Annotated in this window: 47 protein-coding genes and 1 pseudogene (1 of these 48 running past the window's edge); 36 read left to right on the top strand and 12 right to left on the bottom strand. The window is 51.0% G+C overall.

Annotated elements, in window-relative coordinates:
* Window positions 1-567: pseudogene (locus tag Q0Y65_RS11135) on the top strand (phenylacetate--CoA ligase family protein); the annotation flags it as partial.
* 152 nt (window positions 568-719) lie between these two features.
* Window positions 720-1,886 (top strand): pyridoxal phosphate-dependent aminotransferase, encoded by a 1,167-nt coding sequence (locus Q0Y65_RS11130; RefSeq protein WP_297959753.1) that lies wholly within the window; start codon window positions 720-722, stop codon window positions 1,884-1,886.
* A 57-nt stretch (window positions 1,887-1,943) separates the two neighbouring features.
* On the opposite strand, the gene Q0Y65_RS11125 is transcribed toward Q0Y65_RS11130, so the two are convergent.
* Window positions 1,944-2,462 (bottom strand): nitroreductase, encoded by a 519-nt coding sequence (locus tag Q0Y65_RS11125; protein ID WP_297959751.1) that lies wholly within the window; start codon window positions 2,460-2,462, stop codon window positions 1,944-1,946.
* Between the two features lie 369 nt (window positions 2,463-2,831).
* Between Q0Y65_RS11125 and Q0Y65_RS11120 the strand changes: the two genes are divergently transcribed.
* From Q0Y65_RS11120 to Q0Y65_RS11100, 5 genes are all read left to right on the top strand, one after another.
* Window positions 2,832-3,347, top strand: a complete 516-nt coding sequence (locus Q0Y65_RS11120) for a 2-oxoacid:acceptor oxidoreductase family protein (RefSeq protein WP_297959749.1) — start codon at window positions 2,832-2,834, stop codon at window positions 3,345-3,347.
* The gene (locus tag Q0Y65_RS11115) at window positions 3,344-3,637 is read left to right on the top strand and encodes a 4Fe-4S binding protein (protein ID WP_297959747.1); all 294 of its coding nucleotides are present in this window, start codon (window positions 3,344-3,346) and stop codon (window positions 3,635-3,637) included. The genes Q0Y65_RS11120 and Q0Y65_RS11115 overlap by 4 nt, the downstream gene beginning before the upstream one ends.
* Window positions 3,634-4,800 carry a transketolase C-terminal domain-containing protein gene (locus tag Q0Y65_RS11110; RefSeq protein ID WP_297959744.1) on the top strand — a complete coding sequence of 389 codons (1,167 nt, stop codon included), beginning with the start codon at window positions 3,634-3,636 and terminating at the stop codon, window positions 4,798-4,800. Before Q0Y65_RS11115 ends, Q0Y65_RS11110 begins: the two co-directional genes overlap by 4 nt.
* Window positions 4,793-5,686, top strand: a complete 894-nt coding sequence (locus Q0Y65_RS11105; protein WP_297959742.1) for a thiamine pyrophosphate-dependent enzyme — start codon at window positions 4,793-4,795, stop codon at window positions 5,684-5,686. Before Q0Y65_RS11110 ends, Q0Y65_RS11105 begins: the two co-directional genes overlap by 8 nt.
* 260 nt (window positions 5,687-5,946) lie before the next feature.
* Entirely contained in the window at window positions 5,947-8,658 is a 2,712-nt protein-coding gene (locus Q0Y65_RS11100) for a M4 family metallopeptidase (protein ID WP_297959740.1), read from the top strand.
* A 63-nt stretch (window positions 8,659-8,721) separates the two neighbouring features.
* Here the strand turns inward: Q0Y65_RS11100 and Q0Y65_RS11095 are convergent, their stop codons facing one another.
* The 5 genes from Q0Y65_RS11095 to Q0Y65_RS11075 form a co-directional block, all read right to left on the bottom strand.
* Window positions 8,722-9,924 (bottom strand): LL-diaminopimelate aminotransferase, encoded by a 1,203-nt coding sequence (locus Q0Y65_RS11095; protein ID WP_297959738.1) that lies wholly within the window; start codon window positions 9,922-9,924, stop codon window positions 8,722-8,724.
* Complete coding sequence (dapF, locus tag Q0Y65_RS11090) at window positions 9,917-10,762, bottom strand: diaminopimelate epimerase (protein ID WP_297959736.1); 846 nt, start codon at window positions 10,760-10,762, stop codon at window positions 9,917-9,919. Before dapF ends, Q0Y65_RS11095 begins: the two co-directional genes overlap by 8 nt.
* 5 nt (window positions 10,763-10,767) lie before the next feature.
* Entirely contained in the window at window positions 10,768-12,855 is a 2,088-nt protein-coding gene (locus tag Q0Y65_RS11085; RefSeq protein ID WP_297959734.1) for a glutamine synthetase III, read from the bottom strand.
* Window positions 12,856-12,857: 2 nt separating this feature from the next.
* Complete coding sequence (locus tag Q0Y65_RS11080) at window positions 12,858-14,459, bottom strand: CTP synthase (protein ID WP_297959732.1); 1,602 nt, start codon at window positions 14,457-14,459, stop codon at window positions 12,858-12,860.
* 101 nt (window positions 14,460-14,560) lie between these two features.
* The gene (locus tag Q0Y65_RS11075) at window positions 14,561-16,384 is read right to left on the bottom strand and encodes an ammonium transporter (protein WP_297959730.1); all 1,824 of its coding nucleotides are present in this window, start codon (window positions 16,382-16,384) and stop codon (window positions 14,561-14,563) included.
* A gap of 454 nt (window positions 16,385-16,838) precedes the next feature.
* Here Q0Y65_RS11075 and gltB point away from each other — a divergent pair, with 454 nt between their 5' ends.
* The 6 genes from gltB to asnB are packed head-to-tail and all read left to right on the top strand — an operon-like array spanning window position 16,839 to window position 27,811.
* Window positions 16,839-21,365 carry a glutamate synthase large subunit gene (gltB, locus tag Q0Y65_RS11070; RefSeq protein ID WP_297959728.1) on the top strand — a complete coding sequence of 1,509 codons (4,527 nt, stop codon included), beginning with the start codon at window positions 16,839-16,841 and terminating at the stop codon, window positions 21,363-21,365.
* 3 nt (window positions 21,366-21,368) lie between these two features.
* Window positions 21,369-22,856: a glutamate synthase subunit beta gene (locus Q0Y65_RS11065; protein ID WP_297959726.1), complete on the top strand. Its 1,488-nt coding sequence runs from the start codon at window positions 21,369-21,371 to the stop codon at window positions 22,854-22,856.
* An 11-nt stretch (window positions 22,857-22,867) separates the two neighbouring features.
* Window positions 22,868-24,145, top strand: coding sequence for a glutamine synthetase family protein (locus Q0Y65_RS11060; RefSeq protein ID WP_297959724.1), 1,278 nt, complete (start codon window positions 22,868-22,870; stop codon window positions 24,143-24,145).
* 12 nt (window positions 24,146-24,157) lie between these two features.
* Entirely contained in the window at window positions 24,158-24,739 is a 582-nt protein-coding gene (locus tag Q0Y65_RS11055; protein WP_297959722.1) for an ANTAR domain-containing response regulator, read from the top strand.
* Between the two features lie 9 nt (window positions 24,740-24,748).
* Window positions 24,749-26,170 carry an amidophosphoribosyltransferase gene (gene purF / locus Q0Y65_RS11050; protein WP_297959720.1) on the top strand — a complete coding sequence of 474 codons (1,422 nt, stop codon included), beginning with the start codon at window positions 24,749-24,751 and terminating at the stop codon, window positions 26,168-26,170.
* A 60-nt stretch (window positions 26,171-26,230) separates the two neighbouring features.
* A complete protein-coding gene (gene asnB, locus Q0Y65_RS11045) occupies window positions 26,231-27,811 on the top strand; it encodes an asparagine synthase B (RefSeq protein ID WP_297959718.1) in 1,581 nt (526 codons plus the stop codon).
* 61 nt (window positions 27,812-27,872) lie between these two features.
* Here asnB and Q0Y65_RS11040 read toward each other — a convergent pair whose 3' ends face one another.
* The 4 genes from Q0Y65_RS11040 to Q0Y65_RS11025 all read right to left on the bottom strand — a co-directional run bounded on the left by Q0Y65_RS11040 (window position 27,873) and on the right by Q0Y65_RS11025 (window position 32,106).
* A complete protein-coding gene (locus Q0Y65_RS11040; RefSeq protein ID WP_297959716.1) occupies window positions 27,873-28,343 on the bottom strand; it encodes a peptidylprolyl isomerase in 471 nt (156 codons plus the stop codon).
* A gap of 13 nt (window positions 28,344-28,356) precedes the next feature.
* On the bottom strand, window positions 28,357-28,803 hold the full coding sequence (locus Q0Y65_RS11035; RefSeq protein WP_297959714.1) for a hypothetical protein: 447 nt from the start codon (window positions 28,801-28,803) through the stop codon (window positions 28,357-28,359).
* Window positions 28,804-28,918: 115 nt separating this feature from the next.
* The gene (locus Q0Y65_RS11030) at window positions 28,919-29,995 is read right to left on the bottom strand and encodes a hypothetical protein (RefSeq protein ID WP_297959712.1); all 1,077 of its coding nucleotides are present in this window, start codon (window positions 29,993-29,995) and stop codon (window positions 28,919-28,921) included.
* Between the two features lie 488 nt (window positions 29,996-30,483).
* Entirely contained in the window at window positions 30,484-32,106 is a 1,623-nt protein-coding gene (locus tag Q0Y65_RS11025) for a spermidine synthase (protein ID WP_297959710.1), read from the bottom strand.
* A 145-nt stretch (window positions 32,107-32,251) separates the two neighbouring features.
* On the opposite strand from Q0Y65_RS11025, the gene Q0Y65_RS11020 reads away from it, so the two are divergent.
* Window positions 32,252-32,983, top strand: coding sequence for a carboxypeptidase-like regulatory domain-containing protein (locus Q0Y65_RS11020; RefSeq protein ID WP_297959708.1), 732 nt, complete (start codon window positions 32,252-32,254; stop codon window positions 32,981-32,983).
* 3 nt (window positions 32,984-32,986) lie between these two features.
* Entirely contained in the window at window positions 32,987-34,378 is a 1,392-nt protein-coding gene (locus Q0Y65_RS11015) for a peptidoglycan-binding protein (protein WP_297959706.1), read from the top strand.
* Between the two features lie 67 nt (window positions 34,379-34,445).
* Here Q0Y65_RS11015 and Q0Y65_RS11010 read toward each other — a convergent pair whose 3' ends face one another.
* The gene (locus Q0Y65_RS11010; RefSeq protein ID WP_297959705.1) at window positions 34,446-35,048 is read right to left on the bottom strand and encodes a hypothetical protein; all 603 of its coding nucleotides are present in this window, start codon (window positions 35,046-35,048) and stop codon (window positions 34,446-34,448) included.
* A gap of 120 nt (window positions 35,049-35,168) precedes the next feature.
* On the opposite strand from Q0Y65_RS11010, the gene Q0Y65_RS11005 reads away from it, so the two are divergent.
* From Q0Y65_RS11005 to Q0Y65_RS10965, 9 genes are all read left to right on the top strand, one after another.
* The gene (locus tag Q0Y65_RS11005) at window positions 35,169-35,672 is read left to right on the top strand and encodes a peptidoglycan-binding domain-containing protein (RefSeq protein ID WP_297959703.1); all 504 of its coding nucleotides are present in this window, start codon (window positions 35,169-35,171) and stop codon (window positions 35,670-35,672) included.
* Window positions 35,673-35,844: 172 nt separating this feature from the next.
* Window positions 35,845-36,102: a hypothetical protein gene (locus tag Q0Y65_RS11000; RefSeq protein ID WP_297959701.1), complete on the top strand. Its 258-nt coding sequence runs from the start codon at window positions 35,845-35,847 to the stop codon at window positions 36,100-36,102.
* Window positions 36,103-36,380: 278 nt separating this feature from the next.
* The gene (locus Q0Y65_RS10995) at window positions 36,381-36,767 is read left to right on the top strand and encodes a hypothetical protein (protein WP_297959699.1); all 387 of its coding nucleotides are present in this window, start codon (window positions 36,381-36,383) and stop codon (window positions 36,765-36,767) included.
* 113 nt (window positions 36,768-36,880) lie between these two features.
* Window positions 36,881-37,207, top strand: coding sequence for an SH3 domain-containing protein (locus Q0Y65_RS10990; protein WP_297959697.1), 327 nt, complete (start codon window positions 36,881-36,883; stop codon window positions 37,205-37,207).
* 157 nt (window positions 37,208-37,364) lie between these two features.
* A complete protein-coding gene (locus Q0Y65_RS10985) occupies window positions 37,365-39,005 on the top strand; it encodes a glutamate--tRNA ligase (RefSeq protein ID WP_297959695.1) in 1,641 nt (546 codons plus the stop codon).
* Window positions 39,006-39,058: 53 nt separating this feature from the next.
* Window positions 39,059-41,068, top strand: coding sequence for a class I tRNA ligase family protein (locus Q0Y65_RS10980; protein WP_297959693.1), 2,010 nt, complete (start codon window positions 39,059-39,061; stop codon window positions 41,066-41,068).
* A 100-nt stretch (window positions 41,069-41,168) separates the two neighbouring features.
* Window positions 41,169-42,098, top strand: a complete 930-nt coding sequence (gene cysK, locus Q0Y65_RS10975; protein ID WP_297959692.1) for a cysteine synthase A — start codon at window positions 41,169-41,171, stop codon at window positions 42,096-42,098.
* A gap of 34 nt (window positions 42,099-42,132) precedes the next feature.
* Window positions 42,133-42,528: a pyridoxamine 5'-phosphate oxidase family protein gene (locus Q0Y65_RS10970; RefSeq protein ID WP_297959690.1), complete on the top strand. Its 396-nt coding sequence runs from the start codon at window positions 42,133-42,135 to the stop codon at window positions 42,526-42,528.
* 149 nt (window positions 42,529-42,677) lie between these two features.
* On the top strand, window positions 42,678-43,454 hold the full coding sequence (locus tag Q0Y65_RS10965; RefSeq protein WP_297959688.1) for a transporter substrate-binding domain-containing protein: 777 nt from the start codon (window positions 42,678-42,680) through the stop codon (window positions 43,452-43,454).
* 114 nt (window positions 43,455-43,568) lie between these two features.
* Here the strand turns inward: Q0Y65_RS10965 and rpmB are convergent, their stop codons facing one another.
* Window positions 43,569-43,754, bottom strand: a complete 186-nt coding sequence (gene rpmB / locus Q0Y65_RS10960; protein WP_019678047.1) for a 50S ribosomal protein L28 — start codon at window positions 43,752-43,754, stop codon at window positions 43,569-43,571.
* A gap of 215 nt (window positions 43,755-43,969) precedes the next feature.
* Here rpmB and Q0Y65_RS10955 point away from each other — a divergent pair, with 215 nt between their 5' ends.
* From Q0Y65_RS10955 to Q0Y65_RS10900, 12 genes are all read left to right on the top strand, one after another.
* Window positions 43,970-44,674 carry a site-2 protease family protein gene (locus tag Q0Y65_RS10955; RefSeq protein WP_297959686.1) on the top strand — a complete coding sequence of 235 codons (705 nt, stop codon included), beginning with the start codon at window positions 43,970-43,972 and terminating at the stop codon, window positions 44,672-44,674.
* A gap of 29 nt (window positions 44,675-44,703) precedes the next feature.
* Window positions 44,704-45,432, top strand: a complete 729-nt coding sequence (locus Q0Y65_RS10950) for a site-2 protease family protein (protein ID WP_297959684.1) — start codon at window positions 44,704-44,706, stop codon at window positions 45,430-45,432.
* Between the two features lie 4 nt (window positions 45,433-45,436).
* The gene (locus tag Q0Y65_RS10945) at window positions 45,437-46,159 is read left to right on the top strand and encodes a ScpA family protein (protein WP_297959682.1); all 723 of its coding nucleotides are present in this window, start codon (window positions 45,437-45,439) and stop codon (window positions 46,157-46,159) included.
* A 3-nt stretch (window positions 46,160-46,162) separates the two neighbouring features.
* The gene (gene scpB, locus Q0Y65_RS10940; protein ID WP_297959680.1) at window positions 46,163-46,744 is read left to right on the top strand and encodes an SMC-Scp complex subunit ScpB; all 582 of its coding nucleotides are present in this window, start codon (window positions 46,163-46,165) and stop codon (window positions 46,742-46,744) included.
* Between the two features lie 21 nt (window positions 46,745-46,765).
* Complete coding sequence (locus Q0Y65_RS10935) at window positions 46,766-47,725, top strand: hypothetical protein (RefSeq protein WP_297959678.1); 960 nt, start codon at window positions 46,766-46,768, stop codon at window positions 47,723-47,725.
* 10 nt (window positions 47,726-47,735) lie between these two features.
* Window positions 47,736-48,173 (top strand): GerW family sporulation protein, encoded by a 438-nt coding sequence (locus Q0Y65_RS10930; protein WP_297959677.1) that lies wholly within the window; start codon window positions 47,736-47,738, stop codon window positions 48,171-48,173.
* A gap of 60 nt (window positions 48,174-48,233) precedes the next feature.
* A complete protein-coding gene (locus Q0Y65_RS10925) occupies window positions 48,234-49,391 on the top strand; it encodes a D-alanyl-D-alanine carboxypeptidase family protein (protein ID WP_297959675.1) in 1,158 nt (385 codons plus the stop codon).
* A 7-nt stretch (window positions 49,392-49,398) separates the two neighbouring features.
* Window positions 49,399-50,130, top strand: coding sequence for a pseudouridine synthase (locus tag Q0Y65_RS10920; RefSeq protein WP_297959673.1), 732 nt, complete (start codon window positions 49,399-49,401; stop codon window positions 50,128-50,130).
* 1 nt (window position 50,131) lies between these two features.
* Entirely contained in the window at window positions 50,132-50,524 is a 393-nt protein-coding gene (locus tag Q0Y65_RS10915) for a hypothetical protein (protein WP_297959670.1), read from the top strand.
* Window positions 50,525-50,531: 7 nt separating this feature from the next.
* On the top strand, window positions 50,532-51,479 hold the full coding sequence (gene metA / locus Q0Y65_RS10910; protein WP_297959668.1) for a homoserine O-succinyltransferase: 948 nt from the start codon (window positions 50,532-50,534) through the stop codon (window positions 51,477-51,479).
* 18 nt (window positions 51,480-51,497) lie between these two features.
* Window positions 51,498-52,193, top strand: coding sequence for a hypothetical protein (locus Q0Y65_RS10905; protein ID WP_297959666.1), 696 nt, complete (start codon window positions 51,498-51,500; stop codon window positions 52,191-52,193).
* 160 nt (window positions 52,194-52,353) lie between these two features.
* A protein-coding gene (locus Q0Y65_RS10900) for a stage II sporulation protein P (RefSeq protein ID WP_297959664.1) crosses the window boundary here: on the top strand, window positions 52,354-53,230 show its 5' portion. The gene runs 284 nt beyond the window's last position; 877 of the gene's 1,161 nt are visible here — the first part of the coding sequence; it begins with the start codon at window positions 52,354-52,356; the stop codon falls past the right edge of the window.

Here is a 53,230-nt window from a genome sequence, read left to right as displayed (position 1 = left end):
GCACAGTGCGAATACCACGACGGTCTCCACATCGCAGAGAACCATATCCTCGTTGAGACAGTAGATATCCACACAGGCGAGGTCCTCGAACCCGGACAGACAGGCGAGCTTGTATTCACAACTCTCCGCAAGCACGCACGTCCCCTTATCCGTTTCAAGACAGGCGATATCGGACGCATCGACACCACAAAGTGCAAGTGCGGACGTACACACGGCAGGATACATATTCTTGGCAGAAAGGACGATATGTTCATCGTTTCCGCTGTTAACGTGTTCCCCAGCGATATCGAGGCTGTTATCCGTGAGCAGAGCGACCTCACAGGCGAGTATCTCATCCGTATCTTCGAGAAGGACTTCACAAGCAAGTATGCAGTTGAGGTCGAGAAGGCTTCGGGCGTTGACAAGGACGATGAGACAGTTGCAGCAGAGGTAAGCGCAGCACTGAAGGCTCGTATCGGCGTTAAGCCTGCAAGAGTGATCGTTCACCCCGACGGCGGACTTGATACACGTTCCGAGCACAAGTCAAGACGTGTTATCGACGAGAGAAATATTGACTACAATATTTAATGATGTTATAATATAAGAGATGATTGTAGGGGCTGATGCCTACATCAGCCCGAAAAGAACGGGGCGGTGTGAGCATCGCCCCCTACAAATTATTTTTGTAGGGGCGGATATTATCCGCCCGATTCATTTAATATTATTTAAGGAGAAAAAATATGCCGGAACTTTCAAACCGAACAGCGACTTTTACCGATTCCGTCATCAGACGTATGACGAGGATCTCCAATAAATACGGCGCAGTCAATCTCTCCCAGGGCTTTCCCGACTTTGAGCCCCCGAAGGAGATACTTGACCGCCTTGCACAGGTCACAAAGGAGGACTTCCACCAGTATTCCATTACCTGGGGAGCCCAGAACTTCCGCGAGGCTCTTGCGGAGAAGCAGTCCCGTCTTATGGGGAGAGATATCGACCCCAACGACGAGATAGTAGTCACCTGCGGAAGCACGGAAGCCATGATGGCGGCTATGATGTCGGTGACCAATCCCGGAGACAAGGTCATCGTTTTCTCGCCCTTCTATGAGAACTACGGCGCCGACACCATTCTCTCGGGAGCAGAGCCCATATACGTTCCGCTCATACCGCCTGAGTTCAGCTTTGACCCGGACGTACTTGAGGCCGCCTTCAGACAGCGTCCCAAGGCGTTGATACTCTGTAATCCGTCCAATCCCTGCGGCAAGGTGTTCACTCTTGAGGAATTGCAGATAATCGCAGACCTTGCAAAGAAGTACGACACCTTCGTTATCACGGACGAGGTATACGAGCATATCGTCTATGCTCCTCACAAGCATATCTATTTTGCAAGTCTGCCCGATATGTGGGAGAGAACTATCTCATGCTCCTCACTGTCCAAGACCTATTCCATCACGGGCTGGAGACTGGGTTACGTCATTGCTCCGCCCCACATCATAGATACCGTCAAGAAGGTACACGACTTCCTTACAGTGGGTGCAGCCGCACCCTTGCAGGAGGCTGCGGTAACGGGTCTGCGCTTCGGTGACGACTACTACAAGTGGCTTCAGGACAAGTACACCGAAAAGCGCGATCTCTTCCTGAGAGGTCTTGACGATATCGGTATCCGTCATACAGTTCCCCAGGGCGCTTACTACATACTCCTTGATATTTCGGAGTTCGGCTACAGCAGCGATCTTGTGTTCTGCGAGAAGCTTGCTGAGTATGTGGGCGTGGGAGCCGTTCCCGGTTCAAGCTTCTTCAAGGAGCCCGAAAACCGCTACATAAGACTGCATTACGCCAAGAAGAACGAAACTCTGGAAAATGCCCTTGAACGCCTTAACGATATACGGAAGAAAATGCCGAAAGAGTAAAATAACAGCCGCAGGAGCAACCTGCGGCTGTTTTGTCTGTATGAGTCAGGCAGGGGATCATTCTGCCCAGTAAACGTAGTTTTCCTTTCTGGGAGCTGCCTTTGGCTCGTCGCAGTCGGCGTAACCGAGGATACAGTGAGCTATGCCCTCGTAGTTGCCTTCTATGCCGAGGCTCCTGAGTATCTCCTTGCCCTCCTCGGATTCAAATTCCTCCTTGGCGCGGTGTATCCAGCAGCTTGAAACTCCCAGAGCATGAGCGGCGTTAAGAAGGTTGCCCATAACAAGAGAGCCGTCATAGAGGTATGTGAACATATCCTTGTCCGCAAGAACTATGAGGACAACGGGAGCATTATAGAAGGGGTCCATATCCATGCCCATTACCGCTGCATTCATTTTCGAGAGACGGTCGCGGAGCTCCTTGTTGGTGACTGCCACGATTATCGGTGCCTGACGGTTCATTCCCGTGGGGGCATAGGTGCCTGCTTCGATAATCTTTTCGATGATCTCCTTCGGTACCATATCGGACTTGAATTTCTTGACGCTTCTTCGTGTGATGAGGTTTTCAAATGCTTCCATGATAGATTCTCCTTAAAAAATATCGTTGTATATTTGCCCCGGCGTGAGATGATGGCCTTTCAGCGCGTCTGCGGCTGTGAAGTCCCGGGAGCTGCGAACGCCTTTACAGCAGCAGTTATTACAGCCGGATCACATCTTCTGCCGCAGCTTCTATTATTATACACCGAAGTGTTAAGGCGGAGTCAATAGAAACGGGATATTTTTATCGTTGTGCACAATTGGCAAGGCGGGTTTTTATGCAATTTAATGAGGCAGGGGTAATGTGCAGGATATAGTATTTTTCTATATCCTATGATAAAACTATCGTATTGGACACTTGCTCTCCACGGGTGTATAATTAAAACATACTAAAACGATAGGAGAAGAACTATGTTTGAGATAATATGGCTCGGAAGAGGCGGTCAGGGAGCATTTACTGCCGCCAAGCTCCTTGGAGCAGCCTACACCATCGACGGCGATGAGAAGTATGCTCTTGCATTCCCGTCCTTCGGCCCCGAACGCCGAGGAGCTCCCGTAAGAGCCTTCACAAAGCTTGACACAAAACCCGTTGTTGACAGGAGCCAGACCGAGAAGGCCGACTATATCGTTATCCTTGACGATACCCTGTACAGTCCGCAGCTGCATGAGCTGCTGAAGGAGGGCGGACGTATCATCGTGAATTCAAAGAATGATATCAGCGATGTGCTGACGTTTGACGCAGACAGTCTTGCGGCACAGTTCAGGCTGCCCACAGTGAATACGGTCATGCTGGGACTCCTTGCGGGACTTTCCGGAGCAGTGACGGCTGACGATGCAGCTGACGCAGTAAGGGGCTATATGCCTCAGAAGATACAGGAGCGCAATATAAACGCACTTCTCGGTGCAGTGCAGGAGGTGGCGAAGTGAGACCCTACATAAGAGAAAAGAAGAGCTTCACATTTGACGAGGTTCCTGAAAATACGTCCTTTGAGGCAGGCTATCTCACCACCGTCAACAGCGGCTGGAGAAGTATCAGACCTGTTGTCAATACTCAGAAATGTGTGGGCTGCGAGCAGTGCTATCTCTACTGTCCCGACGGAGTAATTTCTGTTAAGGACGGCAAAGCAGCCATAGATTACGATTTCTGCAAGGGCTGCGGTATATGCGCAAAAATATGCAGGATAGGTGCAATAGAAATGGAGGCGGAGCGCAAATGAAGAAGTTCTTATCAGGCAATGAAGCCTTTGCGGAGGGCATACGCCTTGCCCGTCCCCAGGTGATATCGGCCTACCCCATAACTCCCCAGACCATCGTGGTGGAGCGCCTTTCGGAAATGGTGGAGGACGGCAGCCTTAAAGCCGAGTATGTTCATGTGGAGTCAGAGCATTCGGCCATGTCGTGCGCTATAGGCGCAAGTGCAGCAGGTGCCAGAGCCTTTACGGCCACCTCGTCCCAGGGACTTCTCTACATGGCGGAATGTCTTTACTATGCTTCGGGCGGACGTTTCCCCATTGTCATGATGAATGCTGACCGCTCCACAGCTCTCCCGTGGAATATCTACGGCGATCAGCGCGACAGCCTTTCACAGCTTGACAGCGGCTGGATACAGGCCTATGCCGAAAACGCTCAGGAGGCTCTTGACCTTGCGCTCATGAGCTACAGGATAGCAGAGGATAAGAGGGTATCAACTCCGTTCATGGCCAACCTTGACGGATTTGTGCTCACCCATACATATGAGACAGTGGATATACCCGAAAGGGAGCAGGCGGACAGATTCCTGCCCCCCTATGAGACAGACAACCGCATAGACCTTGATGCCCCGAAAAATATGGCATTTTCCGCAGGTCCCGACACAAACTACATCTTCAAATACAAGGAGCATGAGGGCGTTCTTGCTGCCCGTCAGGTCATCACCGAGACAGAAAAGGAATTTGCCGGGATATTCGGAAGAAAGTACACGGGACTGCTTGAAAGCTACCGCACCGATGACGCCGAATACATCATCGTCACTCTCGGAAGCATAGCAGGTCTCTGCCGCGAGACCGCGGATAAGCTCCGCGGAGAGGGGATAAAGGCGGGAGTTGTCCGCATACGCTATATGAGGCCTTTCCCGAATGAAGAGATCGCCGCTGTGCTGCGCAATGCAAAGGCCTATGCAGTTCTTGAAAAGGACATCAGCTTCGGCAATGATGGTACCGTCTTTACCAACGTTAACTCCGCGCTGAAAAAGGCAGGCGTGAACGTAAAGGGCTATAACTTCATCGGCGGTCTGGGCGGAAGGAATATCTCAGCGGCCGATATCGAAAAAATATACAGCGATATCGCAAAAGGAACGGAAAGCGTCAATTTTATCGGAATAGGAGGCGGGGACAATGGCTAATAAAACGGCGGAAAGCATATCCCGTGAGGAGTTTTTCTACGGGCATAAGGCCTGTGCAGGCTGCGGCGGAAGCCTTGCGGTAAGAGCTGCACTGAAGGTCCTCGGCCCCAATGCGGTATCGGTGCTGCCGGCAGGCTGTATGTCGGCGGTGGGCTTTAATTTTCCTCAGCTGTGCTTTTCAAACAACTCCATAATCTCAACATTTGCAGGCACGGCTTCCATGCTCACCGGAGTTGAGGCAGGTCTCCGCGCAAGGGGGATAAAGGAATTTACCGCAGTCGGCTTTGCAGGTGACGGCGGTACCGCAGATATCGGAATACAGGCTCTTTCCGGAGCTATAGACCGCAACGACAATATCATCTATATCTGCTACGACAACGAAGCCTATATGAATACGGGCATACAGAAAAGCGGTCTGACACCATTTGGCGCAAAGACCACAACTACTCCCGCAGGCTCAAATATACACGGAAATATCCGTCCCAAGAAGAATATGTTCGAGATAGCTGCCGCTCATGATATCCCCTATGCAGCCACAGCAAGCGTAGGCTATATCTCGGACTTTATACAGAAGGTGCAGAAGGCTTCGCAGATACAGGGCACCAAGTATATCCACGTTATAGCTCCGTGTCCCACAGGCTGGGGAGTCGCTCCCGATGAGACCGTGGATATCGCAAAGGAAGTGGTGGACTGCGGCCTCTGGTATCTTGCAGAGTATGAAAACGGCGAGTTCAGGCTGAACCACAAGCCCAAGGAGTTCACAAGCGTTGAGGCTTATCTGAAAAAGCAGGGACGCTTTAAGCATCTCACAGACGACGATATACGGATCATCACAGCTTCAAGGGATAAGAAGTGGGAGTATATCGGGAAAAACTTCGCTCTTTAACAAGCAGCTGAAGCTGACATATTGCAGCCGCAGGAAACACATCCTGCGGCTGTTCTGCTTTCGGGACAGGACATAAACCGTCTTCCGCTACGGATATGCAGTATGATCTCATGGGGGCGGCAGCATATTGACTTTTGGCCGGAATTATGCTATACTATGGGCAGACTTGCCCCATATGTACCAACAGGATATACAGCATATGCAAGCACACAGGATTAACCACATTGCGGTCGGTCAATACATTATGAAAAGAGGACACTATGGAACAGAATTCGATGGATCCCGTTCAGGTAGCTTCAGCGGAACAGGCTCCTGCCCCTGCTCAGACCACCTCCGCTCCTGCGGAACAGGCTCAGCCAAAGGCAGGAAAGAAGAACAAAAAGCCACTTATCATTATTACTGCCGCTGCACTTGTATGCTCAGGCTTAGGCGGATTTTTCCTGTATCGTCATTTTTCTGACAGCGATTCCGACGGAAGAAAAAGCAAGGGCGGCAAAAAGAACGACAGTGCCGTTGAAGATCTGCTTGATATAACGGACTATGACGCGGACACAGATGAGCCCGTGGCCGAAAACCTTTATAATGACGGACCCGCAGAGAGCGAATGTACTCAGCTCGGTATCAGCTATGACGATAACGGAGACTTCCAGATGCTCTCAGGAAGCTTTGACGAGAAGGTATCCGAGGATTACGAAGCGCTGGAGTTCATTGACAGCTATGCGGAGCAGATAGGCATTGAAGATGCCTTTGACGAGCTCAGCTTCGTCAGCGAAAACACATTTGAGGACTGTACATACTACAAATACCAGCAGGTATATGACGATGTGCCCATATACGGAAATCAGCTCATCGTTGCTGTTAACAAAGAAGGAGTGGTTGATTCCGTCAGCGGCGGATATACTCCCGTAGACATCGATACAGAGCCTTCCATAGATCAGGAAAAGGCCGAGGAGATCGCAAGGAAGCATATAGGCGGCGAGGCAAAGATACTTGAAGAAGAGCTTTGTATTCTCCCATCTAACGGAATCTATTCACAGAGTCTTGCCTATGTTATTAAGGTTATCGGAGATGAAAAGTCAGCCGAACTGATAATAGATGCGAACAGCGGCGAGATAATTGATGAAAACTCTCTTTATTCATCACTTGTCGAAGGTCTCGATGTGGAGATAAATGACAAGGTATATCATGTTGAACTTGAAAAAAGAGATACCATTGGCTATAATCTCTACGATCCGAATCGTGATATCACAGTAACAGACGCAGAAAGTGCTTCGTTTACCGCTGCTATGACTGTAAATTGTTTGTTCGGAGGATTTGAACCCCTTGCAGCTGTAGAAGTACCGGGCGGTAAGAACGGTAATAAAAAGCTTTATGTTTATCCCAAACTGGATTATACCGAGCTTATAGAACCGTTAGTCCTGATGCCTGTAATGGATCTGCCCGATCCGATGCTTCCCGATTATACCATTGGTTCCATGAGCAGTATTCAGAATGCATATGATTATTATGATAATAAGTTAGGCTGGAAGTCGCTTGACGGACAAGGTATGGCTCTGGACATCATTGTAGGTGTCAATGATACCCTCTTTAAAGAAGTACCTGAGATGACAGATAATAAATTGTTGAATGTATATTCCTTCATTAAGGTGATGCTTCCGAGTTGGCGTGAATATAATAACGCGTGCTACGTAGGCGGAACAAATCTTTTTATGATCAGCGAATTAGGCGGTCAGGCACTAATAGGCAAGGGAATTCTCGGACACGAATATACTCACGGTGTAATGAATAACATAGCTCATCTGAAAAGTAATGTATACGCAAGAACTGTAGATGAAGGCTACGCTGATGTAATGGGATCATTGATTTCAGGCGATTGGGAATTCTCGGTAAATGAGGTCTCAAAAGATTGGAAAGGTTACGAGACTAATGTACGAAGTGCCATCGATCCCAATAAGTACAATGCTCCTGCTGTTGTAGGTGACAGCAAATTTGATGCTGCATGGTCTGATGAACATAATAATCCGACAGTTATCTCACATACCGCATACCTTATGAATCAGAAAGGCTTATCGGAAGATCAGATAGGAAAATTATTCTTCAATTCAATGTTCAGTCTTTCAAGCAGCCCTGATTTTGAGGAAGCTGCTCTTGCAGTTATCAGTACCGCCAATCAGTTAGGATTCAGCAAGGAAGAACAGCAGGCTGTTGCAGAGGCGTTTATCGAAACAAAAATGATCGATCCTTCCGGAAAGATCACTTTTAACGTTCACTGCGGAAGTCATCCTATCCCTGACGCCGATGTGACCATAAACGGCAAATCAGTCGGCAAAACAGATGAGGACGGAAATCTTGTTCTGGATTTCGATGCAAGCTGGGTAGGCAGTACGGAGATAAGCGCAGATGCTGAGGGATTCAAAGCTCTTGATATGATCTCCTTTTTCATGTTGGATAAAGAAAGCATTGACTGTAATCTTGCAGTCGATGACGATTTCGGTGCGGCACACGGCAGCGATGCTCCCATATCAGACGGAAGCAAGGGCGAGAAGGTAAAGGTAACTATAATGGCAATGGCTGCCGACGGTACCTCGGACCGCTCAAAGAGCAAGGCTCAGGATTACTACGTTCAGAAGGGCTCAAAGATATCTCTCAGGAAGCTTGTTGACGCCATGAACAAGAGCATGGAGAAGCTGAACGGCAAGAATAAAAAGAATTCCGAGCTTCAGGAGTTCATGAACATCAATATCACCACTGACGGCACCAAGATATACTTTGACACAGGCTATGTCCCTGTAGAAATGTCATATGTTATCTACGGCACAGACGAGATATTCGATTTCAGCAAGCCCATAAATGAGGACGTTGTCATTGAACCCCGTGTAAGCATCGGTGATTTCGGCTTTGGCAGCTTTGATTTTGACCAGGATGATCTTAACGATCTGGCCGATACACTTGACGGAATGTTCAACAGCTGATGTTAAAAAAAGAGCGGCAGATATGCCGCTCTTTTTGCATTATTATGCAGGTGGATACAGTTTTCACTTTTTAAGTATACTACGGAACCTGTTCATGGCCTCCACGGTATTCTCCTTGTTGTTGAAGGCGGTAAGGCGGAACCAGTTGTTGCCGTTCATGCCGAAGCCTGCACCGGGAGTTCCCACGACGCCTGCCTTTTCAAGCAGAAAATCGAAGAACTGCCAGCTGTCCATGCCGAAGGGACACTCAAACCATATATAGGGCGAGTTGATACCGCCTGTATAGCGTATACCGAGGTCGTTCATGGTATCTGCGATGATCTTTGCATTCTCCATATAATGAGCGATCATGGCCTTTGCCTCTTTCATGCCATCCTCACTGAAAACAGCTGCAGCGGCACGCTGAACGATATAGGGAACGCCGTTGAATTTTGTACACTGACGGCGGTTCCACATCTTGTTGAGGCTCATTTCTCTGCCGTCAGAGGACTTTGATGTTATTGCCTTGGGAACAACGGTATATCCGCAGCGTGTACCTGTAAAGCCTGCGGTTTTCGACAGGGAGCAGAACTCCACCGCACAGCGCTCAGCACCCTCTGTCTCATAGATACTGTGAGGGAGCCCGCTGTCGGAGATAAAGCACTCATAGGCAGAATCAAAGAGGATAACAGCGTCGTTTTCGAGGGCGTAGTCCACCCACTCACGGAGCTGTGCCCTGTTGTAGCAGGCGCCTGTGGGATTGTTCGGCGAGCAGATATAGATTATGTCCGCATGAACGCTTCTGTCAGGCATGGGGAGGAAATCGTTCTCCGCAGTTCCGTTGATGTAGACGATGTTCCTGTCGTTCATGGTGTTGGTATCGACGTAAACGGGATACACGGGATCGGGTATCATAACTGTGTTGTCCTTTGAGAAAAGGTCGGTGATGTTTCCCGTATCGGATTTTGCTCCGTCGGAGACGAATATCTCGTCGGTGTCCAGCTTTACGCCGAACGTGCTGTAGTGTGACTGTATCGCTTCTCTCAGGAAGTCGTAGCCCTGTTCGGGACCGTATCCGCGAAAGCTTTCTGCAACGCCCATTTCATCGGCGGCGGAGTGCAAGGCCTGCACCACGGTTTTGCCCAGGGGAAGGGTAACATCGCCTATGCCAAGGCGTATCACGGATTTTTCGGGATTGCTCTGCTGAAATGCAGAAACACGTTTAGCTACCTCGCTGAAGAGGTAGCTTTCTTTTAAGTCTAAAAATTTTTCATTGAAATTAGCCATTGTAATACTCTCCGTCAAATGTAAATTCCGCAGGACCTGTCATATAGATATGCCCGTCTGACTTGCTCCACTCTATTGTGAGCTGACCGCCGAGAAGGTCTACAGTTACGGGCTCCCGCGGGCTGATACTGTTCAGGCAGGCCGCCGCAACAGTTGCGCAGGTGCCTGTGCCGCAGGCGAGAGTCTCGCCTGTGCCGCGCTCCCAGACACGCATTTTCAGATGCGCAGGTGAGATGACGTTCACGAACTCTATGTTTGCCTTGTGGGGGAAATGCTCATCCTGCTCAAAAACTCTGCCGTATTTTTCGACATCGAAGGTGCTGACGTCCTCGTCTATGAATGTGACCGCGTGAGGGTTGCCCATAGATACGCAGGTGAAGGTGAACTCCCTGCCATATGCGGCAAGTCTGAGGTCGGTAACAGGCGAAGTTTCTGCCATAACGGGTATCTCGGCCGCCTCGGTTATGGGAGCTCCCATGTCCACCGTAAGGGTGCGTGCGATATCGTTGCCGTCGGTGTTCACGGTTATGAGCTTGATGCCTGCAAGGGTCTCCACAGCTATCTTCTCCTTGTGGATAATGTCCCTGTCGTAGACGTACTTGGCCACACAGCGGATAGCGTTTCCGCACATCTCCGATTCGCTGCCGTCGGGATTGAACATACGCATTTTACAGTCCGCGGTATCACTGGGACAGATCAGCACCAGTCCGTCGGAGCCGATACCGAAGTGACGGTCGCTGACAGCCCGTGCAAGCTGCACGGGAGAGCTTACGCTCTCACCGAAGCAGTTTACATACACATAGTCATTGCCGCAGCCCTGCATTTTGGTAAATCTCATTTATATCACACTCCGAAAAGAAGCTTGTCGTATGTGGGGAAGGGATAGTAGTCTTCGGCGGTGACAGTTTCAGCCTTGTCAGCGGCGCTGCGGAGCTTATCCATAGCAGGGATCATAGTGTCGCGGACGAACTCGGAAGCCTTGATAATATCGCTGATGCCCTTGAACTTGGCAATCGCAGCTTCAAGCTTTGTTGTTGCGGCGTCCATTTCGTCAATAAGCTCTGAAAGCTCGGTCACAAGCTTGGTCTCGTACTTGCAGGCAGCCTTGGAAACGCTCTTCTTCACCGATACTGCGGAAGCTGTGTCAGCTGCAAACTTTGCAACAGCAGGGATAATCTCCTTGCGAGCCATGTCGACCATTGTTACAGCCTCGATGTTGACTGTCTTGACATAGTTTTCAAGCATAATATCACGGCGAGAGAATATCTCGGCTTCGGTGAAGATACCGTGGGAGGTGAGCATATCCACGTTCTTTTTGTCGCAGATGTGAGGCATAGCGTCTGCGGTGGTCTTCAGGTTCATCAGACCGCGCTTCTCAGCCTCCTTTATCCATGAATCATCGTAGCCGTTGCCGTTGAAGATAATTCTCTTGTGATCCTTGATAGTTTTCCTGATAAGATCGTGGAGTGCCTTGTTGAAGTCCTTGGCCTTTTCAAGCTTGTCTGCGAACTGCTTCAGAACCTCTGCAACAGCAGCGTTGAGGTGAATGTTAGCGCATGAAATGCTGTTGGAAGAACCAAGCATACGGAACTCGAACTTGTTGCCTGTGAATGCGAATGGGGAAGTTCTGTTACGGTCAGTGGAATCCTTGCTGAACTTAGGCAGAACATCAACGCCAAGCTGCATTTTTTCTTTCTTTGTGCCGCCGTAGGGCTTGTCAGCCTCGATAGCGTCCAGAACTGCTGTGAGTTCGTCGCCGAGGAAGATAGAGATAACTGCGGGCGGAGCTTCGTTAGCGCCGAGACGGTGGTCGTTGCCAGCGGTAGCGACTGAAAGTCTCAGAAGATCCTGATAATCGTCAACAGCCTTGATAACGGCTGCAAGGAACAGCAGGAACTGTGCGTTTTCAGCGGGAGTCTCACCGGGAGAGAGGAGGTTCTCGCCTGCATCGGTAGAGATAGACCAGTTGTTGTGCTTGCCCGAACCGTTTACGCCTGCGAAAGGCTTTTCGTGAAGAAGGCAAACCAGATTGTGACGGAGAGCCACTTTCTGCATTATCTCCATTGTGAGCTGGTTGTGGTCTGCTGCGATATTTGTTGTATCGTAAATAGGAGCAAGCTCGTGCTGTGCAGGAGCAACTTCGTTGTGCTTGGTCTTGGCAAGTATGCCCAGCTTCCAGAGCTCACGGTCAAGATCGGCCATGTACTCGGCAACTCTCGGCTTGATAGAGCCGAAGTAGTGATCGTCCATTTCCTGTCCCTTTGGAGGCATAGCGCCGAAAAGTGTACGGCCTGTCATGATAAGGTCTTTTCTCTTCTTCCACATATCGCGGTCAACGAGGAAGTATTCCTGCTCGGGACCAACGGAAGTCTTTACGCTCTTGACGCTTGTGTTTCCGAAAAGCTTCAGGATACGGATAGCCTGTTTGTTGAGCGCTTCCATTGAACGCAGGAGAGGTACCTTCTTATCGAGAGCCTCGCCTGTGTAAGAGCAGAATGCTGTAGGAATGTACAGTGTGCCGTCCTTGATGAAAGCGTATGAGGTCGGATCCCAGGCCGTATAGCCGCGAGCCTCGAATGTGGCACGAAGACCGCCTGAGGGGAATGAAGAAGCGTCAGGCTCGCCCTTTACAAGCTCCTTGCCCGAGAACTCCATGATTACGCGTCCGTCGGGGGCAGGGGAAATGAAGCTGTCGTGCTTCTCGGCGGTCACACCTGTCATTGGCTGGAACCAGTGAGTGTAGTGGGTAGCTCCAAGCTCTATTGCCCAGTCCTTCATAGCTGCGGCAACTGCGTTTGCTACGGAGATATCAAGAGGAGTTCCTCTGTCGATAGTCCTTTTCAGGGACTTGTATACCTTTTCCGAAAGCGTTGCCTTCATTATTCTGTCGTCGAATACCATTGAGCCGAAATATTCTGTTACCTTTTCCATAATTATTCTCCTTTACTATCGAGCGATGCTCTTATAAAATCCGCAAAAAGCTTATGCGGTTTGTTTGGCCTTGATTTGAATTCGGGGTGGAACTGTACTCCCACGAACCAGGGGTGATGGGGAAGCTCCACTATCTCCACCAGCTTTTCGTCGGGGGAAAGACCTGCGATGTGAAGTCCCTTTGAGGTCAGTACCTTGCGGTATGCGTTGTTGAACTCATAACGGTGGCGGTGACGTTCATAGATGAGCTCCTCGCCGTATATGCTGCGGCATTTTGAGCTGTCGGACAGCTTGCAGGGATAAAGTCCCAGACGCATTGTGCCGCCCTTCTGATCGATATTCCTCTGCTCGTCCATTATATCGATGACGGGGTAGGGAGTATCGCCGAATTCGGCTGAATTTGCTCCGCTGAGGTCGCATACGTTCCGTGCGTACTCTATCACCGACATCTGCATACCCAGGCAGATACCGAAGAAGGGCACGTTGTTCTCGCGGGCGTAGCGGATAGTCTCTATCATTCCCTCAACGCCTCTGTGACCGAAGCCGCCGGGAACTATCAGTCCGTTGCAGTCAGCAAAGATCTCTGCTGCATTTTCGGCTGTGACCTCCTCGGAGTCTATCCATTTTATTTCCACAGCAGCGTCGTTTACGATACCGCCGTGACGGAGCGCCTCTGCTACCGATAAGTAAGCGTCGTGGAGCTCCACATATTTTCCGACAAGTCCTATAGTTACATTTTTGTGTGCGTTTTCCGCACGGCGTACCATTTCCGTCCATTCGGCAAGGTCAGGAGTGCTGTCTGTGAGACCCAGATGACGGCATACCGAATGAGCAAGTCCCTCATCTTCCAGCCACAGGGGCACCTCATAGAGTGAGGGAGCTGTCAGGTTCTGGATAACGTCCTCCTTGCGGATATTGCAGAAGAGCGCTATCTTCTCCGCCATATCATCGGGTATGCGCTTTTCGGTGCGGCATACGATGATATCGGGCTGTATTCCGATGGAGAGGAGCTCCTTGGTGGAGTGCTGTGTGGGTTTGGATTTAAGCTCCTCGGAGCCTGCGATATAGGGAACAAGTGTAACGTGTATGTAGCAAACGTTCTCGCGGCCCTGTTCGGTGCCTACCTGACGTATGGCCTCAAGGAAGGGGGTGGACTCAATGTCTCCCACCGTGCCGCCTATCTCCGTGATGACTACGTCCGCATTGGCTTCGTTAGCGGCGCTGTACACTCTGTCCTTGATCTCGTTGGTGATGTGGGGAATGACCTGAACGGTTCCGCCGAGGTAGTCGCCGCGGCGCTCCTTGGTGATGACGTTCCAGTAGATCTTTCCCGTGGTGACATTTGAGTGTACCGACAGATTTTCGTCTACGAAACGCTCATAGTGACCGAGGTCAAGGTCTGTCTCCGCACCGTCGTCGGTGACGAATACCTCGCCGTGCTGGAAGGGGGACATTGTTCCCGGGTCAACGTTGATGTAGGGGTCGAACTTCTGTATTGTGACCTTATAGCCGCGCTGTTTGAGAAGCCTTCCCAGTGAAGCCGCCGTGATACCTTTGCCCAGGCCTGAAACGACTCCGCCTGTTACAAAAATGAACTTTGACATTTGCATATGCTCCTTGAATTACATTTATGATAAAGGCAGTCTGCGGATATCGGGAGATTTTCAGATATGATTTTTTAATATCCGCAGAAGCCCTTGTCAGCTTATGCTTTTTCCCACTCTGCCGAATCGTGGAGTGCGTTGTAGCCTTCCTCGCCTGTTCTGATCTTGATTACGTTCTCGATGTCGTAAATAAACATCTTACCGTCGCCGTAGTTGCCTGTGTAGAGGGCTGCCTTAGCTGCTGCAACCACCTTTTCTACAGGAACTGCACATACTGCGATCTCGGCCTTTACCTTGGGAAGCAGATTCATTTCCACAGAAGCTCCGCGGTAGTAGTTCTTCTGTCCGTTCTGCATACCGCAGCCGAGGACGTTTGTAACTGTGATACCCTTTACGTCGATAGCTTCCATAGCTTCAATGAACTGCTGCAGCTTCTGCTGCTTGAATATTACAACAATATTTGTGAGCTTATCTGTGCCGTCAGGTGAAGGAACCGAGTAGTTCTCAACTTCAACTGCCTTGTCAACAGGAACCTTGGGCTTGGAAACCTTTGCTTCCTTCTTCTTGTCAACCTTTTCAACGCTCTTTGCGTCGTCCTTTGTGTAGCCCTTCATGCCGATGTCTGTAAGTGCGGGAGCGAAGTCTGCATATGATGATACAAGACCGTGCTCTGTAACGTCCAGACCTATGATCTCTTCCTGCTCTGAAGCACGGAGACCGATTGTCTTTTTGATTAAGATGAATACCAGTGACATTGAGATAGCTGTGAATACTGCGATAGCTGCGAAGCCTGTGAGCTGTCTGCCCAGGAGTCCGAAGCCGCCGTCGTAGAAAAGACCTGCAAGCTGGTCGCCGTTCTGGTCAACCAGTGAATAACCGGGAACCTCAGGGTTTGCAAGGAGACCAACTGCGATTGTTCCCCATATACCGTTCATCATGTGAACTGCAACTGCACCAACAGGATCGTCGATGTGGAGCTTGTAATCGAGGAACCATACGCCGAAGCATACAAGTAAGCCTGAAACGATACCAACTATTGAAGCACCTACACAGTCTGTTACGTCACAGGGAGCTGTGATACCAACGAGACCTGCAAGTGAAGCGTTAAGACACATTGAAACATCAGGCTTGCCGTATTTTACCCATGTGAATATCATGCAGGTTACTGTTGCGATTGCAGGAGCAACTGTTGTTGTAAGGAATACGGAACCGAGCTGGTCGATAGAAGTACAAGCTGCACCGTTGAATCCGTACCAGCCGAACCAGAGGATAAAGCAGCCGAGAGCACCGATTGTAAGGTTGTGTCCTGGGATAGCGTTTACCTTGATCTCGCCGTCCTTGGTCTTGTGGAACTTGCCTATTCTTGGTCCGAGGATAGCTGCACCTACGAGAGCTGCGATACCGCCGACCATGTGGATATGTGCTGAACCTGCGAAATCGTGGAATCCCCACTGGCTGAGCCAGCCGCCGCCCCAGCCCCAGTGAGCCTCGATAGGATAAACGACTGCACTGATGATAGCTGAGTAAACACAGTAGGATAAGAACTTTGTACGTTCAGCCATTGCACCAGAAACGATAGTAGCTGTCGTTGCACAGAATACAAGGTTGAATACGAAATTTGACCAGTCGAATGAGCCGTAGGAAGTGAAGATATCAAATCCGGGCTGTCCGATTATACCGACTAAGTCCTCACCGAAGAGGAGACCGAAGCCTATAAGAATGAAAACCACTGTACCGATACAGAAGTCCATTAAGTTCTTCATGATGATATTGCCTGCATTCTTTGCACGGGTGAAGCCTGTCTCCACCATTGCGAAGCCTGCCTGCATAAAGAATACGAGAGCAGCGCCGATAAGGAACCATACGCCAAAGACTATACCGTTTGTCTCGTCCATGGCCTGTTGTAAAATTGTCTGAGAGTCCATAGAAATACCTCCTTGAAAAGTTACAGCATAAATTTCAAAAGGGTGTACGACATACTGATATCCTCAGTACATCATACACCCCTTTGTGTATGGAATTAGCGCTACAAACCAAAAAAAGAGAGCTACGGACTCCATATCCGCAGCTCCCTTGCTGTTTACAATGCCATTATAGCCCTTTCATCAGCGTTTGTCAATAGCTTTTTTCAACTTTGTCAGAAATCAATATATTTTTGCTGCTTTAAACGCAAAAAGTACTTGCATTTTTACAAAAGTGATGATTTCAGCCTGATTTTACGTATTTTTTTGAAAAAGTCTCTTGACAATGCTGGTTTAAAGTGCTAAGATAGTATACAAGAACAAAGACGTTTCGTCAGGCTATCTGTCTGTTGAAACGTCTTTTTTATTATGCGATACGGATCAATGGCGCTCCGAATCGGAAAGGCAAGTGAAAGACATGGATAACTTTAGAGATGAAGCTCCATACGAGCTGCAGGGACTTTACGATCCCAGATTTGAACATGATAACTGCGGCATTGGTGCAGTTGTGAACATCAGGGGCGAGCAGTCCAGATACGTTGTGGACAGCGCTCTTACCATCGTTGAAAAGCTGGAGCACCGTGCAGGCAAGGACGCTGAGGGCAAGACAGGCGACGGCGTCGGAATACTTGTGCAGATGCCCTACAGCTTTTTTATAGGTGAAGCGGAACGGCTCGGCCATGACATCGGCAGCGAGGGCGATTTCGGCGTGGGAATGTTCTTCTTCCCTCAGAACGAGATGAAGCGCGGCCAGGCTATGAAGCTCTTTGAGCTTATCATAAAAAAGAACGGCATGGACTTCGTCTGCTGGCGTGAGGTTCCCGTGTCTGCCGATATCCTCGGACAGAAGGCTCATGACAGTATGCCTCATATAATGCAGGCTTTTGTAAAGCGCCCCGATGAATGTCCGAAGGGACTTGACTTTGACAGAAAGCTCTTCATTGCAAGGCGTGAGTTCGAGCACTCCAACGAGAATACATATGTCTGCTCACTTTCCAGCCGTACTATTGTATATAAGGGTATGTTCCTGGTGGACGAGCTGAGAAAGTTCTACAAGGACCTTCAGAGCGAGGACTTCAAGTCCGCTATCGCAACCGTACATTCCCGTTTTTCAACAAACACAAATCCCAGCTGGCAGAAGGCTCACCCCAACCGTTTCATCGTCCACAACGGCGAGATCAACACTATCACAGGCAACGCCGACAAGATGCTTGCCCGTGAGGAGAGCATGACCTGCGAGGCGCTGAAAAACGATATGTACAAGATACTTCCTGCCATAAATGTCAACGGCTCCGACTCCGCAAGACTTGACAATGCACTTGAATTCATGGTAATGTCGGGAATGCCCCTTCCTCTGGCAGTAATGATAACCATTCCCGAGCCCTGGAAGAATGACAGGACCATTTCCAAGTCCAAGTACGACCTCTATCAGTATTACGCTACAATGATGGAGCCCTGGGACGGCCCTGCTTCAATTCTCTTCTCTGACGGCGAGGTAATGGGAGCCGTACTTGACAGGAACGGTCTCCGTCCGTCACGCTACTGCGTTACCGGCGACGGCTTCCTTATACTCTCGTCGGAAACAGGCTGCATAGATATACCTGCCGACAGGATAATCAAAAAGGACAGATTACGTCCCGGAAAGATGCTCCTTGCGGACACGATACAGGGACGCATAATCGAGGACGACGAGATAAAGTCCACATATGCCTCACGCCAGCCCTACGGAGAGTGGCTTGACGCAAATCTTGTCCGCCTCCACGATCTCCATATCCCCAACAAGGGCGTTGAGACCTACTCAGCAGAGCGTCTTGCGAAGCTCCAGAAGGCGTTCGGATATTCCTATGAGGATATACGCACAAGTATACTCCCCATGGCAGAAAAAGGCGCCGAGCCTATAGCTTCCATGGGCAGCGACATACCCCTCCCGCCTCTGGACAAGCAGTCTCCGCCGCTGTTCAACTACTTCCGCCAGCTCTTTGCACAGGTAACGAATCCTCCCTTTGACGCTATCCGCGAGGAGATAGTAACGGATACCAGCGTTTACATCGGCGAGGACGGCAATATCCTTGAGGAGCGCCCCGAGAACTGCCACGTTCTCAAGATCGAGAACCCTATCCTCACCGAGACGGATATGCTCAAGATCAAGTCACTGAACAGGGACGGTCTGAAAAGCGCAGTTATCCCCATAACCTATTATATAGGCACTTCACTTGAAAAGGCTGTGGAGCGTCTGTTCATTGAGGCGGACAAGGCTTACCGCGACGGCGCCTCAATACTTATACTTTCCGACCGCGGCGTGGACGAGTTCCACTGTCCAATACCGTCACTGCTTGCAGTTGCGGCACTTCAGCAGCACCTTGTATCCACGAAAAAGCGCACGGCAGTTGCAATGATACTGGAATCAGCCGAGCCCCGTGAGGTACATCATTTTGCGGCACTTCTGGGCTACGGCGCCTGCGCTGTGAACCCCTACCTTGCACATGAGACCATACGCTCTCTCATTGAGGACGGCACCCTCGACAAGGACTTCTACGCAGCAGAAGACGATTACAATTCCGCAGTCCTTCACGGCATAATCAAGATAGCCTCAAAAATGGGCATCTCCACTATACAGTCCTATCAGGGCAGCAAGCTCTTTGAGGCAGTTGGCATATCAAAAGAGCTCATAGACAGCTATTTTTCCGGAACTGTCAGCCGTATCGGCGGCATAGGCCTCAGCGATATCAGCAAGCGTACAGAGAAGCTCCACACAGCGGCATTTGATCCCCTGGGACTTGCTGTGAACGAAAATATCGGCAGCGCAGGAAGTCATAAGCTCCGCAGCGGAAAGTCCGATCACCTTTACACTCCCGAGACCATACATCTGCTCCAGCAAGCTGCATGGACAGGGAACTATGATACCTTCAAGGCATATTCCGCAGCAATATCCCGCGAGGACAACGAGCTTACCCTCCGCAGTCTCCTTGACTTCAACTATCCCGAAAACGGCGGTATCTCCATTGACGAGGTTGAGTCCGTGGAGGAGATATGCAAGCGTTTCAAGACAGGCGCCATGTCCTACGGCTCCATTTCCCAGGAGGCTCACGAGTGCATGGCAGTGGCTATGAACAGCATAGGCGGCAAGTCCAACAGCGGCGAGGGCGGAGAAAGCCCCGAACGTCTGAAATCGGCCCGCTGCTCCGCTATCAAGCAGGTAGCTTCCGGACGTTTCGGAGTTACCTCAGAGTATCTGGTTTCCGCACAGGAGATACAGATAAAAATGGCGCAGGGCGCAAAGCCCGGCGAGGGCGGACATCTGCCGTCGGGCAAGGTGTATCCGTGGATAGCAAAGACACGTCACTCCACCGCAGGCGTGGGACTTATCTCGCCTCCGCCTCATCATGATATCTACTCCATCGAGGATCTTGCGCAGCTCATCTACGACCTGAAAAATGCCAACGACAAGGCGCGTATCTCAGTAAAGCTGGTATCCGAAGCAGGTGTTGGAACTGTTGCGGCAGGCGTTGCCAAGGCAGGTGCGCAGGTAATACTTATTTCGGGCTATGACGGCGGTACGGGCGCAGCTCCCAAGAGCTCCATTTACAACGCAGGACTTCCCTGGGAGCTGGGACTTGCAGAGGCACATCAGACCCTCATGCTCAACGGACTCCGTTCAAGAGTCCGTATAGAGACTGACGGCAAGCTCATGACAGGACGCGACGTTCTTGTGGCAGCACTTCTCGGTGCTGAGGAATTCGGCTTTGCAACAGCTCCGCTGGTAACAATGGGCTGCGTGATGATGAGAGTCTGCAATCTGGATACCTGCCCAATGGGTATAGCTACCCAGAATCCCGAGCTCCGCAAGCGTTTCCGCGGCAAGCCCGAGTACATCGTGAACTTCATGCATTTCATCGCACAGGAGCTCCGCGAGTACATGGCAAAGCTGGGAATACGCACGGTTGACGAGCTTGTGGGACGCACGGATCTGCTGAAAACAAAGAGAGAGTCGTCCATCGACTTCACAAATATACTGTCAGACGGACAGTCCAACGAAAAAAATCACTTTGATCCCGCAGATATTTTTGATTTTGAGCTTGACAGTACCATAGACCGCCGTGTTATAATAAAGAAGCTGGGAGCTGCTCTGAAAAACGGTTCGTCCAAGAGCATTTCCATTGACGTTGTTAATACGGACCGCTCCGTGGGAACTCTCACAGGTGCTGAGATAACCCGTATCCACGGCGAGAACGTTCTTGACGACGACACATTCAGGGTTAAATGTGCAGGCAGCGGCGGACAGTCCTTCGGCGCGTTCATACCAAAGGGACTTACGCTGGAGCTCTGCGGCGACAGCAACGACTACTTCGGCAAGGGACTTTCAGGCGGAAAGCTTGTGCTCTATCCCCCTGAAAATGCCGGCTTTAAGGCTGACGAGAACATAATCGCAGGCAACGTTGCGCTCTACGGAGCTACATCGGGCAAGGCCTTCATCAGCGGAATAGCAGGCGAGCGCTTCTGCGTGAGAAACTCCGGAGCTATAGCCGTCTGCGAGGGCGTGGGCGACCACGGCTGCGAGTACATGACAGGCGGACGTGCTGTTATCCTCGGAGGCACGGGCAAGAACTTCGCCGCAGGAATGTCGGGCGGTATCGCCTATGTTCTCGACGAAAAACATGATCTCTACACCCGTCTGAACAAGGCTCTGGTATCACTGGAAGCGGTTACGGCCGATGTGGATATCGCAGAGCTGAAGGCTATCATCACCGAGCACGCCGAGGCTACGGGCTCAGCGAAGGCAAAGGCCATACTTGCGGAATTTGACCGCTATCTGCCTTGCTTCAAGAAGATAATACCTCACGATTACGCAAAGATACAGAAGACAGTCAGATCTCTCGAACTTTCGGGAGTATCACATGAAAAGGCCGAAATAGAAGCCTTTGAGATAATAAGAAAGGAGGCGTGAGCCATGGGAAAAGCAACAGGATTTCTTGAATACACAAGAACCGAGACAACGGCTAAGGAGCCTCTTGAAAGAATAAAGGACTTCAACGAGTTTCACGTTCCGCTCCCTGATGACAAACGCAGGGAACAGGCGTCACGCTGTATGGACTGCGGAGTACCCTTCTGCCAGAACGGAAAAATGCTCTGCGGAATGGTGTCGGGCTGTCCGCTGAACAATCTCATTCCCGAGTGGAACGACCTCATCTATCACGGACAGAAGGAGCAGGCGCTGAGCCGTCTGCTCATGACCAACAACTTCCCCGAATTCACATCGAGGGTATGTCCCGCGCTCTGCGAAAAGGCTTGTATCTGCGGAGTTTACGACAGTCCCGTTACGGTAAAGGAAAACGAGAATTCGATAATAGAGTACGGCTTTGAGAACGGGCTCATCAAACCCCAGCCTCCCGCTGTAAGAAGCGGCAAGCGCGTAGCCGTCATCGGCTCGGGTCCCTCGGGACTTGCCGCCGCCGATACCCTCAACAGACGCGGTCACAGCGTCACGGTGTTCGAGCGCTTCGACAGAGTGGGCGGACTGCTGATGTACGGTATCCCGAATATGAAGCTGGAAAAGCACATCATCGAGCGCCGTGCGGAGCTCATGCGTGCAGAGGGCGTTGAGTTTGCGGTAAATTCAAACGTTGGCGATAATATCTCCGCCGACGACATAATGAGCGGCTTCGACGCTGTAGTGCTTGCCTGCGGCTCGTCCAATCCCCGTGATATAAAGGCAGATGGACGCGACGCAGAGGGTATATACTTCGCGGTGGACTTCCTGAGATCCACCACAAAGAGCCTGCTTGATTCGGGTCTTTCCGACGGCAGATACATCTCCGCAAAGGATAAGGACGTAGTTATCATAGGCGGCGGTGATACGGGCAATGACTGCGTCGGAACTTCCGTGCGCCACGGCTGCAAGTCTGTGACGCAGCTGGAAATGATGCCCAAGCTCCCCGACGAGAGAGCCGAAAACAATCCGTTCCCGGAATGGCCCAGGGTATGCAAGACCGACTACGGTCAGGAGGAGGCTATCGCGGTATTCGGTCACGATCCGCGTATCTACTGCACCACCGTCAAGGAGTTCATCAAGGACGAAAAGGGCGCATTATCGGCAGTAAAGACTGTAAAGCTGGAATTTGTTGCTGATCCTGCAAGCGGCAGAAAGGTGCCGAAGGAGATAGAGGGCAGCGAGGAGATACTTCCCTGTCAGCTGTGTCTTATAGCCGCAGGCTTCCTGGGCTGTCAGAGCTATGTTGCGGAGGCCTTCGGCGTTGAGCTGGATCAGCGCACCAATGTGAAAACGGGCTCCGGCTTACACAAAACAAATGTTGAAAAGGTATTCACCGCAGGCGATATGCACATCGGACAGTCACTGGTAGTCCGCGCCATACGCGAGGGCCGTGACGCAGCCGCCGAGGTGGACGAATATCTCATGGGATACACCAATCTGAAATAGAGGAGGACAAAATGGTTTATACAGAAAATGAGATCCTGCAATATATCGAGGAAAACGATGTCAAGTTCGTCAAGCTTACCTTCTGCGACCTGCACGGCAGGCTGAAGAATATATCCATACTTTCATCGGAGCTGGCAGTCACCTTCGAGCGCGGAGTCCGCGTGGCTGCCAAGAAGATATCCGGCTTTGAGGCCGCAATGGGGAAGGATCTTTTCCTTTTCCCCGATGCAAAGACCATGACCGTTCTGCCGTGGAGGCCTCAGCAGGGCAGGGTCATCCGTATGTTCTGTTTTATCCGCTATCAGGACGGTACTCCCTTTGAGGGCGACAGCCGCTATTTCCTCAAAAAGGCCATGAAGGCTGCGGTGTCTGCGGGCTATTGCTTCCGCTTCGGTACCTCCTGCGAGTTCACACTTTTCCGTCTGGACGATAACGGACTTCCCACCAAAACTCCTCATGATTTTGCAGGCTACTGCGATACGGCTCCCGACGACAAGGGCGAGAATATCCGCCGTGACGTCTGCCTGACCCTTGAGCAGATGGGCATACAGCCCGTTTCCTCACGTCATGAGAGCGGCAGCGGTCAGCACGAGATAGACTTCAATTCATCCTCGGCATTGAAAGCGGCAGATACCTTCCTCAGCTTCAGATCGGCGGTAAAATCCGTTGCCGAGACTCACGGTGTACACGCAAGCTTCATGCCCAAGCCGCTGCGGAATGACTGCGGAAACGGTATGCACATCAGCTTCACTGTATTCCCTGACAGTGATTTTCTTGAGGAGCGCGGAGCCGAGTGCGGTGACATCGTCAAAAGCGCCGCCGCAGGTATCATGGAGCATATCCGCGAGTTCACCATGCTGACCAATTCCACAGTGAATTCCTATGCAAGACTGGGAGAGTTCACAGCTCCCCGTGATATAATCTGGTCGGACGAGGAGGGCTCGCAGCTTATCCGTATGTCTCCCGACAGCGATGATGTTTCAGTTGAGCTGAGAGCGGCTGACTGCGTATGCGACCCGTATCTGGTGCTGGGACTTATGATATATTCCGCTCTGGAGGGCATCTCCTCGGGAGCAGTTCTTCCCGAAAAGAACAGCGGCACCGAGCGCCTTCCCGAAACTCTTGAGGCTGCGGCCGATATCGCGGAAAAGTCGGAGTTCCTGAAAAAGTATATCCCCGAAAATATCCTTGAAGTCCTCATACGACACAGCCGTGAGGAGTGGAAGGAGTTCATCTCCGCCTATGACAAGGAAGCATTCGAGGACAAGAAGTATTTCTGCTCACTGTAATGGAGGTTCATTTTGGAAAAGATCCTTGTAGTTTCAAGCAGCAAGTCTGCTTCCGAAGCTCTGCTTGATTTCCTCCGCGGATCGTTCAAATGCGCTCCGAAGATAGTCGAATCGGCATATCAGGCGAAAACACTTCTTGAATCCGATATAATGACCGAGCTTGTAATGATAAATTCGCCGCTTATGGACGAATCGGGAGTAGAATTTGCCGAGTACGTCACCGAAAACACCACGGCGAACTGCATACTGCTCATAAAGGCAGAGGCTGCCGAAAAGATAAGCGAGCGTGCCGAAAAAGCGGGAGTCATCATCGTTGGCAAGCCGTTCAGCAGGACTATCCTGTATCAGATAGTCAGGACGGTGGACATAGCGGTGAACCGCTCCGCCGAGCTGTATCTCAGAAATGCCCGTCTTGAGGAAAAGATCAACGAGATACAGACCATTGACAAGGCCAAGTTCATGCTCATGGAGTACAAGGACATGACCGAGAGCGAGGCACACGCCTATATCGAGCAGTACGCCATGAACAAGCGGAAAAAGAAAAGCATCGCCGCTCTTGCCATAATCGACAAGCTCAGCGAGCAGTATCTTTAGAGGTGCGGAATGTTTGACACGATACACGAAGAATGCGGAGTTTTCGGCATTTTTGAGAATAAAACAGCCAATGTGGCTGCTTCTGTATATTTCGGTCTGTATGCTCTCCAGCACAGAGGTCAGGAGAGCTGCGGCATAACGGTCTGCGACGACGGCATATTCCGTCATAAACGTGCAGACGGTCTCGTTTCCGAGGTGTTCACCCGCGAGGAGCTGGACAAGCTTGGCTGCGGGAACATGGCTGTGGGACACGTCCGCTATTCAACAACGGGAGGTCACAGCCACAATAATATCCAGCCTCTTGTTATACGTCATATCAAGGGCAATATGGCTCTTGTCCACAACGGAAATCTCGTCAATGCGGCGGAGCTGCGCCGCTCCTTTGAGATGTCGGGCGCCATATTCCACGGCACCTCAGACACAGAGGCCATAGCCTATTCCATAGTCCGCGAGCGTCTCACCAGCAGCTCTACGGAGCAGGCTGTTGAACGCGCTATGCCGTTCATCAGGGGAGCTTATTCCTGCATACTCATGACAGCCACAAAGCTTGTGGCCTTCCGCGACCCTGACGGCTTCCGTCCGCTGTGTATAGGAAAAACTCACGACGGCGCCTATGTTGTGGCTTCCGAGTCCTGCGCACTGGAAACGGTGGGAGCCGATTTTATCCGCGACGTGGAAGCGGGGGAGATAGTGGTCATAGACAAGGACGGACTGCGCTCCATAACCACCAACTGCTGCCAAAAGAAGCATATCTGTATTTTTGAATACATCTACTTTGCCCGTCCCGACTCTGTCATAGAGGGAATATCGGTCCACCATGCAAGGCTGAAGGCAGGCGAGCTCCTTGCCAGGTACAGCCCCGTGGAGGCTGATATAGTCATAGGAGTTCCCGATTCGGGACTTGACGCGGCTCTGGGCTATGCAAACGCAAGCGGTATCCCTTACGGTATCGGCTTCATCAAGAACAAGTACATCGGCAGGAGCTTTATACAGCCTCAGCAGGATCAGCGCGAGAATGCAGTAAAGATAAAGCTGAACGCAGTCCGCGAAAGCGTCTGCGGCAAGCGCGTCATAATGATAGACGACTCCATAGTACGCGGCACTACCAGCGCCCGTATCGTGCGGCTTCTCCGTGAGGCAGGGGCAAAGGAGGTACACGTCCGCATATCCTCGCCGCCCTTTCTGCACTCCTGCTACTTCGGAACGGATATAGATTCCGAGGAGAATCTCATTGCGGGAAAGTGCAGCTCTACTGATGAGATAGCAAGGTATATCGGAGCCGACAGCCTTGCATACCTGCCCGGGGAATGTCTGGGCGATCTTGTGGACAACAGGTTCGGCTGCTGCAATGGCTGCTTTACGGGAGAATATCCTGTGGATACTTCAGGAGCAGGCTATAAAAATAAATTTGACGAAAAAATACACAGATAAATATGCACATCAAAGGCGATGTGCAGTGTATACTAAACCTATTATTCGGAGTGATAAACTATGTGTACAATAATGGCATACTGCGGCGTCAGCGGCGGTACAGGAAAGGTCATGGAGGGACTGAAGGCGACTGTATCACGCGGTCCCGACGACCAGAGGATAATAAAGGTGCCCGACGGTATCCTTGGCTTTCAGAGGCTTTCCATAATGGGACTTACTCCCGAGGGAATGCAGCCCTTTGAGCTTGACGGAGACTTTGCAGTCTGCAACGGCGAGCTGTACGGCTTCCGCCCGCTGAGAGACAAGCTCATTGATATGGGCTATGTATTCAGGAGCGACAGCGACTGTGAGATCATACTGCCGCTGTACAGGGAGTACGGCACTGATATGTTCGCAATGCTGGACGCAGAATTTGCCTGCGTGATATACGACAGCACGGAGAGGCAGTTCATTGCCGCCCGTGATCCCATAGGCATACGACCGCTTTACTACGGCTTTGACGAGGACGGCACAATGGCATTTGCCAGCGAGCCGAAGAATCTGGTCAGGTTCTGCAAGGAGATAAAGCCCTTTCCTCCCGGACACTATTATAAGGACGGCAAGTTCCACTGCTACTGCGATATAACGGCGGTTGACGAGGTGATACACGACGACCTTGAAACGGTGTGCGGAAATATCCATGACAAGCTTGTGGCAGGCGTGAAAAAGCGTCTTGACGCCGACGCAAAGGTGGGCTTCCTGCTTTCGGGCGGTCTGGACTCCTCCCTTGTCTGCGCCATTGCACAGCGTGAGAGCGACAAGCCGATCCGCACATTTGCCATCGGCATGAACACCGACGCTATCGACCTGAAATACGCAAAGCAGGTGGCGGACTACATCGGCAGCGACCACACTGAGATAATCATGACCAGCGACGATGTTATAAACGCTCTTGAAGACGTAATACACCTTCTCGGTACCTACGATATCACCACTATCCGCGCAAGCATGGGTATGTATCTGCTGTGCAAGGGAATACACGAGCAGACTGATATCCGCGTACTGCTGACAGGCGAGATATCCGACGAGCTCTTCGGCTATAAGTACACGGATTTTGCTCCCTCTGCCGAGGCTTTTCAGGCAGAGTCCGTAAAGCGTGTCCATGAGCTCCATATGTATGACGTTCTCCGTGCGGACCGCTGTATATCCGTAAATTCACTGGAAGCGAGAGTGCCCTTCGGCGACCTTGACTTCGTGAAGTACGTTATGGCCATAGATCCCGAGATGAAGCTGAACAAGTACAACAAGGGAAAGTATCTGCTTCGCCATGCCTTTGAGGGGGACTATCTGCCCCATGATATCCTCTACCGTGAAAAGGCTGCCTTTTCCGACGCTGTGGGACACTCGATGGTGGACTATCTCAAGGAATACGCCGAAAAGCATTATTCGGACGAGGAGTTCGAGCTCCTCTGCACGAAATACGATCACGCCAAGCCCTTCACCAAGGAGTCGCTGCTGTACCGCGAGATCTTCGAGAAGTATTACCCTGACAACAGCGGCATGATCGTTGATTTCTGGATGCCCAACAAGGAGTGGGAGGGCTGCAACGTAAACGACCCCTCCGCAAGAGTTCTCTCCAACTACGGCGAGAGCGGTAAATGATTATACGTCTTATAAAATGAAAACAGCCGCAGGCATAACCCTGCGGCTGTTGTTTGTTTTATTATTCGATAGTTACTTTCTTCATTATCTGAGGAGTTACAGGCTTGTCGCTGTAGTCTGTCTCGCACTCTGCGATCTCGTCAACAACCTCCATGCCCTCAACTACCTTGCCGAAAGCGGCATAGTTGCCGTCAAGGTGAGGAGCGTCCTCGTGCATGATGAAGAACTGGGAGCCTGCGGAATCGGGCATCATTGAACGAGCCATTGAGAGTACGCCTCTTGTGTGCTTCAGGTCGTTCTTAACGCCGTTTGCAGCAAACTCGCCCTTGATATGCCAGCCGGGACCGCCTGTGCCTGTACCGTTGGGGCAGCCGCCCTGTATCATAAAGCCGGGGATAACTCTGTGGAAGGTGAGTCCGTCGTAAAAGCCCTGCTTCACAAGCTTTTCAAAGTTTTCGCATGATATGGGAGCTATATCGGGATAGAGCTCTATCTTGATCTTCTTTCCGTTTTCCATTTCAATGATTACCATTATTTTTCCTCCTTTAGTCTATCACCAGAGTGAAGTCCATTTTGGGCTCGATATACTCTGTGGTGGTCTGAGGCTCCTGAACCTCTTCTCCGCCTGAGCTGTCGTCGTTGTACTTTTTGGAATTGCGTCTGTATTCGTCTATTATGGACAGTGTGGTGGTAGGCATATTAGCTTCCTCGGGAGATGTGACCGGTATGGTCTCGATCACCTTGCCGAGAATATTTGTAACAGTTTCATACTGGCGCTCGGTAGTAGTCTCGATGAGGGAAGGAGGCTCAAGCTGACCGGTTACAGGCGGATCAGTTATGAGATGGAACTGAGCAGTGGACTCGGTAGTGTGTTCCCTGGCTTCCTTCTGTGCCTGTATAGCGCTTGTCACGCATGATCTTGTTGCAATGATAATGAGTATGCAGACCGCTGCGGCTATAAGCAGTGAGATTATCCTGCCTTTATCCTCCATATTGTTCTCCTTTCCTCAGCCTTGCTGAAAACAGTTTATATTATTATATCCTATTGAGCGAAAAAAGTCAATAGCATAAGAAAACGGCAGCCCATGGGGACTGCCGTTATTGTTATTAACCAATATAGTTTATAGCTGCCTTGTAGTAATCGTAAAGAGCGCACATAGCGTACTTCTCACTGTTATCATAAGGGTTGTTGAATGCGTCGTTGGCATAGGACAGGGCTGAAGCCTTGAATGTAGAAGTGCCGTTGGTGGTCTTGACTGTTACAGTGTGGTTATCGCCAAGCTTATGAGCAGAAATGCCCGGAATAGTTACCTGATAGTTCGTGCCCACCTTTTTGGGAGTGTATTTCTTGCCGTCAACAGTCACGGCAACGCTGCCCTTATAGGATTCCTGCGGTCTGATAGTGAACACCAGTGAGGTATCGGCGTCAATAGTGAGAGCATATCCGATATTGCTCAGGTCGGCGGTAACGATGTTCTTGACTTTTGCTTTCTTGCCCAGTTCTGTCTGGTACATATCGAAGTTTTTTCTGTAGTCGAGAGCCTTTTTGCAGCATTTTCCCATTGCCTTATGTTCGGTGCCGAGAGTCCAGGGTTTTCCCGAATGAACGGAGAGGTACTGCTGCATATAGTAGCCGTAGTCATTTATGGAGCTGATAAGTCCCCAGAGCTTTTCACCGTCGCTCTCGTCGAACTTATTCAGGTAGGATTCCGCGGTGGCTGTGGTGGTAATGGTCTGCTCCTCGCCTTCATCGTCGTAGTAATAAAGGGTAGCCTTTACATCATCGGCCATGGAGACCGAATCCAGCATACAGGTAAAGCCGTAGGCAGTCTTATCGCTGTTCATTTTGTCGGGGTCGAATTCTGCTGTCTGCTTCTTGCCGTTTACCTCGAATTCAACGTAGGAATAGGGCTGATTTTCTTCCGGAATGATTGAAAGGTCGGCATAGAAATTAAGGCTTATAGCGCCGCCCAGTGTCATTGAGTTTTTGGTGAATTCAGGTATTACTGGTGTTTCATAATATATCGTAACTTCGCTGATATAACAGGAGTTACCATATTCACCCGTGCAGCCCAGTCTGGCATAAGTGTCATTTATACCCGTAAATTTAAAAACATTTCCATAAGCTTCAGATAATACTCCATTACCTACCTCGGGTATACCATCATTACCTTTGCGTTTCAAATCTATACGAGTTATTATTGTACCGTCTAAAGAGGATACTTTGGCACCATAAGATACGTATTCGCTCCTATATAGCCAAATACTTTCATTAAAAATATCCTTATCAGCTGCAATTTTGAAGTGAGTTCCATATTGGGTTTTATCCGGATAAATAATTTCACCTGTTGGTCCAACACCCGGAACAGATACATATATATTCTCGGGTATTGTGATAGTTTCTGAGGCTTCTACATATCTGATTGCAGCCATTGCGGTCATATTTGGCTTAACATTTGCATTTTTCGCAGGCAGCGCGCCTCCCAAAAGCACAATAGCAAGCAAGGTTCCCGCTGCTTTTTTTAATAGACCTTTCATAAAAACATCTCTCTTAAAAGTTTTCGGACAAAATGTGTATCCGTAATTAAATGATATCATAAACAGGCAGAATAGTCATCCGCCTGAGCAAAAAAACTGCCGCCTTGTACCGGCGGCAGTTCTGTATATCCTGTTCATTCAAGGAGTCCGCGTATGCCTTTTTCCTTGAAGGCCTTCTTGTAGTACACAAGCTCCTCCTGAATGATATCGTCGATGACCTTCATGCCCAGGAGCTCCACGGGAGCCTTGTCATCGGTGAGTATGCGGTCTCCCGCCTCATATGGGACAAGCTTTGACTGCACCACATTCATCATGCGGATGAGGTCGTCCTGTGTGAGGGCTTCGGTATTTCTGGCGAGAAGCTCCGTCATACCGCCGTTATCCGAGGCGAAAAGCTCTCGGTTGGAGGAGAAGTCCACATCGGCGGTATATACGTTGGCGAATACCGACGAGATAGTGTCCGCCAGGTAATTGTTGATACTGTCGGAGCTGTCGGAGCGCATATTCATATTCACCACCATGACGCCGTTTTCGTTGAGGTGTTTTTTCACCAGCGTGAAGAACTCCACCGAGGACATCTGGAAGGGGATAGTGATGTCCTGATAGGCGTCCACCATGATGACGTCGTATTTTTTGTCACAGGCCGCAAGAAAGGCTCTGCCGTCGTAGGTGGTGACCTTTATATCCTCGGGAAGCTCGAAATACCTGTGTGCAAGGTCGGTTATTTTGTCGTCTATCTCCACGCCCTCGGCCTCAGCGCCGCTGAAGTAGTTCATGCACTGTTTTGCGTAGGTGCCTGTGCCCATGCCCAGAACGAGAATATCCGCAGTATCGGGGGACTCCGTCATAAGTGGAGCCGCCATTGCGTAATCGTAGTACATATCCGAGAGCTCGCCTGATTTGACGTATACCGACTGCACTCCGAATAGCACATTTGTGGAGAGGTAGGTATTCTCCTCGTCCTCCTTGACCTGCAGGTAGTTGTATACGGATTCGCCCTCATAGGTGAGACCCTTCTCCCAGAAGGCGAAGCCCATGGAGGGAGAGGCAAAGCAGCAGACTATGAAAAGCGCAGAGGCTATGGCAGTCTTTGCTGCGCCGCGCTTTGAGCTTATGAAGTATACCAGTCCTATGACAAGCATTATGCCTGCGAAGATAAGGAAGGTGACGGCGGTTCCCACGGCGGGTATGGAGATGAAGGTTGGGACGAATGTGCCTATTATGGAGCCTATGGTGTTTGCGGCTCCGAGAGTGCCCACAGTTCTGCCGCTGTCGTCAAGGGAGTCCACGGTGTACTTTACCAGTGAGGGCGTGACTGTTCCGAGGAGGAAAAGCGGATATACGAACACCACCATGCAGGTGATGAAGGCTGCCCATATGAGGAAATTGGTGTTTACGGTGACTACCAGCAGACCTGCAATGGCTGCGATAGCCAGCTTGCCGATGAAGGGAACGGCCGCTATCCATACGGCGGCAACGAGTATCCTGCCGTAGAGCTTATCGGGATCGGGGTTCTTGTCGGCGCTTCTGCCGCCGTAGATATTGCCCAGAGCCATGGCTATCATTATCGTACCGATTATTATTGTCCAGACTATCTGCGAGGAGCTGAAATAGGGTGCCAGCAGTCTGCTTGCGCCCAGCTCCACGGCCATTACGGACATACCTGCAAAGAACTCCGTCATGTACAGGTACCATTTGTTTTTCAGTATCTTGGGAAGGGGCTTTTTTTCAGCCGCCGTTGTATTGTTCTTTTTCATTTTTTCTCCAGTCATTAAGATATATTATCAGTGCGGACTTCTCCGCAGATTGCATCACAAAAAGAATTATATCACAAGGACGGCTTTTTGTAAAGAGGAATAACTTCATAGCCTCGGCGCATATGCTTTATCGGGAGGAGATATTATGCAAAACGGAAATCTCGATATGGAAAGATACAAGCAGGAGATGATGAAGCTCTACAGCAGGAGCACCTCTCCCGAAGATACGGCAGGGGAGCTTCCCGAAGCAGCCCACGCATACGATGAACAGCCCGCGGAGATAAGCGATGTAGATGAGAACGCTCCCGATGATACGGTCTACGCCGAGCATACGGACGAGGACAGCAACGGCATGGAGGAGGACTACAACAGCCGCTTCCCCGAGCCTGATCTGTCGGGACTTGATACGGACGGAGGCACGGCTTCCACTGAGGACGATGTGCCTCCCGAGTACGACAGGTCGGAGCTTCTTGGAGCCGAAAAGGGCTATATCCTTGTGAACGTGCGGACGGGAGACGATTCCTCAGCGGTGGCGGGAGCCATGGTTTTGGTGACCGCGCTTGTGGACGGGAAAAGGCTGGTGCTGGCCTCGGGAGAAACGGACGAAAGCGGTATCTCGCCGCGGTTTGAGCTGCCTGCCCCCGACCTTATACATTCACAGGCTCCCGACCCCGACAGGCGTCCCTATGCACTCTATGACGTAAGCGTTTCCGCGGAGGGCTTTTTCCGTGCAAGGAGCGTTGACGTACCTGTGTTTTCGGGGATAACCTCTGTGCAGAACTTCAATCTCATACCTGTGCCGCTTATGATGAACAGCTCCGACGAGACAGTGACCTATTACAATGCTGAGCCGACGTTCGGCGGCGGAAAGGAGTGAGCCATGCTTACAGGCACGCCCTTTATCCCGGAGACCATAACAGTGCATCTGGGCTTTCCCGACGCTGAGGCGCCCGATGTTACGGTGGGCTTTTCCTCATATGTCAAGAATGTGGCCTCCAGCGAGATATACCCCACATGGCCCGAGAGCGCTCTCCGCGCCAATATCTACGCCATAGTGTCCTTTGCGCTGAACCGCATATACACCGAGTGGTACCGCTCAAGGGGCTACAGCTTCGACATAACCGCAACTACACAGTTCGACCAGAAGTTCATAAACGGCCGTGAGTACTTCAGGAACATAAGCTATCTCGTTGACGAGCTTTTCAACGACTATGTCAGGCGTCAGGGCAGCGTCGAGCCGCTGTTCACCGCCTTCTGCAACGGTACCACCACCACCTGCGCAGGGCTTTCACAGTGGGGGACGGTGGAGCTGGCCAACCGCGGGCTTACGCCCTATGAGATACTGCAATACTACTACGGCGGGGACATCGACATCGTGAAGAACGCTCCCGTGCGCACAGCCATGCCCTCCTATCCCGATACAGAGCTGAAAAACGGCTCCTTCGGCAACGACGTGAAGTACATACAGGTATGGCTCAACCGTATATCGGGCAATTTCCCTGCCATACCCAAGATACCTGCCGCAGACGGAGTTTTTGACAGCGCCACCGAGGCGGCTGTGAGGAAGTTCCAGCAGGTTTTCGGTTTGCAGGAGACGGGGGCGGTCAATGCCTCTACATGGTACAGGATAAGCTATATCTATACCAGCGTCAAGCGTCTGGCGGAGCTGGATTCCGAGGGAGTGCGCTTCGAGGAGATCTCACCGCAGTTCGCAGAGGAGCTCAGTATAGGTATGCAGTCCATCGAGGTGAGTATGCTGCAATACTACCTTGCCGTTATCGGAGCCTACTACGAGGCGGTGATACCCGTGGAGATAACGGGCTATTTCGGCGAGCAGACCGAGCGCTCGGTGAAGTCCTTCCAGCGGGTATTCGGACTTCCTCAGACGGGAGTGGTGGACAGAGCCACCAGGAACGACCTTTTCCGCGCATATCAGGGCATAGTTGAAAGCGTTCCTCCGAAATACACAGCCGTAGCTCTCTATCCGGGGACGGTGCTCCGCGAGGGAGCAAGGGGAGAATCGGTGCGCATCATACAGCAGTACCTCACCTACATCAACAGGAGCTATCCCGAGATACCTGCGGTCAGCGATACGGGCTATTTCGGTCCGCTTACAAAGCAGTCCGTCACTGCCTTTCAGCGGCAGTTCGGCATTGACCCGTCGGGTATAGTGGGAGCTGTGACCTGGGACAGCATAGCGGGAGTATATTCCGACCTGCGCTACGGCTTCGACAAGCGTCCATACCAGAATCCCGGTTATACCATAAAGTAGGGGAGGCGCACTTGTCGCCGTGAATTCCTGACAGTAAAAACTCCCCTCACGGGGAGGGGAGATATTTTTATGATTCAAGATCAACATAGTGTTTGCCATTTTTTTTGTAGCAATGAAGAGTTGATTTATAGATGTTTTCTTTGGTCAGATAGAAACCAGGGTTAGTTGCACCTGTCTTAAAATAGCTATCCAATTTAGTTTTATAATAATCATTCTCGCATTCAATCTGCTTTTTAGGCTCATATATATTGCCATTTTTTATACCGCGATATATACACAACCATACGTTTCTATATACCCCATCATCACATTTAATCTCATTATCTGTTAATCCCCAAACACGGTTTTCTGTACCATATTTTTCTATTCTTATTTTACTAAAATGTATATTATCTCCATTTGATTTTGAAAAAGTGGCTACTTTGGGACCGTCTGGCCAACTTCTTGCATTAAGTTTGTCGACAGTTAACGTAAAAGTAACCGTTGTCTCCCCTTGCTTATAAGCCAATGATAAGTCTTTGTATACAATATCTTTAGCATTAGCTTCAATAACGTTAACGAAAGAGTTATCCGAATTAGGCTTGTTGAGCGATGACGGAACAGTCACCGCAGCAGATAGAGAAACAGCTGCAAGAGTGGTACATAGTACCTTTTTAAAAGTGTTTTTCATTAGTATCATTCCTTTTTGGTATTTAAGGCTGATGAATTAACCTTATGTGAAGCATTATACAACAATAAAAGTTAAATGTCAAGTAATTTATTTATAAATATTTAAACAGGAGATGATTTTATGCCATACACAGATGAACAGAGAAAGGAACATATCCGCGAGCTTCAGGGCTACCTGTATGCCATATCCATGTTTGACAGGAGGATACCCCAGGTGCTGCCCGACGGAGTTTACAACACCGACACCAAGAACGCGGTGGAGGCCTTTCAGCGGGTGTACGGTCTCCCGGTAACAGGTGAGACCGACAGCCGTACATGGGAGACAGTGACAAGGGTCTACAGGGAGTACCTTGACGGCGAGCCTGCGGCATATCACGCCTTTCCGTCGCGGAGCTTCACTGCCTCGGTGGGAGACAGCGGCGAGCTGGTGTATATCATACAGGCCATGCTGTGGAAGGCAGCGGCCTGGTACGACAATATGCCGAAGGTGAATGTGTGCGGCGAATACGACGAGGAGACCGCCGCTGCCGTGAGAGTGTTCCGACGCTGCTGCGGACTGCCCGACAGCGGATGTGTGGACTGCGCGGCGTGGAATATGCTGGTACATTTCCTTGAAAACAGGTAAAGCTGAAATGTCTTAGCATTTTTGAGTTTTGTGCAATCCGCCGAGATATGTATTTTATATGAATGATGATTTTGTTTTTTATTGACATATGCTGCCGGCTGATGTTAAATATACAGCGTAAGGACGATCGATCAGACTTAGCAAAATATGTATTATGAAAAGGACGATTAAAATGAAAAACATTATCAAAAAGATCTCTGTAGCAGCAATGGCACTGACTCTTCTCGGAACAGGAACAGCTATCACAAAGAACGTATGCCCTGAGTGCGATCACACTCTCAGCGCAAGTGCCGAACTCAATCATCAGTATGCTTTCTGGAAGTACACAAATGAGGTTGAGGGTAATTATGTAATTACATGGGCCTGGTACAAGTGCATCAACAATGACGGCGCTAAGTATAAGGTTCGTTGGCAGTGCCACCACATCTGATCTCAGTAAGGACAGAATTATCGTAAGAAATGCTTGATAAGAAGCTCCCTTCAGTATGAGGGGAGCTTTTTTGCGTCTGTGCGGCGGGAACTTCTGAAGATCCGAGCTTTTGTGAAGGGAAAACTCCCGTTTACTCCGTTTTTTATGCTGTTTGCTCCTGTTTTGTTGCAAAACAGAGATAGTACGGGTAGAATGATGACTGTAAGGTAAATGCGGCGGATAAGCCGGCAAGGCCGCATTGACAAACGCATAATTTTATTATGAAAGGACTATTTATTATGAAAAACATCTTTAAAAGAGCAGCAGCATTCGCAATGGCATTTACTCTTCTCGGAGCAGGAACAACTATCACTAAAAACGTATCACCCAAGTCCGACACAACTATCACAGCAGACGCAGCAAGGAACACTCACGCCTACAGGGTAAAATCAAGGTTCGCTTACGGTATCTCAATGGTTTACTGGGGAACTATACAGACAGGTACGGTTCTGGATTTTGATGTAAGCGGCGGCAACTGGGTAGTAAACATCAATATCTATGAGGGCACGGTTCTCGAGCTCGATTCAAGCGGAAAGTGCATAAGCGGATACGATCCTGTATCGGGCTGGAACTGGAAGGGCTATTATTTCAACAGATATATGTACAATCTCACAAAGCTCTATTGATCCTATCGCAGCATGAGTCCCGCGGACGGCATGGAAGCATTTGTACTGACGTTGCATTGACAGGTCAATAAGGCCGTAAGGTCTTAAATATAATGTAAAGGATGTAGCAAACAATGAAACACACACTCAGCAAAACACTCAAAAAAGTCACAGCGGCAGCAATGGCATTCGTCCTTCTTGGCACGGGTACGGCTATCACAAAGACTGTATCACCCAAGTCCGACAACACTCTTTCAGCAAGCGCTGCTGTATACGGTCAGCGTTATACGGTCGTGCTTAGCAGCGGCTACCTCAATGTAAGGAGCGGACCTTCAACAAATTGCAGCAGGATCGGAAAACTGTACAACGGAACCACGGTTTATGTATACGGCTTCTACAATGGTTGGGCCTGCCTGAGCACAAGCAATGATGCTTGGGTAAAAGCTTCATATCTCATGTGAGGACTAACAGAGAGCTCCCTTCTTAACGAGGGGAGCTTTTTTATGCGGCAAGCTCCGGGATATTTTTTCATTGACTTTGAGTTGTATATGTGTTATAATTTAATAAATATTGCCTGACAGCATATTTCAGGCTCATAAACTACAAAGGATTGATATTATGGACTTTAAGGCACTTGCAGAACTTCTTTTCCCTGATGTGAAGGATACTCCCGAGGATATAGAGGCGCGTTTCCCCGAAAGGCAGCTTCCGGAGGGAGCCTGTGTTACTCGTATCGGCCCCAGCCCTACGGGCTTCGTTCACCTCGGCAACCTCTATAACGCCATCATAGGCGAGCGTATCTCCCACCAGTCGGACGGCGTTTTCTTCCTGAGGATAGAGGACACCGACAACAAGCGCGAGGTGGAGGGCGCTGTTGAGACAGTCATCAACGCTATGGACTACTTCGGCGTTCACTTTGACGAGGGCGCAACGGCAGATGGCGACAACGGAAGCTACGGTCCCTACCGTCAGCGTCAGAGAAAGGATATATACCACGTTTTCGCAAAGCTCCTCACAGAGAGGGGACTGGCTTATCCCTGCTTCATGACCGCAGAGGAGATAGAGGCTGTCCGCGAGCAGCAGACCGCCAATAAGGAAAACCCCGGAGTTTACGGTAAGTATGCAAGGTGCCGCGACCTTACCATAGACGAGGTAAAGGCGAACATCGCCGCAGGCAGGGAGTGGGTGCTCCGCTTCAGGGGGCAGGAGACAGGCGAGACCATCGCTGTTGACGACGCTATCCGCGGCAGACTTGAAATGCCGCGCAACAACATGGATTTTGTCCTCCTCAAGAGCGACGGTATCCCCACATACCACTTCGCACACGTAATCGACGATCATTTCATGCGCTCAACACACGTTGTAAGAGGCGAGGAGTGGATCTCCTCTCTGCCCATGCACGTTGAGCTGTTCAATACACTGGGCTGGAAGCAGCCTGTATACTGCCACACCGCTACTCTCATGAAGATAGACGGCGAGACAGGCGGCAAGCGCAAGCTCTCCAAGCGCAAGGACCCCGAGCTGGCGCTGGCCTACTATCAGCAGGAGGGCATAAGCAGGGACGCTATCTGGGAATTCCTGCTGACTCTGCTCAACTCCAATTACGAGGAATGGCGTATCGCCACCCCCGAGGCAGATTATCACGACTTCCCCTATGCTCTTGACAAGATGTCGGTATCAGGCGCACTTGTTGACCTTGACAAGCTCCGCGACATCTCAAAGAACGTTATCTGCCGTATGCCTGCACAGCAGGTATTCGACGGCTGGCTGGAATGGTGCACGGAGTACGATGAGAAGTATGCTTCACTGATAAAGCAGTATCCCGAGAGGACTCTGGGAGCCCTCAACATCGGCAGAGGCGGTCCCAAGCCCAGACGTGATATCGAAACATGGAAGCAGGCCTGCGACTTCATGAGCTTCTACTATGACGAGACCTTCAAGGTGACCGATGATATGCCCGAAGAGTGCGATGAGGCTACAGTAAAGGAGTTCTTCGGAAAGTACCTTGCAGGCTACGACCATAACGACGATTCGGCAGCCTGGTTCGACAAGGTAAAGGCTATCACCGAGGAAATGGGCTTCGCGGTAAAGCCCAAGGACTACAAGAAGAATCCCGACCAGTACAAGGGCAGCATAGTCCACATCACAAATATGCTCCGCATAGCGCTCACAGGACACGCAAACGCTCCCGATATCTGGGAAGTGAGCCATGTTCTGGGCGAGGAGATAACACGCAGAAGACTTCAGGCCTTTGCCTGAAAAGCCATCAGCCAATGCAAGATCATATTCTTTCTGAAAAAGAGGAAAATAAAATGTCAGACAATAAAGAAAAGAAGAATTTTGAGATACCCCGTCCTGTGTTCCCGAAAAGATGTATCGTCACAGGCGGAATGCCCTACGGCAACAAGGAGCTCCACTTCGGCCATGTAGGCGGAATGTTCGTGTTCGCGGACACCTTCGCCCGCTTCATGCGCGACCGTATAGGCAAGGATAATGTTATATTCGTAGGCGGTACGGACTGCTACGGCTCGCCTATAGCCGAGGGCTGGCGCGTAAAGGTCAAGAACGGCGAATTCGAGGGCTCCCTCGAGGACTTCGTTCAGCGCAACCATGACAAGCAGCAGGCCACTCTTGACGCCTACGGCATATCGCCGAACCTGTTTGCGGCTTCGGGTCTGGGACGCTCCAAGGAGATCCATGCCTCCGTCACCGACCGTTTCATCAGCTCTCTCCACAGGAAGGGACAGCTGGACCGCATAACCACCATGCAGTTCTTTGACGAGAAGGCAGGCGTGTTCCTCAACGGCAGACAGGTAATCGGAAAATGTCCCGTGGACGGCTGCACCTCTGAAAAAGGCTACGCAGACGAGTGCGACATGGGTCATCAGTATATGCCCGAGAACCTTATAAATCCCGTCAGCACCCTTACAGGCGAGACTCCCACCATGAAGCCCGTCACCAACTGGTACTTCAAACTCCGCGACTATGAGCAGCTCATGAAGGAATGGGTGGAGGAGCTGAAAAAGCGCAAGGATATCCGTCCCGTTGTGTGGAAGACCATCGACGAGTTCCTGAAGAACCCCGTTATCTACATCAAGCGCGAGTTCGAGGAGAAGTATAAGGAGCTCAGCAGCTCCATGCCTGAGCATACCTACATAGAGGAGCCCAAGAAGCCCTCGTTCACCATAGAGTTCACAAAGCTTTCCGACTGCGACGAGGCCTGCCGCATACTTACTGAGAACGGCATACGCTACAGAACGGGAAAGACACTTGTACCTTTCCGACTTACAGGCAATATCGAGTGGGGCGTACCCGCTCCCGTAATGGACGGCGTTGACGGACTGACCGTATGGGTATGGCCTGAATCCCTGTGGGCTCCTATCTCCTTCACCGAGACATATTTAGAGTCCATAGGCCATGACACCGAGGAGTGGAAGGACTACTGGTGCAGCAAGGATTCCACAGTATACCAGTTCATCGGACAGGATAACATCTACTTCTACGGCATTGCCGAGCCTGCCATGTGGATGGCGCAGCAGGAGAGCGAGACCAAGACGGCCTCACCTGCGGAGGGCGAGCTCCAGATGCCTGTTATCGTGGCTAATCACCATATACTCTTCCTTGACAAGAAGGCTTCCAGCTCCGGCGCGGTAAAGCCGCCCATGGCTGACGACCTGCTGGAGCACTATACTCCCGAGCAGCTCCGTATGCACTGGCTGGGACTTGGTCTGGGTCAGCGCTCCGTAAGCTTCATGCCCAAGCCCTACAACCCCGACGCAAAGCCCGAGGACGCAGATCCTGTTGTAAAGGACGGTCTGCTGCTGTCAAACGTATACAACCGCATGATAAGGACGGCTTTCTATACCGCTCAGAAGGAGCTTGACGGCATTATGCCCGACAACGCTCCCGAGGAGAAGTTCCTTGCGGAGGCAAAGAAGGCAGTTCTGGACTATGAGAGGCATATGTCAAAGTTTGCCTTCCACCAGTGTACCTACGTTCTGGACAGCTATATCCGCAACGGCAGCAAGTACATGGCAAAGGCGCTCACAGGCGAATATCCCGACAGGGAAGTGCTGAAGCAGTCCCTTGCGAACCTGTTCTACATGATAAGGATAGCAGGCGTGCTCCTGCACCCCATGGCGCCTTTCGGCACAGAGAAGCTCCGCGAGTACCTGGAGGTTGACGAGCGCATATGGTCATGGAATACTATCCTTGAGCCTGTGAACTACTTTACAGGCGAGAATCACAAGCTGAAGTTCCTGCCTCCCAGAACGGATTTCTTCACCCGTCACGAGAGCCAGTTTGCCGCCGCCGAGGAGTGATCGGCAGGGGCGGATATTATCTGCCCGTAGACAGAATACCCAAACAAAAAACTCAGCTCTCAGCTCTTTGACCTGAGTCCTGACAAGGAGTAATAAACCAATGATATATAACAACGTTCTGGAAGCTATCGGGCATACCCCCATGATAAAGCTCAACCGGATGACAAAGAAGGGAAGCGCCGACGTCCTCGTAAAGTTCGAGGGACTCAACGTAGGCGGCTCCATAAAGACCCGAACAGCCTACAACATGATACGCCACGCCGAAATGGAGGGAAAGATCAACGAGAATACCATAATCGTTGAGCCCACCAGCGGAAATCAGGGCATAGGCCTTGCTCTTGTCGGAGCGGTAAAGGGCTACAGGACCGTGATAATCATGCCCGACTCCGTAAGCGAGGAGCGCCGCAAGCTGGTAAAGCACTACGGCGCGGAGGTGATACTCATACACGATGACGGAGATATCGGCAAGTGCATACAGGAGTGCCTTGATACTGCACTGAGAATGGCGGAGGAGGACGAGAACGTCTTTGTTCCCCAGCAGTTCTCCAACGTGAACAATATAGGCGCTCACAAGTATCACACCGCTCTGGAGATACTGGAGCAGTCAGCAGTGAAGATAGACGGCTTCTGCTCGGGAATAGGCACAGGCGGTACCATTACGGGTATCGGCGAGGCTCTCAAGGCGCAGTATCCCAACATGGTGATATGGGCTGTGGAGCCCGAGAACGCTGCCATTCTTGCAGGCGGAAATATCGGCACACATCTCCAGATGGGAATAGGCGACGGAATAATCCCCGATATCCTCAATCAGAGCATATACGACGATATCTACATAGTTACCGACGAGGAGGCTATTCAGACCGCCAAGGACCTGGCTTCCAAGGAGGGTATAATGTGCGGCATATCCAGCGGCACCAATGTTGCGGCAGCGCTGAAGCTTGCCGAGAAGCTGGGCGAGGGCAAGACGGTTGTCACCATACTTCCCGATACTGCCGAGAGATATTTCTCAACGCCCCTTTTTGACGACTGATATGCACATATAAGTGCAGAAGGAGGTATATATAATGAGCAGACTCAATGATTTTCTCACGGAGGCAGGGATATTCTTCCTTGCAACAAAGGACGGCGACCAGCCTAAGCTGAGACCTCTCGGGCTCCATATGGAAATGGACGGAAAGGTGCTTTTCGGCATAGGCGACTTCAAGGATGTATACAAGCAGCTGAAGGAGAACCCTCTCTGCGAGATAGCCGCCTGCAAGAGCGACGGAACATGGCTCCGCTACACAGGAAAGGCCGTTTTCGAGGATGATCCCGGGTATGCAGAGGCGGCTCTTGAAGCAATGCCCCACCTGAAGGAGATCTACAACGACAGGACGGGTAACAGAATGATGATATTCCGTCTCGAGGACGCAAAGGCTGTTCTTATACACGTAATGGGCGAAGGAGAGAGCATTCTCTGAGCCGTCACCGCTGTCTTACAAGGCGTAAGACAGCGGTTTTTTGGTATTAGTTACAAAATGGATAAAATTTCTTTGAATCTCTTGATTTTTTTGGAAAAAATGTTTATAATATAAGTATAAGATCTTATTTGAGAAAGGAATGACTTTCTATGAAAAAATTTTTAGGAACTTTATCCGCCGGTCTTATACTTGCTGTAAGTCTTTCAGGCTGCGGCGCACCTGCAAATACCGTACATAATGCGGACGAGCTCAAGGGCAAGACCATAGGCACTCAGCTGGGCACTACAGGCTATATCTTTGCTCAGGACGTTGAGGACGCCAAGGTCGAGGGCTATGACAAGGGTTCAGACGCTATACAGGCTCTGAAGCAGGGCAAGATAGACGCTGTTATAATAGATTCCGAGCCTGCTCAGGAATTCATAAAGAAGAACAAGGGACTTCAGATACTTCCCGACGCATTCGCTGAGGAGGAGTATTCCATAGCATACAAGAAGGGCAACGACGAGCTGGGCGAGCAGATTGACGAGGTGCTCACAAGGTTTAAAGAGGACGGGACCATCGAAAAAATCATGAAGCACTGGATAGGCAGCGACCCCGATCACATCGGCTATATTCCCGATAACAATATCGAGAGATCGTCCGTGCTGACCATGGCTACCAATGCGGAGTTCCCGCCTTATGAGAGCATAGAGGATGGAAAGATCGTTGGTATAGACGTTGATATCATGAACGCTGTCTGCGACGAGCTGGCACTGACTCTCAAGATAGAGAATATGGACTTTGACGATATCATAGGCGCCGTTGATTCGGAAAGAGTTGATGTGGGCGTCGCAGGTATGTCCGTAACTCCCGAGCGTGAGGAGAAGGTCTCCTTCACACAGAGCTATGCCGTATCAAAGCAGGTAATTGTTGTAAGAGCGGACTGACGCATTAATAAAAAGGCACTCCCGGTTATGCGGGAATGCCTTTTTTTCGGATATAAGGGCATGAAAAAAGAGCGTACCTGACGGAACGCCCTTGTTCTTTTCATGCTAAGATCATCAAGCTCTCTCGACCTTGCCTGAACGCAGGCATCTTGAGCAAGCGTAGATATGACAAGGAGTACCCTTGACGATAGCCTTGACACGCTTTACATTAGGCTTCCATGTTCTGTTGGAACGTCTGTGTGAGTGTGAGACCTTGATACCAAAGGTTACGCCCTTTCCGCAGATATCACATTTTGCCATTAGGTTGCACCTCCTTAACTAACCTGTAAAAATACAACATGATTATTTTAACACATAATCAGAAAAAAAGCAAGTGTTTTTTGAAAAAAATCAAAAAAATTTTTTTGAGCAGCTTAAAATATGCTTTTTTACTTGAAATATATGCCGCTTTGTAGTATAATATTAAATGTATAACTGTTGTCGGAGCATGGTGCTCCGGGAAAGAAAGGATAATTATGCACGATTCCGGAATTCAGCTGGATATGATACTGATGATCGCTGCCAGGGCCATCACCTTCATGCTGGTGATACCCATACACGAGTCCGCCCACGGTCTTGTGGCATTGTGGCTGGGCGACGACACAGCTAAAAGGAACGGGCGGATATCTCTCAGTCCCTTTGCGCACATAGATATCATCGGACTGCTGATGATGCTGGCTCTGGGAGTTGGCTATGCAAAGCCCGTACCCGTTGATCCGTCGAAATTCAAGCGCCGCCGTCTGGGCTATGCCATAGTTGCCATAGCGGGACCGATCTCAAACCTGCTGGCCGCACTTGTTGGCTATTTCATATATGTACTGTCGGCCTGTATCATCGCAGGCGGTTCAGAATGGACCATGGTCGAGGGAATGGTCTCGGAGACGGGAAAGGCAGCATATGAGCTGCTTGGCAATTTCATACACATCAATGTTGCGCTGGCGCTGTTCAACCTGATACCTCTGCCGCCCATGGACGGCTTCAACTTCCTGAGAGCGTTCACACCTGCGAAGTTCGACAACTGGGTATTCCGCAATCAGCGCGTACTCAGCGGCATATTCTTCGCCCTGATAATCATAGGCAGCAATTTTATGATGGTAAGAGTGGTTTTCATGATAATCGAAGCCTATGTTGAGTACGGTGTATTCTGGCTTGTGTCATGGATACCGCTGCTGTTCAGGTGACATAATAAAAAATCTGAAAGGTTCTATATATGAGTGTTATTTACAGGCTGATACTTGTTGCCATATCCAGAGTGATACTTCTTGTTGCTGTAATGCCTGCCGCCGCATTTGTGAAGGCCGGCACGGCAAAGCTGCTGGGAGATGATACCCCGAAGTCCCAGGGTAGGCTCAGTCTTGATTTCCGCAGACATACGGACAGGACGGGAATGCTGATAACCCTTATCACGGGTATGGGCTGGAGCAAGGAGATGAATTACGACGTCTCAAAGCTGAAGCGCATGAAGCTGGACGTGACCCTCATATCACTTTCGGCTCCATTTGCGTATTTCTTCATGTATCTGCTTCTGTACAACATATCGGGAGCACTGTACGGTCTGGCTCCCTCATCGTTCCTGATGGCCAGTCTTTTCAGGGTGCTCAGGGCGGCGGCCTATTCGGGACTCTGCTTCGGAGTCATAGACCTTCTGCCTCTGCCGTCTCTTGACGGCTTCCAGATCTTCTACCAGTTCTCGTGGCCTAAGTTCAGAAGGTGGTACTTCAGCCACTACAAGAAGATAATGTACTGGTCGAACATAATCCTCTGGGGAATAATCTTCATCGAGCTCATAACAGACGGCGAGATATCGGTCATCGGTGTCATCGTGACGCAGTTCAAGCGCCTGCTGGACCATCTGGTGTTCTGCCATGCCCCGTGGGATATCCCGGAGAAGATCGTAAAGGTAGTATTCGGAGAAAACTGGTTTTATTTTGTGGATTAGAGAAATGGAAAGTATATCATTCAAACTGGAGGTCTTTGAAGGGCCTCTCGACCTGCTGCTTAGCCTTATAGCAAAGCACAAGCTGAATATCTGCGACATAGAGATATCCAAGCTGCTGGAGCAGTACCTGCTGTATATAGATCAGGCCCATGAACAGGACCTTGAGCTGGCAGGGGAGTTCCTGGAAATGGCTGCAAGGCTCATATATATCAAGACTGCCTCGCTGCTTCCTCAGCCCGAGGAGGCCGAGCAGATGAAGCGCGAGCTGGAGGGCGCCCTCATCGAGTATTCTCTCTGCAAGATCGCCGCAAAGACCCTTGCGGAGGCCTTCAGGGGCGGCGATATCTTCGTCAGGAGCCCCATGAAGATAAAGGCGGACATGACCTATACACTTGTCCACGAGCCCGAAAGGCTTGCCATAGCCTACAGCGCCATATCAATGAAGAATATAAGGTCCGAGCACGCAAAGCTCCGCGTGGAGAACAAGATCAACTCCGTGGTGAAGCGGCGCATAGTCTCGGTAATGACCAAGGTGGTGCATATCCTCCGACAGCTCTACGAGACGGGAGAGATGCACATGGACAGTCTCTATGAGGGAGTAACCGACCGCTCCGCAAGAGTGGCCACCTTCCTTGCGGTGCTGGAGCTCACAAGGCACGGCCGCATAGGCATAAGCGACGACAATACCATGATATTCTTCAAGGGAAGAAAAGAACGGAGAGGATAAGACTTGGAGATAAAGGACAGGCTCGGAGCCATTGAGGCCATACTCTTTGCCAGCGGCGAGCCCATTGAGATATACCGCCTCTCGGAGGCAAGCGGCGTTGACGCGGGAACTCTGCCGTCAATGATAAGACTGCTCAACGAGCGGTACGAGGACTGCGGCAGCGGTCTGTGCATAAAGAAGCTGGACAGCAGCTTCCAGATGTGTACCCGTGAGGAGTACGCTCCCCAGGTCAGGGCGGCTCTGGAGACCAAGAGGACAGCCCCCCTGTCAAATGCGGCAATGGAGGCTCTTACCATAATCGCCTACAATCAGCCCGTATCCAAGGGCTTCGTGGAGAATGTCCGCGGAATAGACAGCTCCTCGGTAATAAACAACCTGGTGGAAAAGGGCCTTGTGGAGGAGGCAGGACGTCTGGACGTCCCCGGAAAGCCCATAGTATACAGGACTACGGCCGTATTCCTGAGAAGCTTCGGACTCAGCTCCGTGGCAGATCTTCCGCCTCTCCCGGGACAGAGCGATATGGTTCTGGAGACCGAGGATGAGTTCGTGGACAGAGAGCTGGCGGAGGCTCAGAAGCAAGAATAACAGACGAAAGGAGCGGCAGGAATGATCGTACTGAAAATTCTGCTGTATATACTTCTTGCCGTTTTAGGCATAATACTGCTGGTGTGCATAACTCCTGCGGGAGGAGAGTTCAGCTACATCGACGGAAAGTTCAGCTACAAAGCCAAGCTTTGGATAATAAACCTGATGGACTCCGACGGGGGAGGCCTCTACGGCTGGTGGAAGAAGCGCAAGGCAAAAAAGAAGGACAAGCCTTCAAAGCCGAAGAAGCCGAAGCCCGTTAAGGAGAAAAAGTCAAAGAAAAAGAAAAAGCAGCGCGAGCAGTACGAATGGGAGAAGGAGCTGGAGGATATCCCCGTGAACGATCCCGAAGCGGATATGCTCCCTGCGGTCAGCGAGAGCGCAGAGAATACAGACAGCGCTCCGGCACAGGAGGCTGACGCTGCCGACAGCATTGACGGGGAGATCACTGAGGAAGCTCCCTTTAAGAAAAAGGACAAAAAGAAGAAAAAGAAGGACGATGAGGACTTTGACGGGGACTTCTCCGATGATGAGGAGGACAGCTCCGAAAAGTCAGAGGACGATGACAGCAAGTCACTCAGCGACAAGATAGAGTTCCTGGTGGGCATATGGGAGAGCGCTCAGCGCCCCCTGCTGAAGATATTCAAGGGCTTCAGGCTGAAGGACTTCTATATAGACTTCGTTATCGCAGACGAGGACGCCTGCGACTGCGCAGTGAAGTACGGAAGGTACTCCGCACTGGTATACAGCGGCATCGCCTTTATCAGCCAGCTCTTTACCGTAAGGCTGAAGACCGTGGATATACGCCCGCAGTTCGGCGTATCCAAGGGTCGCTGGGACACCTCGGGAGAGCTTTCCTTCCGCGTGGGTACAGTGGTCATAGCAGGAGCATGGTTCCTGTTGACATATTTTTTCAGGACATTCCTGCCTGAAAAGCTGAGAAAACGTAAATTGAAAAAATCCGCCGCAAGGCAGAAGTGAGGTATAAAATATGAGTGCAAACAATACACCTGTAAGCGAGCTTTTAGGTATTTCCATCGAAAAGATCAAGGAGATGGCAGACGTTAACGCCATTATCGGCGAGCCTATCAAGCTCCCCGACGGTACTACCATAATCCCCGTATCCAAGGTTAGCTACGGCTTTGCGTCGGGCGGTTCGGATCTGCCCTCGAAGTACGACAAGGACCTCTTCGGAGGCGGCGCGGGAGCAGGCGTTTCCATCAAGCCCGAGGGCTTCCTCGTTATCTCACCCGACGGCTCCGCAAAGATGGTGACAATGGAGGGCGCAAGCGACCCCATCAGCGCTGCTATCGAGAAGATGCCAGGCATCATCGACAAGGTAAGCGGCTTCATCAGCAAGAAGAAGGGCGGCAGCTCCGAGGATACCGCAGCAGGCGGCATCACAGACGAATCTGTTCCCCTGAACTGAGAATAAAATCATATTCAGCGGCATAACCTTCAGTATATCATAATATGCGGAGGTGTGCCTATGAAATGGCTCGTTTCAATAACTGCGGCAGTTTCCGTAACTGCCCTCTGCGTCCGCGCCGCTGCGGGATACTGCGCCGAAAGGCCTGAGATATCCGCGAAGGCGGCTGCGGTAATATCCGCCGATACGGGAGAGACCCTCTATGCGCTGAATGCAGGGGAGAAGCTCCCTATGGCAAGCACCACCAAGATCATGACGGCTCTGCTCTGTATCGAGAGCGGCGGCCTGTACGACGAATTCACCGTTGACAGTGAGGCTGTAAAGGTGGAGGGCTCCTCCATGGGGCTCCGGGAGGGCGATACAGTCACAAAGTACGCCCTGTGCTGCGGTATGCTGCTGCCCTCGGGCAACGACGCCGCCAATGCTGCTGCCGTAAGGATAGCAGGGAGCCTCGATGCCTTTGCGGAGCTGATGAACAGCCGCGCCCGTGATATGGGACTGTCAAGGACATATTTCGTCACTCCCTCAGGACTTGAGGGCGAGGGACACGGCTCCTCGGCAGGGGATATGGCTCTGCTGGCAAGGGAGGCTCTGAGCAACGACATATTCCGCAGTATATGCTCACAGAGCAGCATGAAGGTCAGCTTCGGCGATCCGCCCTGTGAAAGGCAGCTGAAGAACACCAATAAGCTGCTGGGTATGTACGATGGGGTATACGGCGTAAAGACAGGTTTTACCGACGAGGCGGGGCGCTGTCTGGTATCGGCCTGCGAAAGGGACGGCAAGGACCTCATCTGCGTCACCCTTAACGACAGGAACGACTGGGACGATCATATGGCGCTGTATGACTGGTGCTTCCGTGAGGCAGCCCTGCGGGAGGTGAAGCTCCCGGGGGATATCACTGCCGGTATAGTGGGCGCAGTTGACGGCAAGCTGAGGCTCATGCCCGAAAGGGACAGTATCTCCGTGACTACAGTGTCGGGGAGCGACAGGGACTTCTCCTTTGCGGTGCTGGCTCCGCCCTTTGTGTACGCTCCCGTGAGAACGGGGGAGCAGATAGGCGAGCTGGCGGTTTATTTCCGCGGACGGGAAACAGAGAGAGTACCTCTCGTTGCAGCCGAGGATAAGGTTTATTCAGACGGCAGAAAAAAGCAGGAAAAGAGCCTCATTGAGAGAATAAAGCATAAGATCGGGAGTATTTTCTCCCATAAAGGATAGGATAACTTTGGAAAAAATAAGGATTCAGAAAATGATCGCCGACAGCGGCGTATGCTCCAGACGAAAAGCCGAGGAGCTCATATCACAGGGCAGGGTAAAGCTTAACGGCCACCCCGTCAGACTGGGCGACAAGTGCGGCTTCAAGGACATAATCACCATTGACGGCGAAAGGATATATATGCCGAAGAAGCGCAGCTTCGTATATCTCATGATGAACAAGCCCAGAGGCTACGTCACCACAGTCTCAGACGAGCTGGACAGGCGCTGCGTCATGGATCTCCTCACGGACGTTGAGGAGAGGGTATACCCCGTGGGACGCCTTGACAGGAACTCCGAGGGACTGCTGCTCTTCACCAACGACGGCGAATTCGCAAACAGCATAATGCACCCCAGCAGGCATATCTCCAAGACCTACCGCGTAACGGTTCGCCCCGACATCAGCGACGATCAGCTGGTGAAGCTGGCCGAGGGCGTGGAGATCGACGGCAAAAAGACTCTACCTGCAAATGTGGTGGTAAAGGACAAGGCAGAGGGCAGAGTAGTGCTCCTCATTACCATCAAGGAGGGCAGGAACCGCCAGATCAGAAAGATGTGCGAGGCTGTAGGCCTTGAAGTGGCAAGGCTCCGCCGCATAAGCATAGGTCCCCTGAAGCTGGGTATGCTGAAGCCCGGCGCTTACCGCGACCTTACAGCAGACGAGCTCCGCGCCATAAGAAACGCTATCGGCAAGGAGAAATAAGATGCTGGAGATACAGGAAAGATTCGATACCGTCGGCTATGAGAAGCTTGCAGAGGCCGCAGGCAGTGCAGAGCTCCATATAACCGAAGCCCTTGACAGGGGAGAGGTCATCGGATACATAGCATATTCCTACGGTACAGAGCGTACTCTGGTCTATGACTATGACGACGGCGGAGATATCATGCTCTGTGACGGTCTGGTGCGTTCTGTCATGCTGAAAAGCGTGCTGAAGGGAATAAACCATATGCTCTTCCAGCCGGAGGACAGCAGTAAATACGACGCCCTGAAAAGGCTCGGCTTCCTGAAGGGCGACAGCAGACAGTGCGCCGACCTTGAAAGTTTCATGAACGGCTGCCAGAGCTGCAAAAGCAAGAAAGATAATATGAAAGGATAGATATTGAGTGCCTATAAGGATCTCATCTGAACTCCCTGCATTCAAAACGCTGGGAGAGGAAAACATCTTCGTCATGTCCAGGGAAAGGGCGGAGCATCAGGATATCCGTCCCCTGAAGGTGATAATACTCAATATTATGCCCAAGAAGATAGAGACCGAGAGCCAGCTCATGAGGCTCCTCAGCAATACCCCGTTACAGGTGGACGTGGAGCTTTTACAGATGGCCTCCCATGTTTCCAGGAACACCTCAAGCAGCCACCTTGACGCCTTCTACAAGACCTTCGACGAGATAGCGGATTACCGCTATGACGGCATGATAATCACGGGTGCTCCCGTGGAGCTGCTGGACTTCGAGGAGGTGGACTACTGGAAGGAGATATGCAGCATAATGGAGTGGTCAAAGACTCACGTTTTCTCCACTCTGTATATATGCTGGGCGGCACAGGCAGGTCTCTACTATCACTACGGCATACCGAAGTATACTCTGGATCACAAGATGTTCGGCATTTTCCCCCACAGGGCTGAGGTTAGCAACTGTCAGCTGCTGAGAGGCTTTGACGATATCTTCTATGTGCCCCATTCAAGGAACACCGAGGTGCGCAGGGCGGATATCGAGCGTATACCTCAGCTGGAGATACTCACCTCGTCGGATATAGCGGGAGTCCATATAGTCGCCAACAAGAACGGCAGACAGTACTTCATCACGGGTCATTCCGAGTATGACAGGGAGACCATCGCCAACGAGTACCGCCGCGATGTGGCAAAGGGCATCGACATACAGATACCCTACAATTATTTCCCCGGGGACAACCCCGACAATATGCCCGTGTTCTCATGGAGATGCACGGCGAACCTCATGTTCTCGAACTGGCTCAATTACTGCGTGTACCAGAAGACGCCGTATAACCTCGACGAGCTTGAGGTGCGCAACTGGAACTGGCAGACAAGCTTATAAAAAAGGAGTGTAAAAATCATGGATGATCTTGGCGGAAACAACTACAACAACTACGGAAACGGCGGCTATAACCCCAACAACGGCGGATATAACGGCGGCTACAACAACGGAGGTTATAACAACGGCTACGGCTATAACAACGGCGGCTACAATAACGGCTACGGCTACAACAACGGACAGAACTTCGGCTATAACAACGGCTATCAGCCCCAGGAGAAAAAGTCTGCGGGACTGGCTATCGCCTCGTTTGTTATCTCTCTGGTAAACCTTCTGCTCTGCTGTACAATGCTGAGTATCATCACAGTGCCTCTGTGCCTGCTGTTCTCCATAATCTCCCTTGTCAAGAAGAAGGGCGGCAAGGTATTCGCTATACTGGGTATCGTATTCTCCCTCATAGCAGGTCTTGCCTTTGTTTACTACGGAAAGATTGTTATGGACGTAATGCCCGATTTCGTCTACTTTGCGGAGAATCAGGACGAGATCATCGCAGACTACGACAGGGACGGCACTATCCCCGACAGGTTCGACAAGTACCGTGCTCACAAGTATGACAAGTACTGGGAGGAAGAAGGCTTTGACAGCTTCGATGAATTCTTCGATCAGTTCATCAAGGAATACAAGAGAAAGAACAATATCAACACCGAGTATGACTACAACAGCGGCAACGGCTACAGCGATCTTGCCCTGGGCTTTCAGCCTGCGTTGATACTGTAAACAGTGTAAAGAAACGATCCCCCGATGCGGTTAAGCGTGTCGGGGGATTTTTATCTGCATATTTTTCTTTCTGACGTCCACAATAATGTTGCGGACGGACATACTTCCGTCACCTGCGTAATATACTTATACCAGAGGAATTACTTGTGAGGTGAGGTATATGACGCGCCGCAGACGCAGAAGAATGAGAGGCGCCGCCGTGTGTACGGCTGCCGTGCTGCTGCCTGTGATGACGGCGGCAGCCGCAAAGGGAGCTTCTTATTTCGGGAGCTCCGCAAAAAAGGACATGAGCATATCCATAAGCAGCACTGTGGGTGCAGCCGCAGACAGAAGGGACAAGACCACGGAGAGCAGGATAGCTCCCGAGGAGCTCATTGACGAGAGAGTCATGCTCTCCTCGGGGTACGGCGTTGAGGACGAGAGCACGGCTTCAAGGGAGCTTCTCAGACTGCCGTCGCCCCTTGACATGACTGCCGCGGACGCAGGCGAAAAGCCCTATCCCGTTCAGTGGGATATCGGAGAGGGAGAGATAATCCGCACCACCTATGACCGCTACAGCGGAACGGCCTTCTTCGACCTTGAGAACGGGGGACAGGTCAACAACAGGACGGATATCCCCAATTCGGAGCTCATAGCCCAGAGCCGCTGCCTGCCCAATTTTACCGTGGAGGACGCCGACGGTCCCCTTGTGCTGCTGTATCATACCCATACCACCGAGAGCTTCGAGCCCTATGTGCGGGAGCATTACGACAGCTCCTTCAACTACCGCACCACCGACGAAACAAAGAACGTGATAATGGTGGGCAACGCCATTCAGGCGGAGCTGGAGGCTCAGGGCATAGGGGTGATACATATGACGGAGATACACGACTATCCCTCATATAACGGCTCATACGCACGGAGCCGCGAGACCATAGTCCCCATACTGGAGAAGTACCCGAGCATAAAGGTGGTGCTGGATATCCACAGGGACGCCATATCGGGAGAGGGCTTCGCCTATCAGCCCTTTACGGAGGCCGACGGCCGTGAGGCGGCTC

The sequence above is a fragment of the uncultured Ruminococcus sp. genome (genome assembly GCF_947301925.1).
GTDB lineage: Bacteria > Bacillota > Clostridia > Oscillospirales > Ruminococcaceae > Ruminococcus.
The sequence above is the reverse complement of the archived record's forward strand: the minus strand, read 5'-3'. Positions and strand labels throughout refer to the sequence as shown.

What these genes read in the sequence shown, in the direction of transcription:
- Q0Y65_RS11130 (WP_297959753.1), top strand. Translation starts at nt 720, where the DNA reads ATGCCGGAACTTTCAAACCGAACAGCGACTTTTACCGATTCCGTCATC.
- Q0Y65_RS11125 (WP_297959751.1), bottom strand. Translation starts at nt 2,462, where the DNA reads ATGGAAGCATTTGAAAACCTCATCACACGAAGAAGCGTCAAGAAATTC.
- Q0Y65_RS11120 (WP_297959749.1), top strand. Translation starts at nt 2,832, where the DNA reads ATGTTTGAGATAATATGGCTCGGAAGAGGCGGTCAGGGAGCATTTACT.
- Q0Y65_RS11110 (WP_297959744.1), top strand. Translation starts at nt 3,634, where the DNA reads ATGAAGAAGTTCTTATCAGGCAATGAAGCCTTTGCGGAGGGCATACGC.
- Q0Y65_RS11105 (WP_297959742.1), top strand. Translation starts at nt 4,793, where the DNA reads ATGGCTAATAAAACGGCGGAAAGCATATCCCGTGAGGAGTTTTTCTAC.
- Q0Y65_RS11100 (WP_297959740.1), top strand. Translation starts at nt 5,947, where the DNA reads ATGGAACAGAATTCGATGGATCCCGTTCAGGTAGCTTCAGCGGAACAG.
- Q0Y65_RS11095 (WP_297959738.1), bottom strand. Translation starts at nt 9,924, where the DNA reads ATGGCTAATTTCAATGAAAAATTTTTAGACTTAAAAGAAAGCTACCTC.
- dapF (WP_297959736.1), bottom strand. Translation starts at nt 10,762, where the DNA reads ATGAGATTTACCAAAATGCAGGGCTGCGGCAATGACTATGTGTATGTA.
- Q0Y65_RS11085 (WP_297959734.1), bottom strand. Translation starts at nt 12,855, where the DNA reads ATGGAAAAGGTAACAGAATATTTCGGCTCAATGGTATTCGACGACAGA.
- Q0Y65_RS11080 (WP_297959732.1), bottom strand. Translation starts at nt 14,459, where the DNA reads ATGTCAAAGTTCATTTTTGTAACAGGCGGAGTCGTTTCAGGCCTGGGC.
- Q0Y65_RS11075 (WP_297959730.1), bottom strand. Translation starts at nt 16,384, where the DNA reads ATGGACTCTCAGACAATTTTACAACAGGCCATGGACGAGACAAACGGT.
- gltB (WP_297959728.1), top strand. Translation starts at nt 16,839, where the DNA reads ATGGATAACTTTAGAGATGAAGCTCCATACGAGCTGCAGGGACTTTAC.
- Q0Y65_RS11065 (WP_297959726.1), top strand. Translation starts at nt 21,369, where the DNA reads ATGGGAAAAGCAACAGGATTTCTTGAATACACAAGAACCGAGACAACG.
- Q0Y65_RS11060 (WP_297959724.1), top strand. Translation starts at nt 22,868, where the DNA reads ATGGTTTATACAGAAAATGAGATCCTGCAATATATCGAGGAAAACGAT.
- purF (WP_297959720.1), top strand. Translation starts at nt 24,749, where the DNA reads ATGTTTGACACGATACACGAAGAATGCGGAGTTTTCGGCATTTTTGAG.
- asnB (WP_297959718.1), top strand. Translation starts at nt 26,231, where the DNA reads ATGTGTACAATAATGGCATACTGCGGCGTCAGCGGCGGTACAGGAAAG.
- Q0Y65_RS11040 (WP_297959716.1), bottom strand. Translation starts at nt 28,343, where the DNA reads ATGGTAATCATTGAAATGGAAAACGGAAAGAAGATCAAGATAGAGCTC.
- Q0Y65_RS11035 (WP_297959714.1), bottom strand. Translation starts at nt 28,803, where the DNA reads ATGGAGGATAAAGGCAGGATAATCTCACTGCTTATAGCCGCAGCGGTC.
- Q0Y65_RS11025 (WP_297959710.1), bottom strand. Translation starts at nt 32,106, where the DNA reads ATGAAAAAGAACAATACAACGGCGGCTGAAAAAAAGCCCCTTCCCAAG.
- Q0Y65_RS11020 (WP_297959708.1), top strand. Translation starts at nt 32,252, where the DNA reads ATGCAAAACGGAAATCTCGATATGGAAAGATACAAGCAGGAGATGATG.
- Q0Y65_RS11015 (WP_297959706.1), top strand. Translation starts at nt 32,987, where the DNA reads ATGCTTACAGGCACGCCCTTTATCCCGGAGACCATAACAGTGCATCTG.
- Q0Y65_RS11010 (WP_297959705.1), bottom strand. Translation starts at nt 35,048, where the DNA reads ATGAAAAACACTTTTAAAAAGGTACTATGTACCACTCTTGCAGCTGTT.
- Q0Y65_RS11005 (WP_297959703.1), top strand. Translation starts at nt 35,169, where the DNA reads ATGCCATACACAGATGAACAGAGAAAGGAACATATCCGCGAGCTTCAG.
- Q0Y65_RS11000 (WP_297959701.1), top strand. Translation starts at nt 35,845, where the DNA reads ATGAAAAACATTATCAAAAAGATCTCTGTAGCAGCAATGGCACTGACT.
- Q0Y65_RS10995 (WP_297959699.1), top strand. Translation starts at nt 36,381, where the DNA reads ATGAAAAACATCTTTAAAAGAGCAGCAGCATTCGCAATGGCATTTACT.
- Q0Y65_RS10990 (WP_297959697.1), top strand. Translation starts at nt 36,881, where the DNA reads ATGAAACACACACTCAGCAAAACACTCAAAAAAGTCACAGCGGCAGCA.
- Q0Y65_RS10985 (WP_297959695.1), top strand. Translation starts at nt 37,365, where the DNA reads ATGGACTTTAAGGCACTTGCAGAACTTCTTTTCCCTGATGTGAAGGAT.
- Q0Y65_RS10980 (WP_297959693.1), top strand. Translation starts at nt 39,059, where the DNA reads ATGTCAGACAATAAAGAAAAGAAGAATTTTGAGATACCCCGTCCTGTG.
- cysK (WP_297959692.1), top strand. Translation starts at nt 41,169, where the DNA reads ATGATATATAACAACGTTCTGGAAGCTATCGGGCATACCCCCATGATA.
- Q0Y65_RS10970 (WP_297959690.1), top strand. Translation starts at nt 42,133, where the DNA reads ATGAGCAGACTCAATGATTTTCTCACGGAGGCAGGGATATTCTTCCTT.
- Q0Y65_RS10965 (WP_297959688.1), top strand. Translation starts at nt 42,678, where the DNA reads ATGAAAAAATTTTTAGGAACTTTATCCGCCGGTCTTATACTTGCTGTA.
- rpmB (WP_019678047.1), bottom strand. Translation starts at nt 43,754, where the DNA reads ATGGCAAAATGTGATATCTGCGGAAAGGGCGTAACCTTTGGTATCAAG.
- Q0Y65_RS10955 (WP_297959686.1), top strand. Translation starts at nt 43,970, where the DNA reads ATGCACGATTCCGGAATTCAGCTGGATATGATACTGATGATCGCTGCC.
- Q0Y65_RS10950 (WP_297959684.1), top strand. Translation starts at nt 44,704, where the DNA reads ATGAGTGTTATTTACAGGCTGATACTTGTTGCCATATCCAGAGTGATA.
- Q0Y65_RS10945 (WP_297959682.1), top strand. Translation starts at nt 45,437, where the DNA reads ATGGAAAGTATATCATTCAAACTGGAGGTCTTTGAAGGGCCTCTCGAC.
- Q0Y65_RS10935 (WP_297959678.1), top strand. Translation starts at nt 46,766, where the DNA reads ATGATCGTACTGAAAATTCTGCTGTATATACTTCTTGCCGTTTTAGGC.
- Q0Y65_RS10930 (WP_297959677.1), top strand. Translation starts at nt 47,736, where the DNA reads ATGAGTGCAAACAATACACCTGTAAGCGAGCTTTTAGGTATTTCCATC.
- Q0Y65_RS10925 (WP_297959675.1), top strand. Translation starts at nt 48,234, where the DNA reads ATGAAATGGCTCGTTTCAATAACTGCGGCAGTTTCCGTAACTGCCCTC.
- Q0Y65_RS10915 (WP_297959670.1), top strand. Translation starts at nt 50,132, where the DNA reads ATGCTGGAGATACAGGAAAGATTCGATACCGTCGGCTATGAGAAGCTT.
- Q0Y65_RS10905 (WP_297959666.1), top strand. Translation starts at nt 51,498, where the DNA reads ATGGATGATCTTGGCGGAAACAACTACAACAACTACGGAAACGGCGGC.